The sequence below is a fragment of the Tistrella arctica genome (assembly GCF_039630945.1).
Taxonomy (GTDB): domain Bacteria; phylum Pseudomonadota; class Alphaproteobacteria; order Tistrellales; family Tistrellaceae; genus Tistrella; species Tistrella bauzanensis.
In genome coordinates this window covers 283,419-338,323 of record NZ_JBBKTV010000006.1, presented here as the reverse complement: position 1 = coordinate 338,323, position 54,905 = coordinate 283,419, and the positions used below count along the sequence as shown (strand labels likewise).

The following is a 54,905-nucleotide window of genomic DNA, read 5'->3' as shown; positions in this document are numbered from 1 at the left end:
GCGTGAGCTGGTGATGGTGGCGGCGCTGTGCGGCGGTGCCGCGCTCGGCACGCTGCTGCTGCTGATCCGCCTGGATCGCCACGGTTGTCCGCAGATGACCGGCTATCTGGCGGCGGTGCTGGATGTGCTGGTGCTGAGCGGTCTGCCGGTGATCTGGTATATCGGCACCGGCGCCGATCAGGTGGTGGGGCCGCAATTCTTTCTGCAGACCCGGATGACGGTCGGCGTGCTGATGGTGATGGTGGTCAACGCCCTGGCGTTCCGGCCGGCATATCCGCTGGTGATCGCCGGCGCCTTCACCATCATCTATGGGGTGCTCGCCGGCGCGATTCTCAACGATCCGCGCACGGCCATCACCACCGATCCGCTGGCGGCGATGACCGGTCTGGGCGTGGCCCCACGGCTGGTGACGGCCGATATCGTGATCGTGTTGACCGTGGCGCTGCTGCTGGCGGTGATGACCCGGGTCGCGCGCGGCATGGCGGTGCAGGCCGTGCGCCTGCAACATGCCTCGGATCAGTTGCGGCGCTATTTCTCGCCGGCGGTGGCCGCCCGGATCGCCGAGGGCGGCGATGATTTCTTCCGGCCCGGCGGCGTGGTCCGCGAGGTCGCGATCCTGTTCGCCGACATCCGCGGCTTCACCCGGTTGTCGGCCCAGATGCCACCCGCCGACGTTCTGGACCTGTTGCGCAGCTATCATGCGGAAATGGTGGCGGTGGTCTTCGCCCATGGCGGCACGCTGGATAAATTCATCGGCGACGCGATCATGGTGACCTTCGGTTCGGCCGAGCCGGATGTGAACCCGGCCCGCCGGGCGCTGGAAACCGCCCTTGCCATGCGTGAGGCGCTGGACCGGCTGAATGCCCGCCGCGCGGCCGCGGGCGAAGTGCCGCTGGCCCAGGATATCGGCGTGCATGTCGGCCCCGCGCTGGTCGGCAATATCGGCACCCCTGAGCGGCTTGAACACACCGTGATCGGCGATACCGTCAACACCGCCAGCCGGATCGAGGCCGCCTGCAAGCAGCATGGCCGCGATCTGGTGGTGTCGGACGAAGTGGTGATGCGGGCAGGCGACGGGTTCCTGCTGGAACGGCTGGCGCCGACCTGGCTGGCCGGCAAGTCGGAACCCATGCAGCTCTATGCGGTCACCGGCCATGCGGCCCGGGGTGATGTGACCACCACCACCAGGCCCCTGCGGCCCGCCGCCGACATCGTGACCTTGCCGGAACCGGCTGCGGCTGTCGCCCCGGCTTCCGTTCCGGTTCCTGGGCCGGTTCCTGGGCCGGTGCCGGCACCGGCGGCGGCCACCGCCGCCTGATCGCGGTTGCCAGCACCGTGCGGGCGCCTTATGTTCCGGGCAGCCTCAAACACCTGTGCCGCCCGGCTTTTCGGGCCAGCTCTTCGGGATGTCCATGACCGATCTCGCGAACATCCGCAACTTCTCGATCATCGCCCATATCGACCACGGCAAGTCGACGCTCGCCGACCGCCTGATCGAACGGCTGGGTGGTCTTCAGGACCGCGAGATGAAGCAACAGATCCTCGACTCGATGGATATCGAGCGCGAGCGCGGCATCACGATCAAGGCTCAGACCGTGCGCCTGACCTATAATGCCAAGAACGGCAAGACCTATGAGCTGAACCTGATCGACACCCCCGGCCATGTCGATTTCTCGTATGAGGTCAGCCGCTCGCTGTCGGCCTGTGAAGGCTCGCTGCTGCTGGTCGACGCCAGCCAGGGTGTCGAGGCGCAGACGCTCGCCAACGCCTATCTGGCAATCGATAACGACCACGAGATCGTGCCGGTGCTGAACAAGGTCGACCTGCCGGCGGCCGAGCCTGAGCGGATCAAGCAGCAGATCGAGGATGTGATCGGCCTGGATGCCAGCCAGGCGATCCCGATTTCGGCCAAGACCGGCATGGGCATCGAGGACGTGCTGGAAGCGCTGATCCACCGCCTGCCGGCGCCCGCCGGCGACCCTGCGGCGCCGTTGAAGGCGCTGGTGATCGATAGCTGGTATGACCCCTATCTGGGCGTGGTCATTCTGGTGCGGGTGAAGGACGGCACGCTGCGCCGGGGCGTGAAGGTCCGCTTCATGGCCAGCAAGCGCACCCATCCGGTCGACCGGGTGGGCGTGTTCACACCCAAGCCGCTGATGGTCGACGAGCTGGGCTGCGGCTCGATCGGCTTCATCACCGCCGGCATCAAGGACATTGCCGACGCGCAGGTCGGCGACACCATCACCGAGGAAGACCGTCTGGCGGCGGCGGCGCTGCCCGGCTTCAAGCCGACCGTGCCGGTGGTGTTCTGCTCGCTGTTCCCGGTGGATGCGAGCGATTACGAGCATCTGCGCGACAGCCTGGGCAAGCTGCGCCTGAACGATGCCGCCCTGCATTTCGAGGCCGAGACCTCGACCGCGCTGGGGCTGGGCTTCCGCTGCGGTTTCCTGGGCCTGCTGCATCTTGAGATCATCCAGGAGCGTCTGGAACGCGAATTCAACCTGGACCTGATCACCACGGCGCCGAGCGTGGTCTATAAGATCTACAAGACCGACGGCTCGATCATGGAGATGCACAACCCGGCCGACATGCCCGACCCGGTGCAGATCGACCATATCGAAGAGCCGATGATCAACGCCACCATCATGGTGCCCGACGACCATCTGGGTGCGGTGCTGAAGCTGTGCGAGGAAAAGCGCGGCCGTCAGAAGGAGCTGACCTATGTCGGCGGCCGGGCGATGGTGGTTTATGAACTGCCGCTGGCCGAGGTGGTGTTCGATTTCTATGACCGGCTGAAATCGGTCAGCCGCGGCTATGCCAGCTTCGACTATCAGCTTCAGGGCTATGAGGAGAGCGACCTCGTGAAGCTCTCGATCCTGGTCAACAAGGAGCCGGTGGATGCGCTGGCGATCATCGTTCACCGCGCGATGTCGGAAACCCGCGGCCGGGTGATCTGCGAACGGCTGAAGGATCTGATCCCCCGCCAGATGTTCCAGATCGCGGTACAGGCGGCGATCGGCGGCCGGGTGGTGGCGCGCGAGACGGTGAAGGCACTGCGCAAGGACGTGCTGGCCAAGTGCTATGGCGGCGACGTCAGCCGCAAGCGCAAGCTGCTCGACAAGCAGAAGGAAGGCAAGAAGCGGATGCGGACCTATGGCAATGTCGAGATTCCGCAATCGGCCTTCATCGCGGCGCTGAAGATCGACGGCTGACGCGCATCATCGTGGTGTGTGGGCTTCAGGCTATCGCCGCCGGCTGAACCGCCGGCGGCGCTCGGTATCGCCGCGCCCGCCACTCCCTGCCAGCAACACCAGCCCCAGCGCCCCCGCCCAGCCCCAGAGCGGCAGGTTCAGCGCCCAGCGCACCGGCGGCCACAGCCCCGGCCACAGTGTGCTCTCGATGGCGGCCTGAAGGCCGATCAGGCTGCCGCGATCGATCGCGGCCCAGAGCGCCGAGAGCGGGATCATCTCCCATGTACCCTGATACCACCAATCGATGGCTTCAAGGCCGATCAGGACAAGGGCTGCAAGGATAAACAGGCTGGCGAACAGGCGGCGGACCGGCATGCGGACGGATCTCTCCGATTGACGGGTGCGGCGGATAGCTTAGACCATCACCCGCGCCATGCAACATGCACCCTGTCTGCATCTTCCCGCATGCTGCCTCGCCGTCACCGCCCCGCCCTCACCGCCCTGCCGCCGACCCGCCGCAAATCCGTGTCGTTACCACAGATGGATGGTTGCGCTTGGCCCCAGCCCAGCTATAATGCGCGCCGCCGGTCGACCGGGAAATGCGCCCACCGCACGCATCCCGCCGCATCAATCGACCGCGCACCGAGCCGGAGGGATGGCCGAGCGGTCGAAGGCGCACGCCTGGAAAGTGTGTATACGGTAAAACGTATCGTGGGTTCGAATCCCACTCCCTCCGCCACCGGCCGCCGGTTGCCCCCGCCCACCATGCATTGCCGGAAACCGCCGCTTCTACGCGACAGCCCGATGCATCTGGAAGACGAGCGACGGCAGCAAGCGACTTCCTGTTTTGCGACAGGTCATCGCCAGAAGGGTCGGCGACCTTCCCGCATCGCGTCGCGCCTGCTGATCCCGAGATCGCGAAGCTGGTCATCGGTCATGTCACAGAGATCGCGGCGCTGACGCCATCGATCCGGCCACGTGCGGAAGATCGTTACGACGATATGGGCGAGCCATGACATGCGTGCTCATCATCCCCGCTTTCGAGCAGGAATCGTCATGGCGATCACGCCGGCCACAACGCAGGCCAGCCCCATCCATGCCGTCGACGAAAGCGTTTCCCCAAGGAACAGGACGCCGATCGCAACGCCGATCGGAACCCGGAGATAGGCTTGCGCTGTCGTGCCGACGGAGCCAAGCGTTTGCACCAGCCGGAAATAGATCACGAAGGCCAGCGCCGTCGAGAAAACCGCAAGAGCCAGGAGCGCGAGGGCGGAATCGGCGCTGGGAGCCAAGGTCCACGGTCGATCGACAACGAGACTGACCGGAATGAGGATCGCCGCGCCGCAGATCATCGAGCCGGCAGCCGGCATCATCGGATCGAGGCCCTTGAAGTTCCGGCCGAAGATCGCAGCGCCGGCATAGCAGATCGTGGCGGCGACGATGGCGAGTTGCGCCCAGAGCTCATGCCCGACGCCGCCGAGCGCTTCGATACCGACGATCATGCATATTCCGATCAGCCCGGCCGCAACGCCGAACAGCTTGCGGCCGGTGATGGCCTCGTGGCGCGTGATCAGCGCCGTCAGCAGGAATGCGAAGATCGGCGAGGTGGAATTGAGGATCGTCGCAAGGCCGGCATCGGTCGTTTGTTCGGCCCATGCGATCAGCGTGAACGGCACGACACTGTTGAGGCAGGCCTGAAACAGGAAGCGCCCCCAGACCTTTCTGTCGGTGGGCAGCGTCAACCCGCGCAGACGGAGGACGGCGACGAGCACCGCCCCGGCAATGAGCGTTCTGGCCGCGATCAGCGTTACCGGCGGAATGGTTTCAACGCCGATCTTGATGAAGGTATAAGACGCCCCCCAAAGCGTCGACAGGGCCAGAAGCAGCGCCAGTTCTGTCGCCATATTTGTCTTGCGGTCCATCGTGTTCCCGTCTTTTTCCTGAGAGGCGTCGTCCTTCTGTTTAGCGGCAATTGGGGGCGGAATGTTTCGGCATCGGCCGAACTATTGAGCGTAGATGGGGGTGCGTTCGGCTGCTGAGTTCTGGGTATGTCGCACGTCGCGTCAGGAAATACGCCCTACCGCCGCCGAAGCCAGGCCGGCACGTCGGTCACCGCGATGCCGTTTGCGGCGTTGAAGCTGTGGGCCTTGTCCCAGGCCACGCCGGTGTCGCGCGCGAAGGCCAGGTGATATTTTCGCAGGGTGTCGTCGGGGTGTTGTGCGACCTCTGATCGCAGCCGGTCTATGTCCCACAGGATGCGCTGAACAGGGCGGCCAAGGTGGTGCTCCACCATGTCGGCGAGCTGGGCGTAGGAGACGGTGTCGCCGGCCACGAAAACCACCGCGTTCGTCAGGCGTGGTTCATGGGCGAGGATGGCGGCGGTCAATCGGCCGATATCGTCCGGGGTGGTCACCGTCAGGCGGTTTTCCCAGCGGCCGAGCGCATGGACCCTGGCGGTTTCAAAATCGACCACACCGAAAGCCGGCTCGAACAGGAAGCTGGTGAACATGCCGGTGGACACGATCACCCAGCCGGTGGCCGACTGCGCCCGCAGCATGTCGCGCACGTCGGATTGCTCGTCGAACACCGCCTGTCCGCTGCCACGGCCGACACTGTCGTAATCGACGCCAAACTGCCAGGGGACGTACCGCTCGACGCCGGCCTTCAGCACGGCGGCGGTGATCTTGCGCTGCGTGCCCGGCCCGCCGACGAAGCCGGTGCAGCAGATGACGGTCGAAAAGCGCCTGAAAACTACGGCGAGTCCCGCTTCCGTTTCCTCGGCGATGTCGGCATGGACCACATTCAGGCCCATGCGCTCCAGGGCGTCTCTCCGCTTTATCGCCGGATCATCGGAGGCCGGGCGCAGGAGAACGCTCAAAGATCCCCGGTCCGCCCAACCGCGGTCGCAGAATGCGCGGATCACGGCCATGCCAAGCTCGCCCGCGCCGATGACAAGGGTGGCGCCGGGATTGGTGTCGGTGTTCAGCATCACTATCTCCGTTGGACCGTGACCATCAGATGATGGACCGTGGCCATCAGATGAGACGGTGGCTCCCGACGGAAAAGAAGGCACACGCGTGATACCGATCGACGATACCAGCTTCGACGACGCGATGGCCCGCGCGCAGGCCGCGTGCGAGGCGTTGAGCGCTGAGGATGGCGGGTTGAAGCGCGAGGTGCTGGCCCATGCCGGCAACCGATGGTCGCTCGGCATCGTCCATGCGCTGGGGGCGTCGGGAACGTTGCGCCATGCCGAGCTCGCGCGGCGACTTGACGGCGTCACCCAGCGGATGCTGACCCGATCCCTGCGCCAGTTGGAACGCGACGGCCTGATCGTCCGGCACGATCATGGTGAGGTGCCGCCGCGTGTGGATTACACACTGACCGCGCTGGGGCGGGGGCTGCTGGTCGGGATGATGCCGCTGTGGACCTGGGTCATCGACAATGCCGCGGCATTCAGGACCGCACGGGAGCGCTTCGACGGCCGTCATGTCGGGGATCGCTTCGCCGGGCGTGACATCGGCCAGGGATGACGCGCCGGAAGCCGTGCGGCGCTATCCCAACGCCGCCAGCCGTTCGATCAACCGCTCCTTCCGCGCATGACGGTCGCGTATCGCCTGCAGGCGGCGCGTGAACTCCGCGCGCGTGCCCTTTTCCTCGGAAAGTGCCCTCAGGTCGACGAGGCCCGCAGGGCCTCCTGATCCGCTCCGTCGAGCGGGCGGTCGATCGCCTGGACCTCATCGTACTAATATTCGCTCATGCTCGCGGCCGATTTGGTTGAGAATTCAGACGGGGTGCAGGACACCATCCGCGTCTTTCTCGGCACGGGTTCTTCCCACCGCCGGCAAACAAGAACGGCTGCGACGAGATCGCCGCAGCCGTTTGTGATGATCGGGCCGTCGGATGACCGTTCAGGCCAACGCTTACTTGCCGTCCCAGGCCGTCTTCGTGGCCGCTTCCTTCATTTTCAGGCGGTTGGCGTCGGTTGCCGGCGGCTCGCTTTCGCCGAAGATGGCGGCCAGCCAGTGGCCATCGGTCGGGTTCGGGAACAGGATGTACTGTGTGCCGAAGAGATCCCGGTCGGCTTCCATCTGCGCGATGCGGCCGTCGACATCGCCCTTGAGATAGTATTTGCGGCGGAAGTCGTTCAGGTTGTCGCCAAGGAAGACCACGACGTCGAACGTCTCCATAATTTCGTTCTGCTTCTTCTCCTTGTTGGAGGTGTCGCGCAGCACAGTGAGGTGATCGTCGTCGGCGAATGGATAGTTCAGATGCTTGAGGTGACCCATGGCATAATCATAGGTCTTCTCACCCTGTTCCCGGCTGGTGACGTAATAGACCTCGACGCCGTTCTTGGCGCAGAAATCGAGAAAATCCTTGGCGCCCGGGGCTGCGACCACACCATTGGTCGGAATCCAGCGATCCCAGACCGCATCGTCGAAATAATCGGTATTGTGCGCCACCAGGTGACCCCAATACTCCAGCGGCAGAAGAATGGTGTCGTCCATGTCGGCAAGCACGGCAAGAGGCTTGTCGCCATCTTTCCGGTTGGCGAGTGCTGCCTGCACATGCATGCGGGCGACATTGAAGCCCTGGTGATACAGCGCCCGGTATTCTGCCGCCGTCTGCTTCCACGCCACGGCCTGGATGAGCGCATTGTCGACGCCGTCGCCCGAGGGGCCGAGCGTATTGGCATCCTGGGCATGGGCGCCAAAGGTGAACGCCATCGACATCGCCGATGCGGCCAAGAGCCGGTAGACAGTCTTCATCATGTCACTCCACACAAGAGCCCCCGGACATCCGGGTTCGGGGGCATCCTGGCAGAGAAAGGTTACGTGTCAGTGACCCGTTGATGGCGGTGATGACATTGGTGACGCGGCCGATATTTGCCCTCGGCCATCGACAAGGTCATGCAGTCGGCCGGTTGCATGGGTGCGGGTCCGACCACCGATCCAGATCCGGCCGGCGCTGTCGCGGCTGGCGTGGACGCGGCCCTTGCGGCCGAGGCAGGTACCCTGGGCGGCGCGGTAATCGGCCGTGGCCACGCCGGCCGCGAACAGCCATTGCGCCAGCGAGGCGTTGAGGCTGCCGGTGACCGGGTCTTCCACGATCGCCTCCAGATGGTCGCTGAAGAAGGCGCGGACCTCGAAGGCGGTGTCGCCGCCGGCCGCATGGGGGCCGATCACGCCGATGTCGATCCGTCGCGGCCAGTGGCGCGCCGGTTTGAGCGACAGAACCCTGTCGGCCGAGGCCAGCCGGATACCGAGCCAGCCGGGGCCATTATCCACCCAGGCGGCGTCGACGATGTCGCGGGCGTCGATCCCCAGGAACCGCTGCGCCTCGATCAGCTCATCGGCCGATGGCGCGCCGGCGCGGAGCAGGGGCGGGGCCGCGAAACACAGCCGGTCGGCCTCGCGCCGGATACCGACCAGCCCCGCCCCGCATTCCTGGACGATCCCGGATGCGTGTTTTGGAACACCGCCGCATTCAAGCCAGACGTGACAGGTGCCGAGCGTCGGATGCCCGGCGAAGGGCATCTCCCGATCCAGGGTGAAGATCCGGACCCGGTAATCGGCGTCGGGATGCTGTGGGGGCAGCAGAAACGCCGTCTCCGACAGGTTGAACCAGCGCGTGAGGCGCAGCATCGCGTCGGTGGCAAGATCACCGGCACCGGTGACCACCGCCAGCGGATTGCCCGAGATGGCATCCATGCCGAAGACATCGACCATGTGAAGCGTCATGCTCATGGGATGGTTACCTGTCCGATGTGATCAGCGTCAGGCCGGCGGCGGCGAACAGGGCGCACAACCCGCCCTCGATTCCGCGCCGCAAACGGCCATAGAGGGCAATCATCGGCGCGGTCGAAAACAGCACTGCGTAGCCGCCGAAGACCAGTATGCCCAGCAGGCCGCAGCCGCCGATGATCGCCGGCAGAAGGCCGGCCGGGGCATCGCCGCGCAGCCCCAGCGACATGATCGCGATCCAGGCGAGCACCGCCTTCGGGTTGCCGAGATGCATCAACACGCCCTGACGATAGAGCCGGCGATACGCCGCCACCGGCCGGCCAGGGCCTGCGATGGCGATGGCCGATGCCGGCCGCAGCGCGGAGCGGCCGGCGCGCACCGCCAGATAGAGCAGATACAACCCGCCCATGATCTTGATGACGAACAATGCCTGGGCCCAGGCCGCCAGCATCGCGGAAATACCCGTCGCCGCCAGCACCGCCCAGACCATCGATCCGGTGATCACACCGGCCGCAAGGGCAAGGGCAGGGCGGCGGCCGTCGCGCATGGCCGTCGTCATGATCGCCATATTGCTGGGCCCCGGGCTTGCGATGGCGACAAGATAGGCGCCATAGACGAGCGCGATCTGGCTGGCAATCATTGGGACAGTCTCCCCCTGTATCGGCGGGTGTTCTGCCCCTGTCATAGCCTGTGTTACACTTTTGGCAGATCGAAATAGTGTCACGGGACACTATTTCGGGTTAGCGCCGCGGGCGTCGGGTCGGGTCAGCGCCGCGGGCATCAGGCGATCCGCAGCCGCTCCAGATCGGCGAGCAGGCTGGGGCCGGTCGGCTGCCAGCCGAGTTTTTCCCGTGTGATCGCGCTGGAGGCGGGCATGTCGTGGCCGGCAAACATGGCGAGCCAGCCGAAGAAGCCCTGTGCTTCCTGCGGGTCGATGGCGGTGACCGGCAGGTTCAGGCGCTGACCGATGGTCCGGGCGATATCGCGCAGGGGCACGCCCGGTTCCGCGACCGCATGATAGGCAGCGCCCGGTTCGGCGCGTTCGACCACGAGGCGATAGAGCCGGGCCACGTCGAGACGGTGTGCCGCCGGCCAGCGGTTGAGCCCGTCGCCGATATAGGCGCAGACGCCCTTTTCGCGATAGATCGCGATCATCGGGGTGATCAGACCCTGGGTGACCGGATCGTGAACCTGCGGCAGCCGCACCACCGACACATTGACCCCGGCGGCGGCGATGACGGCCGCCGCTTCTTCCGACGCGGCACGGGGGTGCACCGCGGCGCCGTGGATGGCATTGCCTTCCCGGGCGGGTTCGCCGGGCACGGTGTTGGCGATGGGGGTGCCGGAGGTCACGACGAGCGGCCGGCCGGTACCGGCCAGCGCCGCGCCAAGCGCCAGGATCACCCGGCGGTCGTCCTCGCAGTTCGCCGCGAATGCCGAGAAATCATGGTTGAAGGCCAGATGGATGACCGCGTCGGCGCGGGCGACCGCCTGGTTCAGGCTCTCGACATCCTGAAGCGATCCGCGACAGATCTCGGCCCCGGCGGCGGCCAGAGCCGCGGCCTTCGCCTCGGCGCGGCACAGGCCGAGCACCTGATGGCCGGCGGCGATCAGATCGTCGACCACGGCCGTGCCGATATTGCCGGTGGCACCGGTTACGAATACACGCATGAATGTTTTCTCCAGTGTTGCGATGCGTCGCTCGGGACAAATCTGCTCCGGCGCATTATCCTGGTAAAGTTGAGAGATTATCCTAGTAATGGTGTTAACAGGATGAGCGGACACTCTGCCACCGAGACCCTGCTGGGGGCGTATCTGAGAGGTCGCCGCGCGCGCCTGGATCCGGTGGCTCTTGGCTTTCCCGCGGAACGCCGCCGAACGCCCGGCCTGCGCCGCGAGGAAGTTGCCGGGCGCGCCAATATCAGCCCCACCTGGTACACCTGGCTTGAACAGGGGCGCGGCGGCGCGCCCTCGGCCGACGTGCTCGACCGGATCGCCCGCGCGCTGCTGCTGACCGAGGCCGAGCGGGAGCATCTGTTCCTGCTGGCCCTGGGGCGGCCGCCCGAGGTGCGCTATCGCAAGAACGACGACGTCACGCCACGGCTGCAACGTGTGCTCGATGCCCTGGACCCGAGCCCGGCCGTGATCAGGACCGCGATATGGGACGTGGTTGCGTGGAACCGGGCGGCGAGCCTGATGCTGACCGATTACGGGGCGCTGCCGCCCGATGAGCGCAACATCCTGCGGATCATCTTTCTGGACCCGCGGACGCGTGCGGCGCAGCCCGATTGGGAGGGCGTGGCCCGTTTCGTGGTTGGCGCCTTCCGGGCGGATGTGGCCCGTGCCGGCGCCGCGGCGGAGGTGGACCCGCTTGTGGACGAGCTTTGCCGGCTCAGTCCCACATTCGGGGCGCTGTGGCGCGACAACGATGTGCGAGGGCCTCATGGGGATGTGGTCAAGCATATGCGCCACCCGGTCGCGGGGCCGATCGCCTTTGAATACTCCGCCTTCGGGGTCGATGGCCGGACCGATCTGAACATGGTCGTCTATCATCCGGCGACGCCCGAGGATGCTGAACGGATCAGAGCCCTCATGCCGGCGTGACGGTCGCGTTCGCCTGGATCTGGCGGCGATGCAGACAGACCGCGATCACGAATGCCGCCGCTGCGGCGGTGCCGCCGATCAGGAAGACGCTGTCATAGCCGGCCCGGTCGGCCAGAAAGCCCGCCACCGGGCCGGTCAGGCCGTAGGCCAGATCCTGAAAGGCGGTGAACCCGCCAAGGGCGGTGCCGCGCAGATGCGGTGCCACGCGCTGCACGACATCGCGACCCATCGCCGGAAAGATCATCGAGCAGCCGAGACCGGTCATGAAGGCGCCGGCCATGGCTGCCAGCGGATCGGGCACACCCCAGATCAGGAACTGGCCGGCCGCCTCGACAGCCAGAGAGATGATCGCGACCCGCAGGCCGCCCAGACGGTCGGGGAGATGACCGAAGAGCAGGCGGACCAGAACGAAGCCGCCGCCGAATGCGGTGAAGCCCAGCCCGGCATGGCCCCAGCCCCGGTCGTGGAAGTAGAGCACGAAGAACGCCCCGATCGCGGCGAAGCCGATGCCCTGCAGGCAGACGACCAGCCCGTGCCACCGGATCTGGCCGATCACGCTCAGGAAGGACGGGCGGACGGCATCGGGCTGGGGGGCAACACCAGCCATCGGCCATATCGCCAGCAATCCGAGGCATGGCAGCAGCGCGCTTGCCGCCATGGTGCCGGCAAAGCCGATCCGGTCCAGCAGGACAAGGCCGAGCGGCGCGCCGACCGCGAGCGCGCCATAGATCGCGGCACCGATCAGGGCCAGCACCCTGCCCGATCGCGCGGGCCCGACCAGACCGATGCCCCAGGCGACGACGCCGACGCCGACCAGGCTTTCGCCGAGGCCCAGAACCAGCCGGCCGACCAGCAGGGTGGCCATGGCCGCAGCCGGCGTGTGAAAGGCCAGCCCTGCTGCAAGCGAAATCAGCCCGCCCGCCGCATAGAAGACCAGGCCGCGCGTGACCGCGACCTTGGCGCCGCGACGGTCCGACAGATGGCCGGCATGGCCACGGGTGACGATGGTGGCGAGAAAGGCGGCGCCGACCCCGAGCCCGGCCCAGACATTGCCGAGCCCGAGCTGGCCGGTCAGATAGACCGGCACCACCGGCAGAGGCATGGCGACACAGAGATAGGCGATGAACAGAACCGCAACCAGCCGCAGAAGCCGGGGCTGCGCCGGATCGGGCGCGGCCCCGTCGCGGGTCGACAGGGATGTCACGGATAGAGCCTCCGAGGCGGATCGATGATCGATGATTTCGGATAAGCGGCCGCGGCGCGCGGCGTGGACGGTCAGTTACGGCCGCCATTGGCCCGGATGATCTGGCCGTTCACCCAGCCGCTTTCGGGGCCGGCCAGGAACGAGACGATGCGGGCGATGTCGTCGGGCTGGCCGAGCCGGCCGAGCGGGATATCGCCGATCACCCGCTGGATGAGGGCTTCGGATCGGCCGGCGAAGAACAACTCGGTTGCCACCGGGCCGGGGGCGACGGCATTGACGGTGATGCCACGGGGCCCGAGTTCCTTGGCCAGAACATGGGTCATCCCCTCGACCGCCGCCTTGGTCGCCACATAGATGCCATGGGCGGGCAGATAGGCGCCGATGATGCTGGTCGACAGATTGATGATCCGCCCGCCATCCCGCAGCCGGCGGGCGGCCTCGCGCATACCGTTGAACGTGCCGGTGAGGTTGACCGCGATCAGGCGCTGGAAATCGGCATCGGTCACCTCGGCCAGCGGTGCCGCTTTGGCGATGCCGGCATTGTTCACCAGCACGTCGACCGGCCCGTACTCGGCTTCGGCCTGATCGAACAAAGCCTTTACCGCCGCCGGGTCGGCGACATCGGCGCGAACCGCGCGTGCCCGGCCACCTGCGGCCTCGATGGCGGCCGCCACCTGCTCTGCCTCGGCGGCGCTGGTGGCGTAATTGATGACGGTCTGAAAGCCGTCCACCGCGAGGCGCCGGGCCAGCGCGGCCCCGATGCCTCTGGATGCGCCGGTGACGATGGCGGTCCGGATCTGCTGCGACATGGTTCCGTCTCCAGGGGATTCTGTGCCGGGCGTGCCGGACGCCTTATGCGGACCGCATCGACAGCGTGACGTCATGGCCAAGCGGCAACGATATGTAGCCATGCGCGGGCGAGCCCACGCGGTCACGATAGGCGGGGCTGAAATCGGTGTTGTCGGCGACGATCAGGGCGCCCGGCCTCAGGCGGTTTTCCAGCAGGCCGAGGATGTCGGCATAAAGGCCCTTGGCGCCGTCGAGCAGAAGCAGATCGATGCTTGCCGGAAGATCGCCGGCGAGGGTTTCGAGCGCATCGCCCTCTCTGATCTCGACCAGGTCGATCAGGCCGGCCGCCGTCAGATTGTCGCGGGCGCGTGCCACCTTCGACGGCTCGAACTCCGTGGTGATGAGGTGGCCGCCGCCATTGTCCCTGAGCGCCGCCGCAAGATGCAGGGTCGAAATGCCGAACGAGGTTCCGAACTCGACGATGCTGCGGGCGCCGGCACTGCGGGCGAGCATATAGAGCAACCTGCCGGTCTCTCGTGAGACGGCGAGCGGCAGATCCTTGAGGCGCCCGTAGAAATCACGATACCCGGACGTGCTGCCCATCAGGCGCTTCTTTTCCGCATCTGACAGAATGGACCAGTAATCGCGGAAGCCAGGGCTTTCCCAGGACTGTTCAGCTTCCACGAACAGGCGGTCAAGAAGCGGCGACAATGGCGGTTTTGTCAGAGTGATCATATAATGGGTCCAGTTTCCGATTGGATGACGTGCTGTGTTGATTTAAAATACGAGCAATTATTCGCGTTTCCTATTCGCATTGCCGGAGCACGCCGTGGCCGATCGTCCAACTGCCCGGATTTCCTCGCGAAAGCAGCCCAAACAGGCGCGCTCGGCCGATCTTGTCGCGGCGATTCTGGATGCGGCTGTTCAGGTTTTGACCAGGGAGGGCGCCCGGCGCTTCACCACGGCCAGGGTTGCCGAACGGGCCGGGGTCAGCATCGGCTCGCTCTATCAGTATTTTCCGAACAAGGCGGCGATCCTGTTCCGCCTGCAGAGCGACGAATGGAGCCAGACCAGCCGGATGATGCGCCGGATTCTGGACGATGCCGACCGGCCGCCGCTGGACCGGTTGCGGGTTCTGGTGCGGGCCTTCATCCGGTCGGAATGCGAGGAAGCTGCTGTACGGATCGCGCTTGGCGACGCGGCCCCGCTCTATCGCGATGCCCCTGAGGCGCGGCGCGCGAAAGAGGGGGCAGAGCGCATGTTTCAGGACTTCATGCGCGAGGTGCTGCCGGGGCATCCCGAGGCCACACGCGACCTCGCGGCCGATCTGATCAGAACGACATTGAGCGAGGTGGGGCGGCGCTTTTCAGAAACGCCGCGCAGCGGGGACGAGATCGACAGCTATGCCGATGCGGTCGCCGACATGTTCTGCGCCTATCTCGACAGCCTGAAATGGCGCTGAGGCGGGCCGCTCAGGCCACCACCGGTACCGCCTGCTGTCTTGCCATATAGCGGGCCGGCGAGGTGCCGAGCGCCTTGCGGAACATGGTGACGAAGCTGCCGGCACTCTCATAGCCGAGATCGGCCGCCACCTGCTGAACGGTGGCGCCCTGGGCCAGCCATTGCAGGGCAAGCACGATTGCCAGTTGCTGGCGCCAGCGGCCGAAGCTCATCCCGGTCTCGCGCAGCAGAAGGCGGGCAAGCGTGCGTTCGCCAAGGCCCGCCTGCCTTGCCCAGCTTTTCATGCTGCCGCGTTCGGCCGGCGCGCCCAGCATCATCCGGGCGATCCGCCGCAGCCGTTCATCGGTCGGCATCGGCAGGTTCAGGTGTTCAACCGGTGCTGCGGCGATTTCGTCCAGCAGCACCGTGACCAGATGGGCGGCCGGCCCCGGCTCGTGATAGGGCGCCGGAAATCCGGCGATACGCACCAGAAGTTCACGTAACAATAGCGTCACAGAAACCGTGCACGGGGCCGTGGGCAGGCCGCTGGCAGCGGCGGGTTCGATGAAGGCGTTATAGCCTTCGATCGGCCCCGACGATTTGATGGCATGCATCGCCCCGCCGGGAATCCAGATCGCGCAATGCGGCGGCACCAGCCACAGCCCCTGATCGACCTGACAGGTCAGAACCCCGCGCAAGGGAAGCAGAAGCTGCGCCTTGCGGTGGCGATGATGGTCAAGCTCGATCCCCGGCGTCTCGCTGATGACCCCATAGGCCACCACCGGCCGGGGCACCGTATCGGGATCGCCGAAATCGGCTGAGCACAGTTCGGTCAGAATGGGCATGGCCGGTATCCAGCGGATTGGCAGAATTGCCAAATCCTTTGACAGTCTTGCCCAATGTCGACAGCCGGTAAAGCCGCTAACCTGAGGGGCAACAGGGGGATGGTGGGATGTCACAGCCCATCGGACCACCTGAAGACAGCCGCGGGTATCGCCACATGACCAGGACCATCAAAGCCGAAGCCGAGCTGGAAGCCATCATCGGCACGGCGCCTGCGCCGATGATGCTGAAGGTCATCGATCATCTCGATGCCGGCGCGTTGCGCTGGATCGGTGCCGCGCCGATCGCCCTTGCGGCCTTCGGAACGGTGGCGCGGGGCATCACCGCGACGCTGGCGGGTGGGGCCACCGGCTTTGCCGCCGCCGACCGGCGGGAGGTGCGGCTTCCCGTGGCCCTGCTGGACGACGCCACAGCCATCCGCGTCGGCGACGGCGCCGGGCTGATGTTCCCTCTGGTCGGCATCCGCGAAATGCTGCGGGTCAATGGCCGGGTCACGCAGGCCGATGACCACGAGATCCGCATCGCGGTCGAGGAATGCTATGGCCATTGCGGAAAGGCGCTGATCCGGTCGGATTTCTGGCAGGCGGTGCCCGACGCCACGCCGCCCGCGGATATCGGATCGGTCGTCGCGTGCAGCCGCTTCATGGGCCTGGGCACGATGGATGCCGGCGGCCGCGCCGATCTGAGCCCCAAGGGCGATCCGGCGGGGGCGATGGTGCGGCTGGACGGCGCCGGGCTGTGGTTCGCCGACCGGCCGGGAAACCGGCGCATCGACAGCTTCCGCAACATCATCACCCAGCCGCAGGTGGCGGCGCTGCTGCTGGTGCCGGGATCGACCCATGTGGCGCGGCTGTCGGGACGCGCGCGGATATCCGACGACGAGGCCGCGCGCGCGCCGTTCACGGTGCAGGGCAAGATGCCGGCGCTTGCGGTCTGCATCGACGATCCGGCAATCACGCTCTATGACAGCCCAGGCCTGACGCGGGCACGCTTGTGGCCGGCCGGCAGTCCGCCCGACGATATCAAGCCGACGGCACTGTTCGCGCAGCACATGAAGCTGAACAAGAACAAGGGCCTTGGCGGCATGTTGACCAATGCCGCGTTGTCGGTGCCGGGTGTGCAGGGCCTGCTGAAGAAGAGCCTGGACAAGAATTACAAGGACGGCCTGTACTGATCGCCGCCCAGCGCGGGCGGGCGCCGGTCAGGCATAGGCGACCCAGCCGCGCCAGGTGAAGGCGGCGAAGAACGGGCTGACCCCGGAAAACCCGGCATCCCGCAACAGGGCTTCATCCTGCTCTGGCGACAGCAGCGGCAGGTGTTTTGCGACCGCGGCATGGGCGGCGCGGGCCTGATCGGGATCGACGCCCGAGGCGGCCGCGAAGGCGGCATAACGCGACAGCCATAGCGGCCGTTCATCCGGCCCCTGCGGAAAGCTGGAATGGACCGCCACGAAGGGCGCGCCCGGCTTCAGGCGCCGGTGGATCTGGGCGAGGGTGCGCCGGCGCTCGTCCGATGCCAGAAAGTGCAGGGTCAACAGGCAGGTGGCGGCATCGAACGGGCCGCCGGGCGCGTCGTCGATATAGCCGTGATGAAGCTCCACGCGGGGATTGAGCGCCCCCAGGGTCTGGCGGGCAAGCGCCAGCATCGGGGCCGCCGGATCGACGCCGTCGAAGCGCCAGCCCGGCTGGGCGTCGGCGAAGGCCTTCAATTCCAGGCCGCCGCCGGCACCCAGAACCAGCACCCGCGCGTCGGATGGCGCAACCTCGGCGAGCAGCACACAGGCCATGCGGTGCATGTCGGCAAAGCCGGGCAGGAAGCGGCGCGGCCCGTCGGTGTAATGTGCGATCGCGGCCGGATCGGAAAAGGATCGCAGGAAATCGATCTCGTCAGGGGGCATCGGCTGTCTCCGGTGGCTTGGGCGCAAGGCCGCGCCATATCATGTATCTATTCATGTTACATGATGCGGCGCATGTCAAGCCGGCAGGGCCGCGATGCCGTGTCGCGACCCTGCCTCCTGCCGTCTACCCCTTAACTGATCAGATCAGCGTTACTTTACCACTTGCGATATCATAGACAGCGCCGGCGGTGGCGACACGGCCCTCGGCGATGGCGCGCGAGAGCACCGGGCTGGTGCCGCGCAGATCGCGAAGCGTATGGTTGACATTGGCGATGGTGGCGTCTGCCAGCAGCGCGGCGGGCGACAGGGTGCCGGCGGACTGCGTCACCACCGGCTCGATGCCCGGGCGCATGGCATCGACCAGACCGGGCAGTTGCCCCGGCAGCACGGTCCCATTGCGGATGACGTCGATGGTGGCCGACACCGCCCCGCAGCCCGAATGGCCCAGCACCATCAGCAACGGCACGCCCAGCACCGCGACCGCATATTCAAGGCTGGCGATGCCGTCGTCATTGGCGAAATTGCCCGCCAGACGCACGGCAAAGATCTCACCCGATCCCTGATCGAAGGCAAGTTCCGGCGCAACGCGGCTGTCGGCGCAGGACAGCACCGCCGCGATCGGATATTGCGCCACGGCCTGTTCGGCGCGGCGGGGGATCGGGTCGCGCGCCTGCGGCCGGCCTTCGGCCCAGCGGAGATTGCCCGCCATCAGCCGTGCCAGCGCCGCCGCCCCGTCCGGCCGGTCGAGCGGCGCCGGGCCGCTATTGGCCGCCCAGGCCGGCCGGCCGGCGCCAAGACCGGCCAGGCCGGTCATCAGCCCGGCGCTGACCATCCCCGCGCCCATCAGGCGCAGCATGCTGCGCCGCCTGATGGATAGCGGGTCGTGTTCTGTGGATGGTTGTGTGTGCATGATGCCCGTCTCCCCGACCCCGACCTGTGATCACTGTCATGAAATAGGGTGACGTTGCCGGCCGGGTTGCGCATATATAAAGCGCCGTATGGTCACTGATGGTCAACCGGGCACGAGGCCGGCGCATGGTCGGCCGACCGGTGGTTGGTGTAACGCCTCTCTTTAAGGATAATCACGCGCATGGCGATCACGCTCGCTGACACCATCACCCGTAATGACGACCTGATGATCGCCGAGATCGATGGCGAAGTTGTGCTGATGCATATCGATCTGGGCAATTATTACGGCCTGGACGAGATCGGCTCGGACATCTGGACCCGGCTGGACGCGCCACAGGGCGTGGCCGCGCTGCGCGATGCGCTGATTGCCGATTATGAGGGCGACGCTGCACAGATCGAAGCCGATCTGATCGAGCTGCTGGATCGCATGGCCGAACACGATCTGGTGCGCGTGCAGGGCTGATCGCCCGCCATCCGGCGCCGCCCGCCGGCGCCGCTTTCAGCGTCAGGTTCCGGATCGATGACCGACGATATCACCGCCCCCGACCACCAGAACCTGCCGTTCCGGATGCCCGAGGCCCTGTCCGCCCAGGGGCTGGCGGTGCGGCCGCGCGGCGCCGACGATACTGATTTTCTGCGCGATCTGTATATCTCGTTCCGCTGGGCGGAACTGGCCAACGCAACCGATTGGCCCGAAGAAGCCCGGCGCGCCTTTCTCGCCGACCAGTTCCGGCTTCAGGACCATCATTACACCACCCATTACCTGACGACCGCGTTTCTGATCGTCACGCTGCATGGTGCCCCGGTCGGCCGGTTGTATATCGACCACGGCCCTGACGAAATCCGGCTGGTCGATATCGTTCTGAGCCCAGAGCATATCGGCCGGGGCTGGGGCACGGCGATGATCCGCGTGCTGATGGACGAGGCCGACCAAACCGGGCGCTGCGTCAGCCTGCATGTGGAGAGCAACAACCCGGCCCGCCGGCTGTATCGGCGGCTGGGCTTCACCGACCGCAAGCTGCACGGCCCCTATGTCTTCATGACCTGGGGCCACTATACCGGCGAAACCGACCTGTCAGACGGTCAACTGAACACGATCTGATAGCGTACGGTGCCATCGGCATTGCGGCCGATCGGCACCATGAACAAACGCATCGCGCCCAGCACCTCGTGAACCAGACCGACGATCTGGCCATCGATCGCCACGTCTGTGCGGCTGCCGTGCAGGAAAAGGCTGAAGCGTTCGCGCGTGGAGGGCTCGACCGGATCTTGCCGGACCACCTGCCGCAGGATCAGGCGTTCAAGCGGCAGATCGGGTGATGGACCCGGAACCTCGAAAGGACTGTCGATCGCGGCTTCGAAATCGGCGGCGGTCAACTGGTCGGGGCTGCGGAAGACGACGGTCATGGGGATCGGATCCGGCATGGAGCGTTGGTGATGGCCAGGGTGACGGCTGTTGGCGCAGGGTCGGCTATTCCGGCGGGTGATGCAATGGCCGGCATGTGGATCGCGGGGGCGCCTGATGACCTGACACTGGATGTGCCGCGCAGCCGGTTGACGGGGCTGGGAGGTTTCACCCTGTTTGGTTGAAAACGTCGAGGATTACAAGGAACCTGCTTTGCGGTCACCCGCGCAGTGTTGTAGCCTTGGCACAGGAATGCCAATTTGCGATTGGGTAAGGTGCACGATGATTGAGATGCAGGCTGCTAAGGGTGGTAATCGTTCTTACAAGGCTATGGGCCAGACAGCGCGGGAGTGGAAAAAACCGGCCCTGACAGTGGAACAGGCTTCCACAATGACCGAAACGGGGTTTGAAACTGACTCTGAGAGCCTAGGCATAGGATCCTGATGATCCGGAGAACACCATGCGGCGATCTGCATCGGTTTGCTTTAGGGGCGGATGCTGTCGATAGGTCGTCCTGACTGCTTGTCTGCCTTTGATTGAGGTGCATGGATTGCGATCTGTGGATGTCCGGAGTCGCGACAGAGCATGGCGCAAGCCATTTGCTTTGCGGCTTTGTGTATCCAAATAAAGACGTGTCTTTACAGGTACACGCCATTTTTAGTTTGTGAATTTTACGGCTCATGTTCATCATTGGATGGTGGCGATTGTATGTTATGCGCCCACATGTGCATCGATTGACAAAGATTGATGGAGCGCGGCGTGTGATGAATGTTCAGGTGACATGAGTCGCCACAAGTAACCAAGTAACGATGACAATAACGTCCACTCCGTGAGGATGAGCCGAAGATGGATCCGTTTATCGGAGAAATCCGCATTTTTCCATTTGGGTTCGCCCCGAATGGCTGGTTGCCGTGTGAGGGACAGCAACTTCAGGTTGCCCAATATCAGGCGCTCGCGGCCCTTCTGGGGGTCACCTATGGTGGCACACTGGGGCAAAACTTCAATCTACCAGACCTGCGGGGGCGCGTGCCCATTGGCGAGGGCACTCACAACGCCGTTTCCTATAATCTGGGCGCGGCTGGTGGTAGCCAGATGGTCACCCTGACCACCGCGACCATCCCACCGCACATCCATGGCGTGCGGGCGCTGAGTTCCGAGGCGACGCTGCCGTTGCCGACCAGCACGACCGGCATGACCAATGCGCTGGCGAATACCATCGTGACTGGGTCGACGGATGGTCCGGAGATTTATGTGACGGCACCGAGTGGCCCCGGCTCTCTGGTTGACTTGCGGCCAGAGGCCGTGACGGCGACGGGTGGCGGTGGCGCGCATGCCAATGAACAGCCGAGCCTGGCCGTCTATTACTGCATTGCGGTCACTGGCCTGTGGCCGCCGCGGTCGTGAGGCGGCGGATTCCTTCGGGCCGCGCCCCCGGAAGATGGGGCCGGCCGCGTGATCTTCATGGAGCAGGATAATCCACAATGGATGGCTTTCTTGGCGAAATCAGAATGTTTGCCGGCCCCTATGCCCCGGAGGACTGGGCGTTGTGCGGGGGGCAGGTGTTGACCGTTGCAGGCAACGAGGCATTATTTTCGTTGCTGGGGACAACCTATGGCGGTGACGGCGTGACCAACTTCGCGCTGCCTGATCTGCGTGGCCGGTTGGCGGTGCATGCGGGCCAGCAGCCGGGCATGCCGATCAACCACCCGCGCGGCCAGAAGTTCGGAACCGAGACGGTCACGCTGACCGAGGCGACCATGCCGGCCCACAGCCACGCGATGAGGGCGGTGTCCCAGTCGTCCACATCCGAGGCGCCAGAGGGGCTGATGCTGGGCATCAATGTTCCGACGCCATCGTATCCGACCTTTTCCGGCATCTTCAACACCACGGCCCCAGTGAGCACTCCGACGAGCAATACCGGCCCGATGGCTGAGGAGATGATCGGGTCCGAAGGCGCGAACCAGCAACATTACAATGTGATGCCGTCGCTGGTGATCAACTTCATCATTGCCCTCAAGGGCAGTTACCCCACCCGGCCTTAACAGGGAGGCGATCATGGCAGATCCGTTCTATGGCGAAATCCGCGCCTTCGCCTTCGCGTTCGCTCCGCAGGACTGGGCCTATTGCGCTGGCCAGCAGGTCTCGGTTCAGCAGAACCAGGCTTTGGCCGCCGTTATCAGCACCCTCTATGGCGGCAATCTGGGCCAGAATTATTACAATTTGCCCAATCTTCAAGGGCGGGCTCCGATGGCGAGCGGCAACGGCCCCGGGCTGACACCGCGCACCATTGCCGAGAACTTCGGCGCCGAAACCGTCACCCTCACCCTCTCGCAATTGCCGGTCCACACCCACACCGCGATCGCGCTGGCGCAGACCGTGGGCACGGGTGGCACGCTGACGCCGACGAGCAGCACCATGCTTGGCCGCACCATCAGCGCCGCCGCCTATGCGCCGGTGCCGGCAAGCGCGCCGCCGCTGGTGGAGTTGGACGACACGACCCTGGCCCCGTCGGGCGAGGGCCATGCACATGAGAATCGCCAGCCGTTCCTGACACTGAACATGTGCATCTGCATGAATGGCGTGTTCCCCGTCAGGCCCTCCTGACCGGCACCACCCGGCGGCGGCGCTGACGCGTTGTGTGACGGTCGGATTGGCCGGATGATGAAGGCCTCGCCCCGTGCTGTCGGGGCGGGGCTTTTTTGCGGGGCCCATCTCCGGGGCGCGCGGGTGCGCGCGGCCCTTGTGGCTGCTGTTCCGTCGGCTCAGGCCGCGCGCAGCAAGGCCAGAAGCGCATCGGCGGCCGGCGCCGAGGATGCCGGGTTCTGGCCGGTGACCAGTTTGGCATCGACCACCACATAAGGGTGCCAGTCGGCGGCGGCGCGCTCATAGCGTCCGCCGGTCGCCACCAGCATATCCTCGACCAGGAAGGGCACGACGCCGGTCAGCCCGACGGCCTCTTCCTCGCTGTTGCTGAAGCCGGTGACCTTGCGGCCCGAAAGCAGCGGTTCGCCGGTGCTGCTGCGGACATGGCGGAACACCGCCGGGGCGTGGCAGACGGCGGCGATCGGCTTGTCGGCGGCGGTGAAGCCCTCGATCAGCGCGATCGACTGCGGGTCGTCGGCAAGATCCCACAGTGGGCCATGGCCACCCGGATAGAACACGGCGTCGAAGTCACCCGCTTTGACCTCGGACAGCTTGCGCGTGGCCGAAAGCAGGGCACGGGCGGCCTCGTCGGCCTTGAAGCGGCGCGTGGCCTCGGTCTGCGCATCGGGATCGTCGCTTTTCGGGTCGAGCGGCGGCAACCCGCCCTTGGGTGAGGCCAGAACCACCTCGGCGCCAGCATCCCGGAAGGTGTAGAACGGTGCGGCAAATTCCTCCAGCCAGAACCCGGTCTTCTTCCCCGTGTCGCCGAGGGTGTCATGCGAGGTGAGAACCATCAGGATCTTCATCGGGGAACCTTTCTGTGGTGTCGGTGGCGGATACCCGCACCCTGCGGCACGGATACGGTCCCTGATGTATGGTGGCCGTCGGCCTGGACAACCATCGGTGCCGGCCGCGGCTGTGACCCTGGCGTGGCAATGGTCACGGCGCGCGCGGCCGGAACGGAGGGGCAGCGCGCATGCGGGCTTGCGGGCCGGGGCGGTGGACGGCATCGTTACGCCGATGCAACGGCCACGCCCGGTCAGCACCACGTCTTCAGACCAGCCATCCTTCAGGAGAGCCAACACCATGTCCGACGCCCCGCTCCGCCCACGCGGCGCCATGGTCTGGGATCTGCCGACCCGGCTGTTTCACTGGCTGCTGGCCCTGACCGTGATCGGCGCCTGGCTGACCGGAGAGGGGCCGCGCTGGCTGCATGTCTGGTTCGGCCTGTCGATCCTGGCGCTGGTGGTGTTCCGGCTGATCTGGGGGGTGATCGGTGGCCGCCATGCCCGGTTCCGGGATTTCGTGCGCGGACCGACTGCGGTGGCGCTGCATCTGCGCGAATTGCGCGACCATCCGACCGCCCCGCCCGAAGCCGGCCATAATGCGGCCGGCGGCTGGATGGTGCTGATCATGCTGGGCCTGCTGGGCGTTCAGGCCGTGCTGGGCCTGTTCACCGACGACGACATCCTGTTCGTGGGGCCGCTTGGCGAGATGCTGTCCTATGACACCCGGATCACGTTGACCGGCCTTCACCGGCTGATCGGGGCGGTCCTGCCCTGGGTGATCGGCCTGCATGTGCTGGCGGTGCTGCTGTACTGGGTGATCCGCCGCCAGAATCTGGTCTGGCCGATGATCACCGGCCGCAAACCCTGGGTCTCGCCGGTGGAGGTGGCACCACTGCCCCACCGGCAGGGATCGACCACTTTGGCCATTCTGGCGCTGGCCGTGGGCGTGGCCGTGGTGGCGGCGATCCTGGTGTTCGGCCCCGGCTGATCCCGGTTGAGAAGCCGGACCCGAAGACACGAAGCCGGCGGCATCGGGTGATGCCGCCGGCTTTGTCGTTCGCGGAACGGATCGGCCTTATTTGCCGCGATAATCCTGATGGCAGGCGCCGCAGCTTTTGCCCACCGCGCCGAAGGCCGCGCCGACCGCCGCCATATCACCGCTCCGGCCAGCCTCGGCCAGCGCCAGCGCCTTGGTTTCCAGATCGCTCGCATGAGCTTCAAAACCGGTGCGGTCGGACCAGACCGTGGCCAGCGCCTTGGTGTCGCCGCCGGTTTCGGAGCCTTGCGGGAACAGGCCCGGAATGCGGGCGGCATAGGCGGCGATCGCCTCGGCGGGTGCTACCACCGCATCGGCCGGACCGCCGCTTTCCACGGTCGATTTCACCGCGCCAAGCTGCTTGCGGATCGCCTGGAAGCCGTCCTGGCGTTGCTCGATGACATCGGTCTGGGCCCGGGCATCGGGACCATAGGCGGCGATGCCGGCGGCCAAGGTCAGGGCAAGGGCGCAGGCGGCGCCGATCCTGGTGGTCAGTTTCATCGATCTCGTCCTCGTCGAGCGGGCGGCGCATTGGCCGGATGGGATGGGGCTCTGGCGAGCCGGTGTTGCGGCCCGATCAGGATACGATGTCGCCGCCGCCGCCTGACGTGGGGAAGCGCACAAGCTGGCCTGTTCCATTGGATTGCGACATTCGGTCGCAGCCGATTGATGCCCCGGGCCGCCACGGTTTGGCCCAGATCAAGGAATCGTCACCTGCGCCGCATTACGCTTCAGTTGGGAACACCTGCGTGATGCAGAGGGAACCGGTCCGACGATCGACCGCCCCTTGTGTCGACGCTGCGCCTATCAAGAACAGACCGGCCGGCACCATCGGGTGCACCGGACCGGCAGATTGGGAAAGCTGGCAGACATGGCGATCACTCTTCCCCGCGTCAGGAATGCGACCATCGGTCTTAGACTGGCGGTCATTGTGGGCCTGTCGGTCTTGGGTCTGGGCACGCTGGCGATGATCACCGCCTTCGACCAGCGGGCCGAGATGCTGGCCGACAAACAGGCGGCGGTGCGGTCGCAGGTCGAGGCCGCGGCATCGATCGTCGAGGCTGAACTGCGGCGGAGCACACCGGGGACGGTGGATCAGGCCAAGGCGGCGGCCCTGCGGGCACTGGCGGCGATGCGGTTCAGCGACAGCGAATATGTCTGGGTCAACACCACAGACCACCAGATGGTGATGCACCCGATCACCCCGGCGCTGAACGGCCAGGACATGAGCGGTTTCAAGGATCCGACCGGCGCCCTGATCTTCCGCGACATGGTGCGGGCGGCATCCGGCCCCGACAAGGCCGGCTTCGTGTCGTATATGTGGCCCCGCCCCGGCAAGGAGGCGCCGGTCGAGAAGTTGTCCTTCGTGCGCCAGATTCCGGAATGGGGCTGGGTGATTGGGTCCGGCGTCTATGTCGACGACATGCGCGGCGAGATGACGGCGGCCATCCGCCAGAACGCGTTGTGGGCCGGGTTTCTGGCGCTGCTGGTCGCCGGTTCGGGCACGCTGAACGCGCGCAGCCTGTCATACGCCCTGCGTGGGCTGACCGGAGCGATGCGCCGGCTGGCCGATGGCGACACCGATGTCGAGATCCGGGGCACCGACCGCCGCAACGAACTTGGCGAGATGGCCCGCGCGCTGGAGGTGTTCCGCGACAACGCCCTTGAGCGTCGGCGGCTTCAGGCCGAACATGATGCCGATCAGGCGGCCCGCGATGCCCGCGCGGCCCGGGTGGAACGGCTGGTGCGCGGCTTCGATGCCGAGATCGGCGAACTGGTCGATCAGGTGGCCAATGCCGCCACGGAGCTTGAGGCGACCGCCGGCGAAATGACCCGGATCGCCGAACAGACCAATGCCCATGCCGGTTCGGCCTCGGCCGCGACCGAACAGACCTCGGCCAATGTCCAGACGGTTGCCGCCGCCACCGACGAGTTGACCAGTTCGATCCGCGAAATCGGCCGGCAGGTGACCGAAAGCGCCCGGATCACCGCGCTGGCGGTGCGCGAGGCGGAAGCCACTGCCGGCACGGTCCACGGGCTGGTCGATGCGGCCGAGCGGATCGGCCGGGTGGTCGACCTGATCAACGGCATCGCCGCCCAGACCAACATGCTGGCGCTGAACGCGACCATCGAGGCGGCGCGGGCGGGTGAGGCCGGCAAGGGTTTCGCGGTGGTCGCGGCCGAGGTGAAGAACCTCGCCCGCCAGACCGCGCAGGCCACCGACGAGATTGCCGCCCAGATCCGCAATGTGCAGTCGGAAACCGATGCGGCGGTCGAGGCGATCGGCGGCATCGGCCGCCGGGTGTCGGAGGTGGATGCCATCGCCACCACCATCGCGTCTGCGGTGGAGGAGCAGGCGGCGGCGGCGGCCGAAATCTCGCGCAGCATTTCCGAGGCCGCCAATGGCACCCGGGACGTGGCCGAAACCGTGGTCAAGGTCTCGGCCGAGGCCAGCCGCACCGGCGTTGCCGGCCGCCAGGTGCTCACCGCCGGTGGCAGCCTGGCCCAGCGCGCCGATGTGCTGAAGGGCGATGTCGCCCGCTTCATCGAAGAGGTGAAGGTCGCCTGACGCGGATCAATGATGCGAAAACGCCCCCGTCGCGGATCATGCGGCGGGGGCGTTCTCGTGCCGGACCGGAGGTGGATCGGAACCAGGCCGGACAGTCGATGGCGGATGGCGGTTCAGGCGGCGTAGCGGCTGATGCCCAGATCGCTGGTGTCGATATCGGGCGCGCGGCCTGAGAGCATATCGGCCAGCACCCGGCCGGACCCGCAGGCCATGGTCCAGCCCAGCGTGCCGTGGCCGGTGTTCAGATGCAGGTTGCGATAGCGGGTGGGGCCGATGATCGGGGTGCCGTCGGGCGTCATCGGGCGCAGGCCGCACCAGAAGCTGGCCGCCGCCACGTCGCCGCCATCCGGGAAGATATCGGTGACCGAATGCTCCAGCGTCTGGCGCCGGCCATCGCGCAGGGTGAGATCGAAGCCGGCAAGCTCGGCGGTGCCGCCGACCCGGATGCGGTCGCCCAGGCGGGTGATGGCGATCTTGTAGGTTTCGTCCATCACCGTCGACACCGGCGCCATCTGGCTGTTGGTGATCGGGATGGTCAGCGAATAGCCCTTCACCGGATAGACCGGCGCGGATATGCCCACCTGCTTCAGCAGCCGCGGCGAATAGCTGCCCAGCGCCACCACATAATGGTCGGCGGTCAGCACGCCCCGGCTGGTGGCGACGCCGGTGATCCGGTCGCCGCCGGCATCCAGTGTCTTGATGGTGGTGTCGTAGAGGAAGGTGACGCCCAGCTTCACGGCCTCGGCGGCCAGGTTCTGGGTGAAGATATGGCAGTCGCCGGTCTCGTCGCCGGGCAGGCGCAGGCCGCCCACGATCTTGTCGCGCACCCGCGCCAGGGCGGGTTCCACCGCGATGCAGCCGGCCGGGTCCAGCACCTCGTAAGGCACGCCGGTTTCCTGCAGCACCTTGATGTCGCCGGCGATACCGTCAAGCTGGTACTGCTTGCGGAACAGTTGGAGCGTGCCCAGGGCGCGCTCGTCATAGCTGATGCCGATTTCGGCGCGCAGATCCTTCAGGCAGTCGCGGCTGTATTCGGCGATGCGCACCATGCGCGCCTTGTTGACGGCATAACTGCGGCTGTTGCAGTTGGCCAGCATCCGGGCGATCCACAGCCACTGATTGGGGTCCAGCTTGGGGCGGATCTTCAGCGGCCCATGTTCCATGGTCAGCCATTTGACCGCCTTCATCGGCACGCCGGGGCCGGCCCAGGGCGAGGAATAGCCGGGCGACACCTCGCCGGCATTGCCGAAGCTGGTCTCCATCGCCGCCGCCGGCTGGCGGTCGACCACCGTCACCTCATGGCCGTTGCGCGCCAGATAATAGGCCGAGGTGACACCCAGAACGCCGCTTCCGAGAATGATGATCTTCACGTGATTGCCCAGTCTTGGTTCGTGGCGGCGCCGGCAACACCGGCAGCACCCTGGAAGAAGGAATGCGGGGATCGTGGGAGGGGGCGTGGACGGCGCGGACGTGAGGGGAAGACCGTCAGCCTGCCAGATAGCGGCGGTGATAGCGCCCGCCCAGGCTGGTCAGCACCTCATAGCCGATGGTGCCGGCCATCGCCGCCACCGCATCGGCCGGCTGATCGGGACCGATCAGGTCGACCAGACTGCCGGGGCGGATGCGGTCGGGCGCGATGGCGGTGACATCCACCGTGATGCTGTCCATCGACACCCGGCCGGCGATCGGCAGGCGGATGCCATCCATCCACACCGCGCCATGGTCGCTGAGGCTGCGCAGCCAGCCATCGGCATAGCCGACCGCCACGGTGGCGATCCGTGTCGGCCGCTCGGCGCGGAAGCGCCAGCCATAGCCGACATGGGCACCGGGGGCGATGTCGCGAAGCTGCACCACCTTGGCCTGAAGCCGCACCACCGGTCGCATCGGATTGTCCAGATGCGGCTGGGGGTTCAGGCCATAAAGCGCCGCACCGGGGCGGGCGATGTCGAAATGATAGTCGGGGCCCAGGAAGATGCCCGACGAATTGGCGAAGGAGGCCGGCGCATCGGGCAACCAGGCGCGGCGGGCGCGGAAATTCGCGAGCTGTTCCGCGTTGGCCGGATGATCGGGTTCATCGGCGCAGGCCAGATGGCTCATCACCGCCTCGATGACGATGCCGTCCAGCCGGTCGGGGGCGGCGGCCAGACGGGCGAGGTCGGCTTCGGGCAGGCCCATGCGCGACATGCCGGTGTCGATCTGGATGAAGGCCGGCAGGCGGCGGCCCAGCCTGTGGGCATGAGCCGACCAGCCGGCCACCTGTTCCAGACAGTTCAGCACCGGCACCAGCCCCGCCGCGGCACAATCGGCCTCGGCGCCGGGCATCAGCCCGTTCAGCACCATGATCGCGCTGTCATCGGGCAGGGTATCGCGCAGCGCCAGGCCCTCGTCGAGATGGGCGACAAAGAAATGCCGGCACCCGGCGTCGTAGAACACCGGCGCGGTTTCCGCGGCCCCCAGACCATAGGCATCGGCCTTGACCACGGCGGCGCAGGCCCGGCCGTTCAGCATCGCCCGGAGGGTCTGGTAATTGTGGCGCAGCGCCGCAAGATCGACGGTCAGCAGGCCGCCCGCGCGAGCGGCGGCAGTGGCGTCGCCGGCCGCACAGGGGGTGTGCAGGCGGGCATCCCGGTCGGGCAGGGCGGCTTGAACACGCACATTCATCGGTTCAGGACTTTCGGTCGGCGGGTGGCACGGCCGGGGGCGGCGCTCGATACAGCGTATGGACAATGATCGCCGATTGTCTTGCCGATCTGCCGCAGGATCATCGGATTTAAAGTCCTGAACACAATTTTCTGCGAAGAAAACGGCAGAAAATTTCATGTCCGATTTATCCGGCAGATCCGGCGAATATGATGGCCGCCAGCGGATGGCCGAAGGGCGCCGGGCAGACGATCGTGGGGCCCCTTATCAACGGGGCCGCGACCGGGATCGGGCGGGGCCGGCAACAGGATCATCCAATGCGGACTCTCGACGGAAAAGTGGCGATCATCACCGGCGCCAGTGCCGGAATCGGATATGAGGCGGCGCGGCTGTTCGCGGCCGAAGGTGCACGGCTGGTGGTGGTGGCGCGTCGCCGGCTGGAACTCGACCGGCTGGTCGACGAGATCGGTGCTGCCGGCGGCGACGCGGTCGCCATCGCCGGCGATGTGCGCGATCCGGCGCTGGCCGTGGCTGCGGTGGCGATGGCGACCAGCCGCTTCGGCGGGCTGGACATCGCCTTCAACAATGCCGGTGCCACCGGCCCGAACCTGCCGGTGCCGGCGCTTGGTGACGATGACTGGCACATGGTCATCGACACCAATCTGACCGCGGCCTTCCTTGGCGCGCGCGCCCAGATTCCGGCCATGCTCGCCCGTGGCGGCGGCTCGCTGATCATGACGTCCAGCTTCGTGGGCCACACGGTGGGCTTTCCCGGCATGGGCGCTTATGCGGCGGCAAAGGCCGGCATGATCGGCCTGGTGAAGGTGATTGCCGCCGAGTTCGGCGCCAAGGGCATCCGGGCCAATGCACTGCTGCCCGGCGGCACCGACACCGAGATGGGGCGTGCCGCCACGGCGACGGCCGAGGCGCGCGGGTTCGTCGAGGGGCTGCATGCGCTGAAACGTCTGGCGGCGCCGGTCGAGATCGCCCGCGCAGCACTTTATCTCGCCAGCGATGCCTCAAGCTTCACCACGGGCACGGCGATGCTGGTGGAGGGCGGCGTCTCGATCAATCGCGGCTGATCTGGCAATCGCGGCTGATCTGGCAACCGCGGCTGATATGGCCGGTCGGGCCGCACCGATTGTCTTGGCCATTCCCTGGCAGGATCAGCGAGGATAGAACCCTCTGCACGATCTTCTGCGAAGGGCTTCGCATATCATGGCAATGCGGCTGGACCAGATCGACGAACGCATGGTGCGGTTGCTGCGCAAGGACGGGCGGATGAGCAATGCGCGGCTGGCCGAGGCGGTGGGCCTGTCGCAATCGGCCTGTCTGAGACGGCTGCGGCTGCTGGAGACATCGGGCGTGATCCGCGGCTATACCGCGCTGATCGACGTGCCGGCCGACGAGGAACCGACGGTGGTGATCGTGCAGATCACCCTGGAGCGCCAGACCGAAGAGGTGCTGAACCGGTTCGAGATGGCGGTGCGCCGCTGCCCGGAGGTGCGCGAATGCTATCTGATGACCGGGCTGTCGGATTATCTGCTGCGGGTGGAGACCGACGATGCCGCGGCCTATGAGCGTATCCACAAGGAGGTGCTGTCGCGCATGCCCGGCGTTGCCCGCATCCAGTCGAGCTTTGCCATCCGCACGGTGATCCGCAGCCGGCCGCCGGTCTGATATCGGGCCGATCCGATATCGAACCGGGCGGCAGGGTCGGCGTCGGACCCTGATCACGACCAGGATCAGAATGGCGACGGCCGCCGGCGGAAGCGCCGTCACGATGACCTCCTGCGCCCGATAGCCCATGGCGAGCAACATGCCGCCGGCGGCGGGGCCCACGATCGCGCCGATCCGCCCGACGGCCGAAGACCAGCCGACGCCGGTGATGCGCGGATCACCGCCATATTGCGAGACCGCCATATTGCGAGACCGCCAGCGCCGCCTGTCCGACGCAGCCGGTGATCAGCCCGGCGCCCAGGCCGCCGATCAGCAGGAAGGTCAGGCCGCTCTGGATGGTCATCTGATTGAGGATCAGGACCAGAACCACGGCGAGGGCCGTCGAGACCATCAGCAGGCGGTTGATCCCGACGCGGCCGACAAGGGTCATGATCACGACATTGCCGATCAGGCCGCCCATCCCGAAGGCGGCGGCGCCAAGAGGTGCCATCCGCGGCGGAAAGCCGAGGTCGACGAGCAGGGTCGGAATCCAGAAGACCAGGGTATAGGCGACCAGGAAGATTAAGGAACGCAAAGCTCCAGAGCAGCATGGTGCGCATGGCGAGCGGGCCGTGAAACAGCGCGCCGACCGACCCTGCCTGGCGCTGCGCCGGTTCCGGCACCGCACGCGGCAGGATGTTCAGAAACAACGGCAGAACCAGAAGCGGCGCGATGCCGCCGACCATGCGGAAGATGTGACCCAGATGCGCGATCTCGGCCGTGGCGGCACCCGCCATAATCGGTGCCCTTTTCATCACGTCCCAGATACCGAACAGGAACGGCAGATCCAGGCAATGGCAGGCGCCGATATCGGGCCGGGGGGATTGCCAGTCGAAGCTGTAGAGATAGGCGCGTCCGCCATGATCGCTATGGGCGCGGGCGGCAGCGCGGGCGGGCGTGGTGAACAGAAGATCGCCTTCCAGATCGCCGAGCAGGGCGAGGGGGCTTGCCGGCGCCCGATGCGCGGCGGCGGCCTTCAGAGCATCTGCCGCACCGGCACCGAAGCGGCGGGCGAACGCAGCCTCGACCACCTGCGGTGCGGCGCCGGCCAGGGCCGGGTGTCGACATAGAACGCGGCCATCTCCTCGCGGGTGGTGCCAAGCATCAGATCCTGCGCGCCGGCGCCACCCGCCCGCATGATCGCCACCGGATCGCCGATGACGAGGTCGTCGTCGATCACCGGTCCAAAGGGCGGCGCGATATTGCCCGGGGTCATGGCGGCCGCACGCACCAGATCGAGCTGTGCGGCAAGAATGCGCGCGACCGGCAGATCGCAAACCGCCGCGCGATCACCCGGCGCCACGCCCAGAGCGGCCACGAAGCGGCCGGCCACGGCCGCCATGTCGGCCGTTCTGGGCATGGTCAGCCCCAGCGGTGCGCTCATCATCACGGCGCGCGCGAACAGCGGCCGGACGTCCGGCATGGTCAGCATCAGCGCGATGGTATAGGCCCCGGCCGACTGGCCGATCAGGGTGATGGCATCGGCATCACCGCCCAGGCAGCGCCTCGGCGTGCCGTTGTTTCATCGCGATGCGCGCCGCTTCGTGCTGACCAGCTTCGGCCGGGACTGCTATGCCCAATGCGCGCGGGCTGTGCATGAAACGAACAAGCTGTTCGAGATGGCGGAGCGCGCGGGGGCGGCCCCCAGCGGCACGCTGCATGTGATCTGCCCGCCGCTTCTGGGCACGCTGATGATCGAGCGTCTGGTCGCGGAATTCGCCGTCAAGGCGCCGCGCGTCCGCCTGCATCTGGAGGAAACCGCCGCGATCGTCGATCCGCGTCAGGTCTCGGCCGATCTGGTGATCTATGGCGCTTTCAGTCCGCTGCCGGATCTGGATGTGGTGGCGCGGCGGATACTGGTCAGCCCGTATACGCTGGCGGCGCATCCCGACGTGATGGCGGCCGCGGGGCCGGTCACCGATCCTGGCGATCTGGCCCGGCTCGATTGCCTGGGCTTCGGCCCCGTGGCGCGCAAATGGCGCTGGACCCTTCAGCGGGGCGCTGAAACCCGGGTCGTCGACTTCGAACCCCGCTTCAGCACGACCCATCTCTCGGCGCTGATCGAGGCGGTGCGCCAGGGCATCGGCGTCGCCCCGGTGCCGACCGGCCCCTGCGTCGAGGATTTCCGCAGCGGCCGGCTGGTCAGGTTGCTGCCGGACTGGCAACCGCCATCGGCATCGATCTATGCGATCTTTCCCGACCGGCGTTCGTTGAGCACGGCGGCCGCGCATTTTCTGGACATGATCATCACCCGGGTGCCGGAGATACTGGCCGGTCACCCGGTCGATTGATGCCGGCTCAGCCGGCCGCCAGAAGCTCTTCGATCTGCCCCAGGCGTTCCTTGCCGAAGAACATCTCGTCGCCGACGAAGAAGGTGGGGATGCCGAAGACGCCGCGCGCGACCGCGGCCTCGGTGTTGGCGGCCAGTTCCGCCTTCACGGCCGGGGTCTGGGTGGCGGCGAGCAGGGCGTCACCGTCGAGGCCGGCGGCATCGAGGGCGGCCACGAACACGGCCGGATCGTCCATCTTCAGCCCGTCTTCCCACATCGCCTTCAGCACCGTCTCCAGATAGGCATCGCCGACGCCGGCATGTTGCGCCGCGATCATGCCGCGCATGGCGATCAGGGTGATGACCGGGAAATGCGGGTTGAAACGATAGGCATGCAGGCCGTGTTTCTGAACGAAGCGGTCGGTTTCAAGCGCCTCGTATTCCAGCTTGCCTTTCACGCCACCAAACGCGGTGATCGGCGCCTGATTGCCGGTGGCCTTGAAAATGCCGCCCAGCAGGCAGGGAATCAGGTTGATGGTGGCGCCGGTGCGGTCCGCGATACCGGGCAGAACCTTCCAGGCCAGATAGGCGTTGGGGCTGCCGAAATCGAAGATGAAATCAATGGTCCGGGTCATGATCGATGTCTCCTCACCAGGTTTCGGACCAGGGGCGCAGATCCAGTTCATGGGTCCAGGCCGACCGCGGCTGATGATGCAGCCACACATAATTGCGGGCGATGTCTTCAGGCTTCAGGATCTGGTCGCGGGCCAGAAGATCCTCGACATCAGGCCGCATCTCACGCGTGAAGACACCGTCGATCGAGCCGTCGACCACCACATGGCCGACGTGAACCCCAAGCGGCCCCAGCTCGCGGGCCATGCTCTGCGCCACGGCGCGCAGGCCATGCTTGGCGGCGGCGAAGGCGGCGAAGCCGTCGCGACCACGGACACTGGCGGTGGCGCCGGTGAACAGGATGGTGCCACGGCCGCGCGGCACCATCACCCGTGCCGCTTCCCGCCCGGCCAGGAAGCCCGCGAAGCAGGCCATTTCCCAGACCTTGGTGAAGACCCGGGCCGTGGTTTCGCGGATGCCGAAATTCACATTGGCGCCGATGTTGAACACCACCACCTCCAGCGGCCCGACTTCGGCCTCGATCCGGTCGACCAGCGCCACCATCTCGTCTTCCGACCGGGCGTCGACACCGAAGGCGTGGGCACGGCCGCCGGTGGCGCGGATCTCGTCGGCCAGCGTTTCCACCTGATCCAGATTGCGCGCCCGCCGCGTGACGCAGACGTCATAACCATCGGCGGCGAAAGCGCGGGCGATGGCGCTGCCGACGCCTGCGCCTGCGCCGATGACCAGGCAGGCGCCCTTCGTTGTCGGCGGTGAGGTATCGGGTGGTGTGATGGTTGGGGCGGTCATGGGCGCGTCCTCCTGTGCGGGGCCGGATAGGGCCTTCTTGTGTTCGTCCAGTTTCTGTACGAACTTCGCCTTGAATCCGGGCGCCGTCAATGAAAGACTGCCGGTCATGAAATGGGATGACCTCAAGGACCAGCCCTGTTCCGTGGCGCGCACCGTGGCGGTGATCGGCGACCGCTGGACATTGATGCTGCTCAGGGACTGCTTTCTTGGCGTGCGCCGGTTCGAGGCGTTCCAGGAGCGGCTTGGAATCTCGCGCACCATCATCACCGACCGGCTGAAAACCCTGGTCGATGAAGGGGTTCTGCGGCGCGTGGCCTATCAGGACCGGCCGCCGCGTCATGAATACCGGCTGACCCGGAAGGGTCTGGATCTGTATCCGGTGATCATGGGCATCGTGCACTGGGGCAATGTGCATTACGCGGGTGATGCCGGCCCGCCGATGCTCCACCGCCACCGGACATGCGGACACGACATCGAGCCGGTGCTTGCCTGCAAGGCCTGCGGCGAGGCGCTGGATGCGCGCGCGGTCGAGGTGCGCCCCGGCCCGGGTCTTGAAGACCCGGGCCGGGGAACGGCCGGGGCGCTGCCGGCTCAATCCGGCAGCGGAATCCAGATCTCGAAGCCGCCATCACCGGTGCGGCCGTCGAAGCTCTCGGGATAGCGCTCGAAATCCGGGGCGGCGGCGGGGGTGATGCCGCGCTCGGGCAGGGCCTTGTTCCAGATGGTGTGCACGACATTGCGGATCTGCGAGATGTGCCCCGGCCAGGCGAACACCAGATAGCGGCGCGCGGGCAGGCAGATCGTCTGAAGACCCGCCGGCAGGTCGTGGGCGCTCTCGACCGGCATCCCGGCCAGATAGTCGAACCGGCCCTGGCCGTCGCCATTGTAACAGATGCCGTAGCTGATCCCGCCGATCTGGCCAGGCAGGCAGCCATAGTCCTGCATGAGGCGCTGCCAGAGCGCCGGGATCGTGGCGACATTGCCGGCGTCGTAACTGTCGGACAGGCCGGCGATGACCAGCGGGCCGGCGGTTTCGATCCGCGGGGCGGCGAGGTCTTCAAGGATGACGGGCTGCATCGGATAGGGCTCCTGAAGCGAGATGGCCGAGGGTCGGAGGCGGGCATCGGCGCGGAACCGCTCGGGCGGGATGCCGAAATGGTTGCGGAAGGCGTGGGTGAAGGCGGCATGTGAGCCATAGCCGCAATCGATGGCGACGGTGAGGATATCGGGCGCGCCGTCGGCCAGCATCCGTGCCGCGGCGTGCAGCCGGACATGTCGCAGCCGGCGCATGACCGTACCGCCGGTGGCGGCGGCGAAACACCGGCAGAGATGAAACCGCGAGACGCCGGCAACCGCCGCGATCTGGTCCAGATCGATCGGCTCGGCGAAATGGCCGTCGATGAACCAGAGTGCTTTGTCCACCGGTGTCATCGGCGGCGGTCTCCCCGTCGTGCCGGCCCATCAGCCCATCGTTCATTGCGGCCCGCCGATCGCGGCGGCCCGCCGGCTGCGATGATGGCCGGATCACCCGCGATGGTGTTTGATCGCGCTTGCCGCAGCCGCTCGGATCCGGGCGTTCCGGGCCGGCGCCATCATTTTGCGAGACGGTGCAGGGTGTCGCGGTAGCGGTGCATGATGTCTTCTGTCGTGGCGATTTTTTTCTCGAACGCAGGATCATAGGGCACAAGATGATAGCCGCCGTCTGGCGCTTCAGTCAGATAGAGAGGTGCGCCCTCCTGCGTGTTCAGGCGCGCGATAACCTCTTCGGGCAGCACGACCCCAAGAGCGTTGCCAAACTTGCAAACCTTCAATTCGATCATGAGGGTCTCCTGTATGTCATGACAGATGTCATAACGTCTTCAGCTTCAGGCAAGCTTTCGCAGGATGCCCATCGGGGAGACGGCGGATGACGACCACCGGCGATCCCTTCGATCTGGCCCGCTTCAAGGCCGCGCAGGCCGGGGTCTTCGACGAGGCGCTGGCGGAATTGCGCTGCGGGCGCAAACGCCGGCACTGGATGTGGTTCATCTTCCCGCAGTTGCGGGTGCTGGGCCGGTCGCCGACCGCGCGGCAATACGGGTTGAGCGGGCTGGGCGAGGCGCGCGCCTATCTGGCCGATCCGGTGCTGGGTGCGCGGCTGGTGGCGGCAACCCAGGCGGTGCTGGCGGCGGATGCGCCCTCGCTGCATGCCATCTTCGGCAGTCCCGATGATCTGAAGTTCCGCTCCTGCATGACGCTGTTCGCCCATGCGGGCGCGCTTATCCATGGCGACCGGCTGGTGTTCCGGCAGGCGCTGGATCGCTGGTGCGGTGGCGTGATGGACCCGTTGACCCTGGACGCGATCGGCGAGGGATGATCCTCTCCGACCGCTATCCGGGTGAGCGGGGCCGCTGGTCAGGCGGTGCGGATGCCGGCCAGGAAGCGGTCGACCTGGGTGGTCAGCGCCTCTGCCTGACGCGACAGGCCTTCCGACGCCTTAAGCAGCTCGGTCGAGGCACTGCCGGTCTTTGCAGCCGCCTGACTGACACCGCCGATTTCCGACGACACCGCGCCGGTGCCGGCGGATGCCTGACTGATGTTGCGGGTGATTTCCGACAGGGCGGCGTTCTGTTCCTCGACCGCGGCGGCGATGGCGGCGGCGATGTCGTTGACCTCGCGGATCGAGCGGGCGATCGCCTCAATGGCGTCGACCGCCTCGCGGGTCGTGGTCTGGATGTCGCCGATCTGGCCGGCGATCTCGCCGGTGGCATGGGCGGTCTGGTCGGCGAGCGACTTCACCTCGCCGGCCACCACCGCAAAGCCGCGCCCGGCATCGCCGGCACGCGCGGCCTCGATGGTGGCGTTCAGCGCCAGAAGATTGGTCTGGGCGGCGATGGTGGAAATCAGTTTCACGACATCACCGATGCGGTCGGCCTTCTGCAGCAACCCGTCGACGATGACATTGGTGCCGTCGGCCTGATCGGCGGCCCGGCGCGCCTTGGTGGCGCTTTCGTCGATCCGCTGGCCGATCTCGGCGCTGGAGGCCGCGAGCTGGTTGGTCGCGGCGGCGACGGTCTCGACATTGCCGGTCGCCTGATCGGCGGCCTGGACCACCACGCCCGCCCGGCGTTCGGTATCGATCGCCGTGGTGCTGAGCGTCTGGGCCGAGGCACGCACCTCGGTGGCCGATCTGGCAAGGCCGTTGATGACGCCGCGAACCTGGTCCTCGAATGTCTGGGCCAGCGCCGCCATCTCGCGGCGCTTCGCGGCCTGGGCCTCGCGCTCCGCCGCCGCCTGTGCCGTCCGGAAGCCTGCGGCATCCACCGCATTGGCCTTGAACACCTCGACCGCGCCGGTGATGTCGCCGATCTCGTCGCGGCTGGCGACGGCCGGCACGGTGACCGTCAGGTCGCCCCGGCTCAACGCCAGAACCGCACGGGTCAGGCGCCGGAGCGGCCGCAGTGCGGCAATGCACCACGCCCCGAAGATCAGCCCCAGAAGCACGGCCAGGGCGCCCGCGGTCAGCATCAGCGACTGAAAGCCCCGCGCGGCATCGCCGGCGCGCTGGCCCTCGACCTGGTTCTTGGTTTCCTGAAGATCGATGAACTGATTGATGCGGGCCAGCCACTCGACGAAGCCGGGTCGGGCCTGTTCGATCAGCAACTGGCGGGCCGTGTCGACATCGCCGCCGCGTCGCGTGGTGATGATCCTGGTCACCACCGGCATGACCCGGGCCTCGACCGCCTTGATCGCCGCCAGCATCTGCCGGTCTTCGGGCGTGACGCCGGTGCTGGTGGCGATCATCTGGTCCAGCTTGCGCGCCGCATCGGCATAAAAGGTTTCGAGCCGCCGGATGTCCTGTTCAACGGCGCGCAGCGCCGTATCATCAGTCAGCAGCACCAGATCGCGGACGGCAATCGCCCGGTCATGGACGCTGCCACGAAAATTGATGGCGTGGCGTTGCTTGACGCTGTTCTGGGTGTTGATCCGGTCCAGCGTCTCGTCGATCGCATTGACCTGGACGATACTGAAGGCGGTCAGTGCCATCAGCAGAACAAGAACCGCAGAAAAGCCCAGGATCAATCGGACGCGCAGGCTGGTGGCGGCAAAAATATTCATCGGTGCCTTCTTCGGGTCATGCGGAGCGCGATGGGGAATACCAAGATCCGGAGCAAATCGCTGTTGGCCATGGATTGTCAATCGCAACCTTGATGCGACATGAAATAGCGGCGGATTGCCCAGGGATGGAATAGAGCAGGGTTAAGAAATCAATAATAAGCCCGATTGTAACTTGAGGGGAGGCATATTCCGCACGGCGGACGTGAGTTCCGCAAGTTTGACCACCGCACCATCCGCCCTCTATCGTCTTCGGCGATGAAGCCGATGGCAGGCTGCACCCCCCTCCGCCCGCGGGCGACGCGGCCGGTCATCGGCGTCATCGACCACAGGACCGCTCCCGGCCTGGACCGGGCCGGATTCACCCCCCGCTTGAGGACACGCCCGCATGGTTGCCCAAACCCCCGGCCTCGACCCCGAGACCCTGGACCAGTTGATCGGCACGGTGCGCCGCTTCGTGCGCGAGCGGCTGGTGCCGCTGGAACAGCAGGTCGCCGATGACGACGAGATCCCGCAGTCGGTTGTGGTCGAGATGCGGGAGCTGGGCCTGTTCGGGCTGTCGATTCCTGAAGAGTTCGGCGGGCTGGGCCTCGCCATGTCGGAAGAGGTGCGGGTGGCCTTCGAACTGGGCTGGACCTCACCGGCCTTCCGGTCGCTGATCGGCACCAATAACGGCATCGGCGCCCAGGGGATCGTGATGGACGGCACGCCCGAACAGAAGGCGCAGTGGTTGCCGAAGCTGGCGGCGGGCGAGGTGATCGGCTCGTTCTGCCTGACCGAGCCCGAGGCCGGATCGGATGCGGGCAGCCTGCGCGCCTCGGCGCGCCGCGACGGCGACAGCTATGTGCTGAACGGCACCAAGCGCTTCATCACCAATGCGCCGGAAGCCGGCATCTTCACGGTCATGGCGCGCACCAATCCTGAGATCCGTGGCGCCGGCGGGATTTCGGCCTTCATCGTCGAGCGGGGCACGCCGGGGCTGACGGTGGCGAAGACCGATCGCAAGATGGGCCAGCGCGGCGCCCATACCGCCGATGTCATCCTTGAAGACTGCCGCGTGCCGGCGGATGCGATCATCGGCGGGGTTGAAGGCGTGGGCTTCAAGACCGCGATGAAGGTGCTGGACCGCGGCCGGCTGCACATATCGGCCGTGTGCGTGGGGGTGGCCGAACGGCTGATCCATGATGCGCTGGCCTATGCCATCGACCGCCGCCAGTTCGGCCAGCCGATCGCGGAATTCCAGTTGATCCAGGCGATGCTCGCCGACAGCCGCACCGAGGCCTATGCCGCGCGCTGCATGGTGGAGGACGCCGCCCGCAGGCGCGATGCCGGCGAGGATGTGAACATGCTGGCATCCTGCGCCAAGCTGTTCGCATCGGAAATGGTCGGCCGGGTGGCGGACCGGGCGGTGCAGATCCTGGGCGGCGCCGGCTATATCGCCGATTACGGGGTCGAGCGGTTTTATCGCGATGTCCGGCTGTTCCGGCTGTATGAGGGCACCAGCCAGATCCAGCAGATCGTGATCGCCCGCAACATGATCCGGGAGGCGAAGGCGTGATGTCGACCACCATCACGACGGCCCCCCAGCCACCGGCCTTCCAGGATCATGTCGGCGACATCAGCCGCTATCGGCGCCTGCATGAGGTGATGGCGGCGGCGGCGGCGGCCCATCCCCATAAGCCCGCGATCATTCACGACGGCGGGCGTATCAGCTTCAGCGCCATGATGACGGGCAGCGCCGAGCTGGCGAAGCACTTCGATGCCTGGGGCATCCGCCCCGGCGACCGGCTGCTGATCGTGTGCGAGAACGCCCCGGCGCTGATCGGGGCGTTGCTGGCCGCCAGCCGGCGCGATGTCTGGGCGATCCCGCTGAACGCGAGGCTGACCGCGGCGGAAGTGGACCGGATTGCCGACCATGCCGGCGCCCGCCGCATCCTGTACACCACGGCGGTCTCGGCCGAGGCGCGGGCCCATGCCGATCGTGCCGGCGCCGCGCCAGTGGATCTGGGCGTGTTCGGCATGGCGATGCTGTCGCCGCTGGCAGAGACTGTGGTGCCCGAGCCGGTGGAGGACGACCCGGCGGCGCAGGTGGCGGCGCTGGTCTATACCACCGGCACCACCGGCGCGCCCAAGGGTGTCATGATCACCCATGCCAATCTGCTGCGGGTGGCCGAAACCTCGGGCCGGGGCCGGCACATCACCGCCGATGACGTGGTCTACGCGGTGCTGCCGATGTCGCATATCTTCGGCCTGTCATCGGTGATGACCGGCTCGCTGATGCGGGCAGCCACTCTGCGTCTGGCGCCGCGCTTCGACCCGGATGCCGTGTTCGCGGCCCTGGCCGATGAAGGCGTCACCATGTTTCAGGGCGTGCCCGCCATGTATCAGCGGATGCTGGCGGTGCTGAAATCGCGCGGCATCGATCGCATTGCCCGGCCACGGCTGCGCTATTGCTCGGCCGGCGGATCGCCGCTGGACCCTGCCGTGAAGGCCGCCGCCGAACGCCTGATGGGCACCGCCCTGCATAACGGCTATGGCCTGACCGAGACCACATCGGCCGTATCGCAGACCACACCGCATGAGCCGGCCACCGACGACACGGTCGGCCGGGCCCTGCCGGGCATGGCGGTGAAGGTGGTCGACGATCAGGACCGCGACCTGCCCGACGGCGCGGTCGGCCGGCTGTGGGTGCGCAGTGTCGGTGTGATGAAGGGCTATTACCGCGCCCCTGACCTGACCGCCGAGGTGATGCGGCCGGGCGGCTGGTTCGATACCGGCGATCTGGCACGCATCGAGCGGGGGTTGATCTATATCGCCGGCCGGTCGAAGGAGCTGATCATCCGCTCCGGCTTCAACGTCTATCCGCCCGAGGTGGAAGCGGTGCTGAACGCCCATCCGGATGTGGCGCAATCGGCCGTGGTCGGGCGCAGCGTGCCCGGCAATGAAGAGGTGGTGGCCTTCGTGCAGCCGGTGCCCGGCCGCCGGTTGACGGCGCAGGATCTGACGGCCTGGGTGGCGGACCGGCTGGCGCCCTATAAGCGCCCGGCCGAGTTCGTGATCCTGGACATGCTGCCGGCCACGGCCACAGGCAAGGTGCTGAAGGCGCAGTTGAAGATGCAGGCTGTCCGGCATTGATGGTGGGGTTGATGGTGACCATCAACCCCGCACCATCAACCCTGCACCATCAACCCCGCCGCCGGCGTGCCTCGATGGCGCGGCGGTGTTCCAGCCACAGACAGGCGGCGACGATCAGGGCCGCGCCGGCCAGCGAGGTCGCCTGTGGCGTCACCCGCCAGACCAGCCAGTCATAGGCCAGCGCCCAGGCGAAGGCGGTGTATTCCAGCGGGGCCACGCGGTGGACCTCCACCCGCGACAGAGCCCAGGAAATCAGCCCGATTCCGGCAACGCTGAGCCCTGAGACCAGCAGATAGCCACCAGTCTGCAGCGCTGAGAGCGGCGACCAGTCGATCAGGGCGAAGGGCAGGGCCACCAGCCCCGCCACCAGATTGGCGCTGAGCGACAGCGCCCCAAGCCCTTCCGAGGGCGCCAGGGTGCGGGTGGTGACCACCATGCCGGCATAGCCGATCGTGCCGATTGCGGCGGACAGATAGCCCAGCGCCGGGCCGTCAAGCCCCTGGACCATCAACCCCGGCGCCGCCACCACCAGCACCCCGGCGAAGCCCGCCGCCAGGGCGATGCCGGTGCCGCGCCCCGGCCGTTCACCCATCAGCCCCCAGGCCAGCAGCACCGCCGCGATCGGCGCCGTGAACAGGATCGCATAGGCTTCGGCCAGCGGCAGCAGGGTGAAGGCGTGGAAGAAGCCGAAGCCGGCGATGGCCAGCAAGACCCCGCGCAACAGATGGATCGCGGGCCGGCGCACCCGCCACACGGCGGCTTGCGGCCTGATCAGCCACCAGACGGCGATCCAGGGCAGGGACGCCAGCGACTTCATCAGCACCATCTGGCCGACACCATGGCTGCCACCCAGCAGCTTCATCACCACGTCCATCGACGACAGCATCGCCACCGCCAGCAGCATCGCCGCGACGGCGCGCTGATCGCGCACGGTTCCGGTGGGGCCGTCGGCAGCGGCGGTCATGACTGCCCTGCCGGAGAGAGCGGCAGGTCATACCGGTATTCCACCGACCGGCTGATATCGTCGAGCGCGCGGGTGCCGGGCGCCCGGAGGAAGCCCAGCGCCTCATAGAAGGCATGGGCCTGGGTGAAGCGGGTATCCGTCCACAGCATCAGACGTCTGGCGCCGGCTGCGCCGGCTGCCCCGGTGATCCGGTCGATCAGCGGCGGGGCATCGGTATCGGTCAACGGCCGGATGAGGCACGCACGGCCATGGCGGGGCGGCGCGGGCTGGTCGGGCCGAGGGGCGGTATAGGGAAGGGGGGCGGTATCGGGCATCGGGGGCGGGGTCCGGGCAAGTCTGGCGGGGGCATGCCGTCAGCCTCGCCGATCCACCGCCGCCGGTCCATCCAGGATTTCTGGGGGTGAGACGCAGCCGTATTCGGGGGGAGCGGTTCCTGTGCATCGAAACCGCCGCGCGGCTGTCATCGGCGCGTCACCGCCCGTGTGATAGAGCGGACACATGGATGGGGCGTGGAGGTCGAGATGGCTGGACGGGGCATATTCAAATCGCTGCGGGTGCGGATTCTGGTTCTGGGGAGCGGGATCCTGATCGCCGGCTTCGGCATCGCGGCCGGCTATGTGCTGCGCACACAAGAGGCGGCGGCGGAACGCAGCGCCGGCCATATCCTGGCCGAGACCGCCGCCCGACAGGCGGCGGTGGTGACGGCCGAGATCGGCCGGGCGGTCGCCCTGGCCGAGACCATGGCCGCCGGCCAGACGGGTATGGTCGCCGCCGGCATCACCGATCGCGCGGCGCTGGCGGCGGCCCTGCATGGTGTGATCGCGGCGGAAGCGGGCATCGTCGGTGGCGGGCTGGGCTGGCAGCCGGGCCTGCCCGACGGCCGCGATGCCGATTTCAAGGGCACCCCGCTTGGCGATGCCGATGGCCGGTTCGTGCCCTATATGTCGCGCACGGCCGAGGGCGGGGTCGCGGTGGAGCCGCTGATCATGGACGAGGCGGCTGATGCCTGGTACGGCGCGCCGATGCGGGCCGGGCGCAGCCTGGTGACCGAACCCTATCTCTATCCGGTGGCCGGGCGCGCGGTGCTGATGACCACCGCCGCGGCGCCGGTGTTCAAGGACGGCCGGGCGGTGGGGGTGGCCACTGTCGATCTGGGGCTGGATGATCTTCAGGCACGGATCGGCGCGGCACAGCCCTTCGGTGCCGGGCAGGTGACCCTTCTGTCGGCCGATGGCATCTGGGTGGTGCATCCCGATGACGCACGCCGGGGCGGTCCGGCCACGGAGCCGGCGCTTCGCGAGATCTTGACGGCCGCGAGCGACGGGCCGGTCGAGCGCCGGCTGGATGGCGCCGCGGTCGCGGGCCCTGCCGGACCGGTGATGGTCCGGGCATTGCCGGTGGATCTGGGCGAACACGATCGGGATGGCACCGCCGCGCGCTGGACCGTGCTGGTGACCGTACCCGAGGCCGCGGTCTTCGCCGAGGCCTGGGCGGTGGAGCAACGGCTTCTGATCGGCCTGATGGCGATCGTGACCGCGGCCGGGCTGGCGCTGTTCTGGATGGGGCATGCGGTGGCGCGGCCGATCCGGGGCCTGACCGGGGTTATGGGCCGGCTGGCCGATGGTGACCGGCGGGTCGAAGTTCCGGCGACAGCGCGTGGCGACGAGATCGGTGCCATGGCCCGGGCCGTGGTGGTGTTCCGCGACGGGCTGGCACGGGCCGACGAGATGGATGCCGAGGCGGAGCGTCGCCATGCGCAGCACGAGGCCGAGCTTGCCGCCGAGCGCCAGCGTATCGCCGATGCCTTCGAGCAGGATACCGGCCGGATGCTGCGTGATCTGGTGGCTGCGGCTGGTCGCATGCGTGACACATCGGGTGAGATGGGCCAGATGTCGGCCAGTTCGATCGACGGTGCCCGGGCGGTGGATCGGGAATCCCGCGCGGCCGCCGCCAATGTCCAGACCGTGTCGGCGGCGGCCGAGCAATTGACCGCGTCGATCGGCGAAATCGGCAGTCAGGTCGCCCGCGCGCGTGGTGCCGCCGACCGGGCGGTGGACGAAGCCGCCACCGCCGACGGCCAGGCGAAACGGCTGGCCGAGACCGGGCGGGTGATCGGTCAGGTGGTGTCGCTGATCGGCGACATTGCCGGCCAGACCAATCTTCTGGCCCTGAATGCCACCATCGAGGCGGCACGCGCCGGCGAAGCCGGCAAGGGCTTCGCGGTGGTGGCGTCGGAGGTGAAGGCGCTGGCCGACCAGACCGCGCGGGCGACCGCGAATATTTCCGGCCAGTTGGGCGAGATCGAGGGCGCCGCCGCCGATATGGGGTCCGCCATCGACCGGGTGACCGTCAGCATCCGCGAGATGCACGAGATCGCCCTGACCATCGCATCGGCGATCGAGCAGCAGAGTGCGGCCACCGCCGAGATCGCCCGCAATGTTCAGGAAGCCGCCACCGCCACCGACCGGGTCTCGGAACGGGCAAGCGAGGTCGGCCGCGCCGCCGATCGCACCGGTGATGCCGCCGATGCCGTGCTGGGCGGCACGGATGCCCTGACCAACACCATCGACCAGCTCGACCGGGCGGTGCAGGACGTTCTGGCCGGGATCCGCGCCCGCTGACCTGCGGCGGGATCAAAACTGTTGACGGGCAAGCCCGCCATCCCGCAGGCTTGCCCGGTTCGTTTCATCGCGCGACATCCGGTCGATGCGCGCCATCAGGGAGAAGGAGGGCCGTCATGATCACCGATATCCACACGTCCTTCCGCGCCCGGATGCCGGCTCGTGCCGCCATGACCTGTCGCCCTGATATCGCCTCACGCGTATCGGTATCGGTATCGATTGCCCGAATTTGCCGCCCGGTCTCTGCGGAGGCCGGGACCGGCGCGCCCATTTTGCGCCGGCAAAATCTGACAGGCACCGCCTGACCATCCGGTTTCCCGGCCGCGGCTGATCGCCGCTGTCGCGCCGCCCGGATGGGGCGGCACGATCCGGAAGACCGACAATGACCGATACCCTCGATACCACCCTCGACAATCATGCCGCCAGCCACGGCACCAATCATGGTGCCGCAGCACCGGTGCTGCTGCCCGAAACCGCGTTTCCCGCCCGCCGCGACCCTGTGGCCGAGGCCGCGCTGGTCGCCGACTGGCAGACAAGGGCGCTGCATCGCCGGGTGCATGATGCCTGCGCCGGCCGGCCGCGCTGGGTGCTGCATGACGGCCCGCCCTATGCCAATGGCGACATCCATATGGGCCATGCGGTCGACAAGCTGTTCAAGGACATGCTGGTCCGTGCCCGCCGGATGGCCGGCTATGATGCGGTGCTGGTGCCGGGCTGGGACTGCCATGGCCTGCCGATCGAATGGGCGGTGGAAGATGAGATGCGTGGCCAGGGCCGCCAGCGCCGCGACATCGACCCGGCGGCATTCCGTGCCGCCTGCCGCGCCCGCGCCGAACACTGGGTGGCACGCCAGGCGGATGGCTTCCGCCGCCTGGGGGTGCTGGCCGACTGGGATCATCCCTATCTGACCATGAGCGCCGAGGCCGAGGCGGCGATGGTCGCCGAGCTGCACCGGCTGCTGGCCGATGGCCGGGTGTTCCGGGCAAGGCGCCCGGTGCTGTGGTCGGTGCCCGAGGCAACCGCGCTGGCCGATGCCGAGGTGGTGTACAAGCCCGCCCCATACCGGTCGCTGACCTTCCGGATGGCGGTGGCGGCCCATGAAGGCTGCCCGGATCTGGCGGGCGCCGATCTGCTGGTCTGGACCACCACGCCCTGGACCCTGCCCGCCAACCGGGCGGTGGCGGCGGCGGCCGATGCCGATTACCACCTGCTGCCCCTGTCCGATGGCTCGCGGGTGCTGGTCGCGGCGGCGGTTGCAGATGCGGTGGTGGCGCAGACCGGGCTTGCGGCAGGCCTGCCGCTGATGACACTGACCGGTGCGGCCCTGGCCGGCGCGGTGCTGCGCCACCCGCTGGCGGCGCTGGGCTATGGCCCGACCGTGCCGCTGCTGACCGCCGGTTTCGTCGAGACCACCGCCGGCACCGGATTTGTGCATGTGGCGCCTGGGCTGGGGCCGGATGATCACCGGCTGGGCCTGGGCCATGACCTGCCCGTGGACGTTATCATGGAGGCAGACGGGCACTATTGCGCCGGGCTGCCGGCCTTCGGCGGCGCGGTGGTGATTGACGAGCGGGGCCTGCCGGGCGATGCCGACGATCGGGTGATCCGGGCCCTGACCGATCTGGGCCGGGTGGCGCATCTGGGCCAGGGCGTGCACGACGCGGCCCATAGCTGGCGGTCGGGCGCGCCGCTGGTCTGGCGGGCGACCGACCAATGGTATCTGGCGATCGACGACGATCTGCGTGCCCGCGCCCGCGCGGCTCTGGAACGGGTCGCCTTCCTGCCGCCCGAAACCCGCAACCGGATGCTGGCGATGCTGGATGGCCGCCCCGACTGGTGCATCAGCCGCCAGCGTGCCTGGGGCGCGCCGATCGCCCTGTTCGTGCACCGACGGACCGGCGCGGTTCTGGATGACCCGGCGGTGCTGGCCCGCAGCCGCGATCTGATCCTGGCCGGCGGTGCCGAGGCATGGTTCGCGGCCGATCCGGCCGAGGTGCTGGGCGCCGATCTGCCGGAGGGAGGCCATGATCCGGCCGATTGGCTGCGGGTGGATGACGTGCTGGATGTGTGGTTCGAAAGCGGCTGCACCCATGGCTGGGTGGTCGAGGGCCGCTTCGGGCTGGGCACGATCGCCGATCTGTGCTCGGAAGGGTCGGACCAGCATCGCGGCTGGTTTCAGTCGTCGCTGATCGAGGCGGTGGCCACCCGCGGCCATGCGCCGTTCCGCGCCCTGCGCACCCATGGCTTCGTGCTGGACGATGCCGGGCGCAAGATGTCGAAATCGGCCGGCAACGGCGTGTCGCCACTGGATGCGGCCGATGCATGGGGCGCCGATGTGCTGCGGCTGTGGGTGGCTGCATCGGATACCGCGCGCGATGTGCGCTTCGCCCCTGAGACCATGCGGTTGCATGCAGAAACCCTACGTCGTATCCGCAACACCCTGCGCTGGATGCTGGGCAATCTGGCCGCCGCCCCGGCGGGGCTCGTGCCGCCGGCGGACCGGTTGGAGCGGCCTGAGAGGCTGCTGCTGTCGCGGCTGGCCGAGATCGACGGGGCGTTGCGCGACGATCTGGACGCGACCGATCCGGCGGCGATGCTGGACCGGCTGGTGCGGTTCTGCACGGATGATCTATCGGCCGGCTGGTTCGCGGTGCGCAAGGATGTGTTGTATTGCGACGCGGCAACCAGTCCGCGCCGGCGGGCGGTGGCGGCGGTGCTGGCGCGGGTGTTCAACCATCTGGTCGCCTGGATCGCGCCGATCCTGCCCTTTGCCGCCGAAGAGGCATGGCGCGCCCGCTGGGGGGATGGCGCCGGCAGCGTCCATGAGCGGCTGTGGCCGGCGGTGGACCCGCTTTGGCTGGACCCGGGCTCGATCCTGGCCAATCGTCATCTCGACGGCCTGCGCGCCACCGTCAGGGCCGCGGCGGAACCGGCCCGCCGTGCCGGGCAGATCGGCCGGCTGGACCATGCGGCGCTGACCCTGCACCTGCCCGGGGCGATGGCGGCCGATCTGACCACGGCCGAGCTGCGGCTGTTGCTGGGGGTGGCGACCCTGACCGTGCACCGCGACGCGGGAGACGGTCAGCCGCGGGTGGTGGGTCTGGAGCGGTCGACCCGCCCGGTCTGCCGACGCTGCCGCCAGCCGGTGGCGGTGCTGGTGGCGCCGCGCGATCTGTGTCCGCGCTGCGATGCCGTCGGCTGAACCGGCAAGGCCGGGGGCGCGGCTGGACCGCGCCTCCTTGGCCGCTTAAGCTTGGGCCATGTCCGAGCGCCTGATCGATCCGCTGCCCGATGAGCCCGACCCTGCCGGCGCCCGCCATGACCTGTCGGGGCTGGAGGTGGCGCGCGCGCGCACCATTGCGCGCCTGCCGCTGAACGCTTTGCGGGCCTTCTCGGCGGCGGCACGCACCGGCGGCATGGCGGCGGCGGCGAACGAGCTTGGCCTGACGCCCGGCGCCGTCAGCCAGCAGGTGAAGACCCTGGAGGACCGGCTGGGCCTGAAGCTGTTCGACCGGTCGGCCCGCGCCGTGCGGCTGACCCCCGTCGGCGCCGATCTGGCCGAGGCGGCACAACAGGCGCTGGACCGGCTGGCCCATGCCTATGAACGCGCGCTGGCGCGCACGGCACCCGACGTGCTGACCGTGGGTGTGCCGCCGAGCTTTGCCAGCCTGTGGCTGGCACCAAGGATCGGTGGCTTTCTGAAGGCACGGCCGGATGTGGCGGTGCGGCTGGATTCGCAGCGCCACCACGTCGATCTGGCGCGGGGCGAGGCCGATATCGCGCTGCGCTGGGGGCGCGGCGTCTGGCGCGGGCTGGTGGTGGTGCCGCTTGGCCGCCAGCGGTTGATGCCGGTGGCGGCGCCGGATGTGGCGGCGCGCCTGCATGCCCGGCCCGATCTGGTTCCGGCCGATCTTCTGGACGAAACCCGGCTGCATTTCGCCGAACTGGATGACTGGGGCTGCTGGCTGCGCGCGGCCAGGGTGCCCACGACCTGCGTGCCAACGACCCGTGTGGCGGCGGCGGCCATGGATGCGCGCCCGCTGACGGGGCCGGTGTTCAGTGAAAGCACCGCGGTGATCGAGGCGGCGGAGGCCGGCCAGGGCATCGCCATCGGCCGGCCGTTCCTGGTGGCCGATGCGGTCGCGGCCGGGCGGCTGGTGTCGCTGTTTCCGGCGATCGAGGCCGATGATGGCTGGGGCTATTATCTGGTCGCCACCGAAACCGCCCTGCGCCGGCCGGTGGTGGCGGCGTTCCGCGACTGGCTGCTGGCCGAGGTTGCCCGCACGCCGGACATGGCCTACACGCCGGACATGGCGCGCACGCCGGCGGCGACCGGCGCTGCCTGATACGGGTGATATCAGGCCTGGCCGGTCCAGTGCCGCCAGACCGGCCAGGCCTCGACCAGACCGGCGAAGCGGCCATAGCCTGCGGCATCGGGATGGGCGCCATCACCCGCCGCAACCTCGGCCATCCACACCGGATCGGCCGCCAGCGCATCGAAAACCGGCAGCCAGGGCACGTCCAGATGATGGCAGACCGGTGCCAGCGCATCCGACAGCGCGCGGATGCGCAGATTGGTGTCGGCCTCGCCCGCGGCGATCGGCGGCGGGCCGATCATCAGCACCGGGCGCCGGGCACTGGCCACCCTGAGGATCGCCTCGGCATTGGCGAGGCTTTCGGCCATGGCGATACGGGTGCCGAACGGTGTGGCGGCGTCGGTGCGGTCATTGACCCCGAACGAGAACACCAGCCGGCCATCGATGCCGTCAGGCAACCGGGTGCGGGACTCGGCGATCCAGCGTTCGGCGATGTCGCGGGTGGTGTCGCGGCGCACCCCCAGATTATAGGCGGTGAGGTCCAGCCCCCGGCCGCGGGCGGCGGCGGCCACCCGCCCCACCCAGCCCAGGCAGGCGCTGTCGCCGGCACCGGCCACGAAACTGTCGCCGATGAAGCAGATCCGCATCTGGTGCGGCTGTCCGGCACCGGCCGGTCCATTGTGCGTGCCACGGGGCATCGTCGTCATGCGCATGCGATCCTGGTCAGCGCGGCACGGTCGGTGAGGGTGATCCGGCCATAGGCGCGGATGATCAACCCGTCACGCGCCCAGGTGCCGAGCAGGCGGTTGATGGTCTGGCGCGAGGCGCCAAGCATGTGGCCCAGTTCTTCCTGCGGCAGATGCAGGGCGATGCGGGTGGCGGCGCCGTCGGGCTCGCCATAGGCATCGGCCAGGGCCAGCAGCCGCTTGGCCAGCCGCCGGTCCAGCGGCAGGAAGGCTTCGTCTTCCAGCGCCGAAAAGGTCATGCGCAACCGCCGGCACAGCAGCACCAGAAGCTGGTGCGACAGCGTGGCATGGTCGGCCAGCAGCCGGTGGAAGGCCGGCTTGGGCACCACCAGCAACTCGGTCTCGCCCAGGGTGACGGCATCATGGGTGCGGCGGCCGCCATCGATCAGGGCGATCTCGCCGAACCACTCACCCGGTTCAAGCACCGCAATGATCAACTCGCGACCGTCATTGCCGGCGGATGCGATGCGCACGGCGCCGGACACGATTCCGAACAGGGCGTCGGCCTCGTCGCCCTTGGCATGGATCAACTGACCATCGCCCAGACGACGCCGGGTTCCCGCCGCCGCCAGCAGACGGGCGGCATCCTCGGGCAACCCGGTCAACTGAATGCCGGCATCGACGGGTGCCTGATCGGACGGTGGCGGCGCGGGCATGACGAACTCGACGGGATGAGGGGGGCGCGGTGGCGGGTGACTGTCGCATCGAAGACAGACCGTCCATCGGCCTGACAGTACCATGTTTGTCCCGGAACCGGCTTCCGGGCAAGGCACCGAATGTGTTGCCGGCCGAGAATGACGAACGCGACCGCCCCGTGGGGGCGCCGCTGCCGCACCCGAGGGAGGACGATTTCCGCGATGAACGCGATCCGAGGACATGACGATCCGGCCGCCCGCGCCGGCTTCAGCCGCATGCAGGAGGGCACCGCCGAAGACTGGGCCCGTATCGCCACCAGCTTCCGCGCCTATGCCCGCGCCCTGCCCGACCGGGTAATGGCGCATCTGAAGCTGCTGGATGGCGATTTCGGCGGCTTCCCCATCGACCGCCTGCATCATTCGCTGCTGACCGCGACGCTGGCCCATCAGGCGGGCGAGGACGAGGAATACGTGGTTTGCGCCCTGCTGCACGATATCGGCGATACGCTGGGCAGCTATAACCATCCGGATGTGGCGGCGGCGATCGTGAAGCCGTTCGTGTCGCCCGACAATCACTGGATGGTCGAGAAGCACGGGCTGTTCCAGGGCTATTATTTCTTCCACCATATCGGCCTGGACCGCGACATCCGGGAACAGTTCCGGGGCCATCCGAATTTCGACCGCACGGCCCGGTTCTGCGAGGTCTATGACGCGCCGGCCTTCGATGCGGCGGCCGATTGCATGCCGCTGGAGGCGTTCGAGCCGATGCTGCGCCGGGTGTTCGCAGCACCCAGGCAGTCGGTCTACAAGGCCGCGATGGAGGAGGTTGCGTGATGACCGTTCAGCAGACACCAATGATGGCGCCGGCGAGCGAGGCCAGACGCCCGGCCACCGAGCCCGCACCGATGAGCGGCGCCGCCGCGCGCTATGGCAACCTGCCGCGCGCGCCCCGCTTCGAGCGGGTGGAGGATGCCCGCCTGCATGCCAAGCAGAGGCTGGCCGCGGGCTTCCGGATCTTTTCCCGCTTCAATCTGGATGAAGGGGTTGCCGGCCATATCACCGTGCGCGACCCCGAACATCCAACCACCTTCTGGACCAACCCGTTCGGGGTGCATTTCAGCCAGATCAAAGTGTCGAACCTGATCCGGGTGGATGAAGACGGCAATGTCGTGGATGGCGACGCGATCTGCAATGCGGCGGCTTTCGCCATCCATTCGCGCATCCACAAGGCGCGCCCCGACGTGATGGCCGCGGCCCACAGCCATGGTGTCTATGGCCGGGCGTGGTCGACACTCGGCCGGCCGCTGGACGCGATCACCCAGGATAGCTGCGCGTTCTGGAACGATCACGCGCTGTTCGACGATTTCGGCGGCGTGGTGGTGGAACTGGACGAAGGCGACCGTATCGCCAACGCCCTTGGCAACAACAAGGCCGCTATCCTGCAGAATCACGGTCTGCTGACGGTGGGCGGCAGCGTCGACGAGGCGGTGTGGTGGTATGTCGCCATGGAGCGCTGCTGTCAGGTGCAGTTGATGGCGGAAGCTGCCGGCACGCCCAAGGTCATCTCGGACGACTCGGCGCGACAGTCCTATTCCGTGGTCGGCTCCGCCCAGGCCGGCTGGTTCCAGTTCCAGCCGCTCTATGCCCGGATCGTGAAGGAACAGCCCGACCTGCTGGACTGAACCGCCTGATCTGCATGGGGTGAGGGCATTGGCTCGTCTGCGTGCATGCACCGTTTCGCCACCGGCGATGGTTGCAGCCGCAGGCGCGCCCATCTGGCTAAGGGAGCGAGCGGCGATGACCGCCGGTCGCATCCCGAACCGGAGGCCTTGGAAGATGACTGATCACGATTCGGATCTGGCAAGTCTGGTGCCACCTGTGACCGTCACCCGGCGCGGCTTCACCCTGGGATCGCTGGCCGTGGGTGGCGCCATGGGCATGGGTTTCGCCGTGGCGGCCCTGCCGGTGCGGGCGGAAACCCGCGTCACCACCGACGCGACCGGGCTGGACGAAGGCCGGTTCACGCTGCCGGTCGCGGGCTTCGACGTGCCCTGTTATTCGGCCCGGCCGGCCGGCGGCACCATGTTGCCGACGGTGCTGGTGGCGCCTGAGATCTTCGGTCTGCATGAACACATCGCCGATGTCTGCCGACGGCTGGCCCATCAGGGCTTTCTGGCGGTGAGCTTCGATCCCTTCGCCCGGCAGGGCGACGTGGCGACGCTGCCGAACGTTCAGACGATCATCTCAACCGTGGTGTCGAAGGTGCCGGATGCCCAGGTGATGGCCGATCTGGACGCGATCGCGGCCCATGCCGGGTCGACGCTTGGCGGCGACCCGACGAAGCTGGGCATCACCGGCTTCTGCTGGGGCGGGCGCATCACCTGGCTGTATACCGCCCATAACGATGCGGTGAAGGCCGGGGTGGCCTGGTATGGCCGGCTGGTCGGTGCGGCATCCGATCTGACCCCGCGCCAGCCTGTGGATGTGGCGGGCGACCTGTCGGGGCCGGTGCTGGGCCTGTATGGCGGCGCCGATAGCGGGATTCCGGTCGAGACGGTGGAGCAGATGCGTCAGGCCCTGGCCGCCGCCGGCACACCCGCCGCCGCGTCTTCGGAGATCGTGGTCTATCCCGACACCCCCCATGCCTTCAATGCCGATTACCGGCCAAGCTTCCGGCCCGAGGCGGCGGCCGATGGCTGGGCGCGCTGTCTGGCCTGGTTCCGCGACCACGGCGTCGCCTGACGGCACGCGCCGCTATCATCGTGCCGGCGGCGGTGCGGCAGGGACATGAAGGCTGCTCCGCCGGCTGGCGATGAAGTCCAGGAAGGCGCGCATGGCGAGCGGCATCTGCCGCCGGCTGGGATAGTACAGATACCATTCCGGAATGCGGGGCGACCAGTCGTCGAGCACCTGCACGACCGTGCCCGCCTCCAGGAAGGGACGTGCGTAGCCGTCGAGCACCCAGCCGAGGCCGATCCCGTCCTGCGCCGCCCGCATCACATGGTGTGCGCTGCTGACCGTCAGCCGGCCCTCGGGTGCTATGGCGACGGCGCGCCCCGCCTTTTCGAACCGCCAGTGGAATAGCGTTCCGCCAGGGAAGCGCTGGCGGATGCAGTTGTGGCCGGTCAGGTCGTCGGGCGTGGCGGGCGTGCCGTTCACGCGCAGATAGCTGGGCGCGCCCACCACCACATAGCGCAAGGGCGGGCCCAGCGGGATGGCGATCATGTCGCGCGCCAGTTCCTCGCCGAATCGCACGCCGGCATCGAAGCCGCCATCGACGA

58 protein-coding genes, 1 tRNA gene and 1 pseudogene (2 of these 60 cut by a window edge) are annotated in these 54,905 nt (G+C 67.5%); 28 read left to right on the top strand and 32 right to left on the bottom strand.

Going from position 1 to position 54,905, the window contains the following annotated elements; all coding sequences use genetic code 11:
- Both WG924_RS15610 and lepA read left to right on the top strand, forming a co-directional pair.
- On the top strand, positions 1-1,318 hold the 3' portion of the coding sequence (locus WG924_RS15610; protein ID WP_345933997.1) for an adenylate/guanylate cyclase domain-containing protein. 122 nt of this gene lie to the left of the window's left edge; only the last 1,318 of its 1,440 coding nucleotides appear in the window; its start codon lies off the left edge, out of view; its stop codon occupies positions 1,316-1,318.
- Between the two features lie 94 nt (positions 1,319-1,412).
- On the top strand, positions 1,413-3,212 hold the full coding sequence (gene lepA / locus WG924_RS15605) for a translation elongation factor 4 (protein ID WP_345933996.1): 1,800 nt from the start codon (positions 1,413-1,415) through the stop codon (positions 3,210-3,212).
- A 30-nt stretch (positions 3,213-3,242) separates the two neighbouring features.
- On the opposite strand, the gene WG924_RS15600 is transcribed toward lepA, so the two are convergent.
- Positions 3,243-3,566, bottom strand: coding sequence for a hypothetical protein (locus WG924_RS15600; protein WP_345933995.1), 324 nt, complete (start codon positions 3,564-3,566; stop codon positions 3,243-3,245).
- 274 nt (positions 3,567-3,840) lie between these two features.
- Here WG924_RS15600 and WG924_RS15595 point away from each other — a divergent pair.
- Positions 3,841-3,930 (top strand) — tRNA-Ser (locus WG924_RS15595).
- Between the two features lie 118 nt (positions 3,931-4,048).
- On the opposite strand, the gene WG924_RS15590 is transcribed toward WG924_RS15595, so the two are convergent.
- The 3 genes from WG924_RS15590 to WG924_RS15580 all read right to left on the bottom strand — a co-directional run bounded on the left by WG924_RS15590 (position 4,049) and on the right by WG924_RS15580 (position 6,180).
- A complete protein-coding gene (locus tag WG924_RS15590) occupies positions 4,049-4,210 on the bottom strand; it encodes a DUF1127 domain-containing protein (protein WP_345933994.1) in 162 nt (53 codons plus the stop codon).
- A 9-nt stretch (positions 4,211-4,219) separates the two neighbouring features.
- Positions 4,220-5,113, bottom strand: a complete 894-nt coding sequence (locus WG924_RS15585) for a DMT family transporter (RefSeq protein WP_345933993.1) — start codon at positions 5,111-5,113, stop codon at positions 4,220-4,222.
- Between the two features lie 155 nt (positions 5,114-5,268).
- Entirely contained in the window at positions 5,269-6,180 is a 912-nt protein-coding gene (locus WG924_RS15580) for an aromatic alcohol reductase (RefSeq protein WP_345933992.1), read from the bottom strand.
- A gap of 124 nt (positions 6,181-6,304) precedes the next feature.
- Here WG924_RS15580 and WG924_RS15575 point away from each other — a divergent pair, with 124 nt between their 5' ends.
- Positions 6,305-6,724, top strand: a complete 420-nt coding sequence (locus WG924_RS15575) for a winged helix-turn-helix transcriptional regulator (protein WP_372045170.1) — start codon at positions 6,305-6,307, stop codon at positions 6,722-6,724.
- Between the two features lie 390 nt (positions 6,725-7,114).
- Here the strand turns inward: WG924_RS15575 and WG924_RS15570 are convergent, their stop codons facing one another.
- The 4 genes from WG924_RS15570 to WG924_RS15555 all read right to left on the bottom strand — a co-directional run bounded on the left by WG924_RS15570 (position 7,115) and on the right by WG924_RS15555 (position 10,606).
- Positions 7,115-7,939, bottom strand: coding sequence for a 5'-nucleotidase, lipoprotein e(P4) family (locus tag WG924_RS15570; RefSeq protein WP_345933989.1), 825 nt, complete (start codon positions 7,937-7,939; stop codon positions 7,115-7,117).
- Between the two features lie 90 nt (positions 7,940-8,029).
- The gene (locus WG924_RS15565; protein ID WP_345933988.1) at positions 8,030-8,938 is read right to left on the bottom strand and encodes a PhzF family phenazine biosynthesis protein; all 909 of its coding nucleotides are present in this window, start codon (positions 8,936-8,938) and stop codon (positions 8,030-8,032) included.
- 7 nt (positions 8,939-8,945) lie between these two features.
- Positions 8,946-9,575, bottom strand: coding sequence for a LysE family translocator (locus tag WG924_RS15560; protein WP_345933987.1), 630 nt, complete (start codon positions 9,573-9,575; stop codon positions 8,946-8,948).
- A gap of 140 nt (positions 9,576-9,715) precedes the next feature.
- Positions 9,716-10,606 carry an SDR family oxidoreductase gene (locus tag WG924_RS15555; RefSeq protein ID WP_345933986.1) on the bottom strand — a complete coding sequence of 297 codons (891 nt, stop codon included), beginning with the start codon at positions 10,604-10,606 and terminating at the stop codon, positions 9,716-9,718.
- A 102-nt stretch (positions 10,607-10,708) separates the two neighbouring features.
- Here WG924_RS15555 and WG924_RS15550 point away from each other — a divergent pair, with 102 nt between their 5' ends.
- Positions 10,709-11,539: a helix-turn-helix transcriptional regulator gene (locus WG924_RS15550; RefSeq protein WP_345933984.1), complete on the top strand. Its 831-nt coding sequence runs from the start codon at positions 10,709-10,711 to the stop codon at positions 11,537-11,539.
- Here WG924_RS15550 and WG924_RS15545 read toward each other — a convergent pair.
- The 3 genes from WG924_RS15545 to WG924_RS15535 form a co-directional block, all read right to left on the bottom strand.
- Complete coding sequence (locus WG924_RS15545; protein ID WP_372044858.1) at positions 11,526-12,743, bottom strand: arabinose transporter; 1,218 nt, start codon at positions 12,741-12,743, stop codon at positions 11,526-11,528. The two genes, WG924_RS15550 and WG924_RS15545, sit on opposite strands and share 14 nt — an antisense overlap.
- Positions 12,744-12,814: 71 nt before the next feature.
- Positions 12,815-13,552, bottom strand: coding sequence for an SDR family oxidoreductase (locus WG924_RS15540; protein WP_345933983.1), 738 nt, complete (start codon positions 13,550-13,552; stop codon positions 12,815-12,817).
- A 43-nt stretch (positions 13,553-13,595) separates the two neighbouring features.
- Positions 13,596-14,267, bottom strand: a complete 672-nt coding sequence (locus WG924_RS15535; protein WP_345933982.1) for an O-methyltransferase — start codon at positions 14,265-14,267, stop codon at positions 13,596-13,598.
- A 94-nt stretch (positions 14,268-14,361) separates the two neighbouring features.
- On the opposite strand from WG924_RS15535, the gene WG924_RS15530 reads away from it, so the two are divergent.
- The gene (locus WG924_RS15530) at positions 14,362-14,994 is read left to right on the top strand and encodes a TetR/AcrR family transcriptional regulator (RefSeq protein WP_345933981.1); all 633 of its coding nucleotides are present in this window, start codon (positions 14,362-14,364) and stop codon (positions 14,992-14,994) included.
- A gap of 10 nt (positions 14,995-15,004) precedes the next feature.
- Here WG924_RS15530 and WG924_RS15525 read toward each other — a convergent pair whose 3' ends face one another.
- Positions 15,005-15,817 (bottom strand): AraC family transcriptional regulator, encoded by an 813-nt coding sequence (locus tag WG924_RS15525; RefSeq protein WP_345933980.1) that lies wholly within the window; start codon positions 15,815-15,817, stop codon positions 15,005-15,007.
- A 155-nt stretch (positions 15,818-15,972) separates the two neighbouring features.
- Here WG924_RS15525 and WG924_RS15520 point away from each other — a divergent pair, with 155 nt between their 5' ends.
- Positions 15,973-16,989, top strand: a complete 1,017-nt coding sequence (locus WG924_RS15520; RefSeq protein WP_345933979.1) for a pyridoxamine 5'-phosphate oxidase family protein — start codon at positions 15,973-15,975, stop codon at positions 16,987-16,989.
- A 27-nt stretch (positions 16,990-17,016) separates the two neighbouring features.
- Here the strand turns inward: WG924_RS15520 and WG924_RS15515 are convergent, their stop codons facing one another.
- On the bottom strand, positions 17,017-17,712 hold the full coding sequence (locus tag WG924_RS15515; protein ID WP_345933978.1) for a class I SAM-dependent methyltransferase: 696 nt from the start codon (positions 17,710-17,712) through the stop codon (positions 17,017-17,019).
- A gap of 139 nt (positions 17,713-17,851) precedes the next feature.
- Entirely contained in the window at positions 17,852-18,622 is a 771-nt protein-coding gene (locus WG924_RS15510; RefSeq protein WP_345933977.1) for a carbonic anhydrase, read from the bottom strand.
- 180 nt (positions 18,623-18,802) lie between these two features.
- On the opposite strand from WG924_RS15510, the gene WG924_RS15505 reads away from it, so the two are divergent.
- Positions 18,803-19,084, top strand: coding sequence for a PqqD family protein (locus WG924_RS15505; RefSeq protein WP_345933974.1), 282 nt, complete (start codon positions 18,803-18,805; stop codon positions 19,082-19,084).
- Between the two features lie 57 nt (positions 19,085-19,141).
- Positions 19,142-19,723 (top strand): GNAT family N-acetyltransferase, encoded by a 582-nt coding sequence (locus tag WG924_RS15500; protein WP_345933973.1) that lies wholly within the window; start codon positions 19,142-19,144, stop codon positions 19,721-19,723.
- Here the strand turns inward: WG924_RS15500 and WG924_RS15495 are convergent.
- Positions 19,705-20,028 carry a DUF6916 family protein gene (locus tag WG924_RS15495; protein WP_345933971.1) on the bottom strand — a complete coding sequence of 108 codons (324 nt, stop codon included), beginning with the start codon at positions 20,026-20,028 and terminating at the stop codon, positions 19,705-19,707. The genes WG924_RS15500 and WG924_RS15495 overlap by 19 nt on opposite strands.
- 844 nt (positions 20,029-20,872) lie before the next feature.
- Between WG924_RS15495 and WG924_RS15490 the strand changes: the two genes are divergently transcribed.
- The 3 genes from WG924_RS15490 to WG924_RS15480 all read left to right on the top strand — a co-directional run bounded on the left by WG924_RS15490 (position 20,873) and on the right by WG924_RS15480 (position 22,630).
- Positions 20,873-21,430, top strand: coding sequence for a phage tail protein (locus WG924_RS15490; protein ID WP_345933968.1), 558 nt, complete (start codon positions 20,873-20,875; stop codon positions 21,428-21,430).
- 77 nt (positions 21,431-21,507) lie between these two features.
- Positions 21,508-22,068 (top strand): phage tail protein, encoded by a 561-nt coding sequence (locus tag WG924_RS15485; RefSeq protein WP_345933967.1) that lies wholly within the window; start codon positions 21,508-21,510, stop codon positions 22,066-22,068.
- Positions 22,069-22,081: 13 nt separating this feature from the next.
- A complete protein-coding gene (locus WG924_RS15480; RefSeq protein WP_345933966.1) occupies positions 22,082-22,630 on the top strand; it encodes a phage tail protein in 549 nt (182 codons plus the stop codon).
- 158 nt (positions 22,631-22,788) lie between these two features.
- Here the strand turns inward: WG924_RS15480 and WG924_RS15475 are convergent, their stop codons facing one another.
- On the bottom strand, positions 22,789-23,475 hold the full coding sequence (locus WG924_RS15475; RefSeq protein ID WP_345933964.1) for a type 1 glutamine amidotransferase domain-containing protein: 687 nt from the start codon (positions 23,473-23,475) through the stop codon (positions 22,789-22,791).
- Positions 23,476-23,755: 280 nt separating this feature from the next.
- Here WG924_RS15475 and WG924_RS15470 point away from each other — a divergent pair, with 280 nt between their 5' ends.
- The gene (locus WG924_RS15470) at positions 23,756-24,445 is read left to right on the top strand and encodes a cytochrome b/b6 domain-containing protein (protein WP_345933962.1); all 690 of its coding nucleotides are present in this window, start codon (positions 23,756-23,758) and stop codon (positions 24,443-24,445) included.
- 87 nt (positions 24,446-24,532) lie between these two features.
- Here WG924_RS15470 and WG924_RS15465 read toward each other — a convergent pair whose 3' ends face one another.
- Complete coding sequence (locus tag WG924_RS15465; protein WP_345933961.1) at positions 24,533-24,994, bottom strand: c-type cytochrome; 462 nt, start codon at positions 24,992-24,994, stop codon at positions 24,533-24,535.
- Between the two features lie 370 nt (positions 24,995-25,364).
- Between WG924_RS15465 and WG924_RS15460 the strand changes: the two genes are divergently transcribed.
- On the top strand, positions 25,365-27,062 hold the full coding sequence (locus WG924_RS15460; protein ID WP_345933959.1) for a methyl-accepting chemotaxis protein: 1,698 nt from the start codon (positions 25,365-25,367) through the stop codon (positions 27,060-27,062).
- A 113-nt stretch (positions 27,063-27,175) separates the two neighbouring features.
- Here WG924_RS15460 and WG924_RS15455 read toward each other — a convergent pair whose 3' ends face one another.
- Together WG924_RS15455 and alr are read right to left on the bottom strand one after the other, a co-directional pair.
- Positions 27,176-28,432: a D-amino acid dehydrogenase gene (locus WG924_RS15455; protein ID WP_345933956.1), complete on the bottom strand. Its 1,257-nt coding sequence runs from the start codon at positions 28,430-28,432 to the stop codon at positions 27,176-27,178.
- Between the two features lie 115 nt (positions 28,433-28,547).
- Positions 28,548-29,723, bottom strand: coding sequence for an alanine racemase (gene alr / locus WG924_RS15450; RefSeq protein WP_345933955.1), 1,176 nt, complete (start codon positions 29,721-29,723; stop codon positions 28,548-28,550).
- Between the two features lie 296 nt (positions 29,724-30,019).
- On the opposite strand from alr, the gene WG924_RS15445 reads away from it, so the two are divergent.
- Complete coding sequence (locus WG924_RS15445; protein WP_345933954.1) at positions 30,020-30,784, top strand: SDR family oxidoreductase; 765 nt, start codon at positions 30,020-30,022, stop codon at positions 30,782-30,784.
- Between the two features lie 142 nt (positions 30,785-30,926).
- A complete protein-coding gene (locus WG924_RS15440; protein WP_345934139.1) occupies positions 30,927-31,382 on the top strand; it encodes an Lrp/AsnC family transcriptional regulator in 456 nt (151 codons plus the stop codon).
- Between the two features lie 217 nt (positions 31,383-31,599).
- On the opposite strand, the gene WG924_RS15435 is transcribed toward WG924_RS15440, so the two are convergent.
- The 3 genes and pseudogenes from WG924_RS15435 to WG924_RS15425 form a co-directional block, all read right to left on the bottom strand.
- Positions 31,600-31,956: a hypothetical protein gene (locus tag WG924_RS15435; protein WP_345933953.1), complete on the bottom strand. Its 357-nt coding sequence runs from the start codon at positions 31,954-31,956 to the stop codon at positions 31,600-31,602.
- A gap of 289 nt (positions 31,957-32,245) precedes the next feature.
- Positions 32,246-32,452 (bottom strand): annotated as a pseudogene (locus WG924_RS28250) (hypothetical protein); the annotation flags it as partial.
- Entirely contained in the window at positions 32,398-32,862 is a 465-nt protein-coding gene (locus WG924_RS15425; protein WP_345934137.1) for an alpha/beta hydrolase family protein, read from the bottom strand. The pseudogene WG924_RS28250 and the gene WG924_RS15425, both read right to left, overlap by 55 nt.
- 34 nt (positions 32,863-32,896) lie before the next feature.
- Here WG924_RS15425 and WG924_RS15420 point away from each other — a divergent pair, with 34 nt between their 5' ends.
- Positions 32,897-33,712, top strand: coding sequence for a LysR family transcriptional regulator (locus WG924_RS15420; RefSeq protein WP_345933949.1), 816 nt, complete (start codon positions 32,897-32,899; stop codon positions 33,710-33,712).
- Positions 33,713-33,719: 7 nt separating this feature from the next.
- Here the strand turns inward: WG924_RS15420 and WG924_RS15415 are convergent, their stop codons facing one another.
- Both WG924_RS15415 and WG924_RS15410 read right to left on the bottom strand, forming a co-directional pair.
- Positions 33,720-34,325, bottom strand: coding sequence for a 2-hydroxychromene-2-carboxylate isomerase (locus tag WG924_RS15415; protein WP_345933946.1), 606 nt, complete (start codon positions 34,323-34,325; stop codon positions 33,720-33,722).
- Positions 34,326-34,338: 13 nt separating this feature from the next.
- Complete coding sequence (locus WG924_RS15410) at positions 34,339-35,112, bottom strand: SDR family NAD(P)-dependent oxidoreductase (RefSeq protein ID WP_345933944.1); 774 nt, start codon at positions 35,110-35,112, stop codon at positions 34,339-34,341.
- A gap of 106 nt (positions 35,113-35,218) precedes the next feature.
- Between WG924_RS15410 and WG924_RS15405 the strand changes: the two genes are divergently transcribed.
- Entirely contained in the window at positions 35,219-35,773 is a 555-nt protein-coding gene (locus tag WG924_RS15405; protein ID WP_345933941.1) for a winged helix-turn-helix transcriptional regulator, read from the top strand.
- On the opposite strand, the gene WG924_RS15400 is transcribed toward WG924_RS15405, so the two are convergent.
- Positions 35,704-36,543, bottom strand: coding sequence for an AraC family transcriptional regulator (locus WG924_RS15400; RefSeq protein ID WP_345933938.1), 840 nt, complete (start codon positions 36,541-36,543; stop codon positions 35,704-35,706). The two genes, WG924_RS15405 and WG924_RS15400, sit on opposite strands and share 70 nt — an antisense overlap.
- A 161-nt stretch (positions 36,544-36,704) precedes the next feature.
- Positions 36,705-36,932, bottom strand: a complete 228-nt coding sequence (locus WG924_RS15395) for an AbrB/MazE/SpoVT family DNA-binding domain-containing protein (RefSeq protein ID WP_345933937.1) — start codon at positions 36,930-36,932, stop codon at positions 36,705-36,707.
- Between the two features lie 86 nt (positions 36,933-37,018).
- Here WG924_RS15395 and WG924_RS15390 point away from each other — a divergent pair, with 86 nt between their 5' ends.
- On the top strand, positions 37,019-37,468 hold the full coding sequence (locus tag WG924_RS15390) for a DUF1810 domain-containing protein (protein ID WP_345933936.1): 450 nt from the start codon (positions 37,019-37,021) through the stop codon (positions 37,466-37,468).
- 38 nt (positions 37,469-37,506) lie between these two features.
- On the opposite strand, the gene WG924_RS15385 is transcribed toward WG924_RS15390, so the two are convergent.
- Positions 37,507-39,210 (bottom strand): methyl-accepting chemotaxis protein, encoded by a 1,704-nt coding sequence (locus WG924_RS15385; RefSeq protein WP_345933935.1) that lies wholly within the window; start codon positions 39,208-39,210, stop codon positions 37,507-37,509.
- A gap of 385 nt (positions 39,211-39,595) precedes the next feature.
- Here WG924_RS15385 and WG924_RS15380 point away from each other — a divergent pair, with 385 nt between their 5' ends.
- On the top strand, positions 39,596-40,765 hold the full coding sequence (locus tag WG924_RS15380; protein ID WP_345933934.1) for an acyl-CoA dehydrogenase family protein: 1,170 nt from the start codon (positions 39,596-39,598) through the stop codon (positions 40,763-40,765).
- Entirely contained in the window at positions 40,765-42,342 is a 1,578-nt protein-coding gene (locus WG924_RS15375) for a class I adenylate-forming enzyme family protein (RefSeq protein WP_345933932.1), read from the top strand. Before WG924_RS15380 ends, WG924_RS15375 begins: the two co-directional genes overlap by 1 nt.
- A 49-nt stretch (positions 42,343-42,391) precedes the next feature.
- On the opposite strand, the gene WG924_RS15370 is transcribed toward WG924_RS15375, so the two are convergent.
- The gene (locus tag WG924_RS15370) at positions 42,392-43,306 is read right to left on the bottom strand and encodes a DMT family transporter (RefSeq protein ID WP_345933931.1); all 915 of its coding nucleotides are present in this window, start codon (positions 43,304-43,306) and stop codon (positions 42,392-42,394) included.
- Positions 43,303-43,620 (bottom strand): hypothetical protein, encoded by a 318-nt coding sequence (locus tag WG924_RS15365; RefSeq protein ID WP_345933930.1) that lies wholly within the window; start codon positions 43,618-43,620, stop codon positions 43,303-43,305. The genes WG924_RS15370 and WG924_RS15365 overlap by 4 nt, the downstream gene beginning before the upstream one ends.
- Positions 43,621-43,827: 207 nt before the next feature.
- Between WG924_RS15365 and WG924_RS15360 the strand changes: the two genes are divergently transcribed.
- The 4 genes from WG924_RS15360 to WG924_RS15345 all read left to right on the top strand — a co-directional run bounded on the left by WG924_RS15360 (position 43,828) and on the right by WG924_RS15345 (position 50,273).
- A complete protein-coding gene (locus tag WG924_RS15360) occupies positions 43,828-45,927 on the top strand; it encodes a methyl-accepting chemotaxis protein (protein ID WP_345933928.1) in 2,100 nt (699 codons plus the stop codon).
- Positions 45,928-46,043: 116 nt separating this feature from the next.
- On the top strand, positions 46,044-46,232 hold the full coding sequence (locus WG924_RS15355; RefSeq protein WP_345933927.1) for a hypothetical protein: 189 nt from the start codon (positions 46,044-46,046) through the stop codon (positions 46,230-46,232).
- Between the two features lie 77 nt (positions 46,233-46,309).
- Positions 46,310-49,129, top strand: a complete 2,820-nt coding sequence (gene ileS, locus WG924_RS15350) for an isoleucine--tRNA ligase (RefSeq protein ID WP_345933926.1) — start codon at positions 46,310-46,312, stop codon at positions 49,127-49,129.
- A 58-nt stretch (positions 49,130-49,187) separates the two neighbouring features.
- A complete protein-coding gene (locus WG924_RS15345) occupies positions 49,188-50,273 on the top strand; it encodes a LysR substrate-binding domain-containing protein (protein ID WP_345933925.1) in 1,086 nt (361 codons plus the stop codon).
- A gap of 11 nt (positions 50,274-50,284) precedes the next feature.
- Here the strand turns inward: WG924_RS15345 and WG924_RS15340 are convergent, their stop codons facing one another.
- Together WG924_RS15340 and WG924_RS15335 are read right to left on the bottom strand one after the other, a co-directional pair.
- On the bottom strand, positions 50,285-50,950 hold the full coding sequence (locus tag WG924_RS15340) for a GDSL-type esterase/lipase family protein (protein WP_345933924.1): 666 nt from the start codon (positions 50,948-50,950) through the stop codon (positions 50,285-50,287).
- Positions 50,947-51,645 (bottom strand): Crp/Fnr family transcriptional regulator, encoded by a 699-nt coding sequence (locus WG924_RS15335; RefSeq protein ID WP_345933923.1) that lies wholly within the window; start codon positions 51,643-51,645, stop codon positions 50,947-50,949. The genes WG924_RS15340 and WG924_RS15335 overlap by 4 nt, the downstream gene beginning before the upstream one ends.
- A 201-nt stretch (positions 51,646-51,846) precedes the next feature.
- Between WG924_RS15335 and WG924_RS15330 the strand changes: the two genes are divergently transcribed.
- The 3 genes from WG924_RS15330 to WG924_RS15320 all read left to right on the top strand — a co-directional run bounded on the left by WG924_RS15330 (position 51,847) and on the right by WG924_RS15320 (position 54,366).
- Positions 51,847-52,458 (top strand): HD domain-containing protein, encoded by a 612-nt coding sequence (locus tag WG924_RS15330; protein WP_345933922.1) that lies wholly within the window; start codon positions 51,847-51,849, stop codon positions 52,456-52,458.
- A gap of 20 nt (positions 52,459-52,478) precedes the next feature.
- Entirely contained in the window at positions 52,479-53,306 is an 828-nt protein-coding gene (locus tag WG924_RS15325) for a class II aldolase/adducin family protein (protein WP_345934136.1), read from the top strand.
- 154 nt (positions 53,307-53,460) lie between these two features.
- Positions 53,461-54,366 (top strand): dienelactone hydrolase family protein, encoded by a 906-nt coding sequence (locus WG924_RS15320; protein WP_345933920.1) that lies wholly within the window; start codon positions 53,461-53,463, stop codon positions 54,364-54,366.
- A 15-nt stretch (positions 54,367-54,381) separates the two neighbouring features.
- On the opposite strand, the gene WG924_RS15315 is transcribed toward WG924_RS15320, so the two are convergent.
- Positions 54,382-54,905: the 3' portion of a LysR family transcriptional regulator gene (locus tag WG924_RS15315; RefSeq protein ID WP_345933919.1), read on the bottom strand. 406 nt of this gene lie beyond the right edge of the window; 524 of the gene's 930 nt are visible here — the last part of the coding sequence; its start codon lies beyond the right edge, outside the window — the gene reads right to left on this strand; its stop codon occupies positions 54,382-54,384.

Coding starts and splice junctions, on each gene's coding strand:
- WG924_RS15460 (WP_345933959.1), top strand. CDS start 25,365: ATGGCGATCACTCTTCCCCGCGTCAGGAATGCGACCATCGGTCTTAGA.
- WG924_RS15360 (WP_345933928.1), top strand. CDS start 43,828: ATGGCTGGACGGGGCATATTCAAATCGCTGCGGGTGCGGATTCTGGTT.
- WG924_RS15370 (WP_345933931.1), bottom strand. CDS start 43,306: ATGACCGCCGCTGCCGACGGCCCCACCGGAACCGTGCGCGATCAGCGC.
- WG924_RS15560 (WP_345933987.1), bottom strand. CDS start 9,575: ATGATTGCCAGCCAGATCGCGCTCGTCTATGGCGCCTATCTTGTCGCC.
- WG924_RS15520 (WP_345933979.1), top strand. CDS start 15,973: ATGACCAGGACCATCAAAGCCGAAGCCGAGCTGGAAGCCATCATCGGC.
- WG924_RS15445 (WP_345933954.1), top strand. CDS start 30,020: ATGCGGACTCTCGACGGAAAAGTGGCGATCATCACCGGCGCCAGTGCC.
- WG924_RS15415 (WP_345933946.1), bottom strand. CDS start 34,325: ATGACCCGGACCATTGATTTCATCTTCGATTTCGGCAGCCCCAACGCC.
- WG924_RS15555 (WP_345933986.1), bottom strand. CDS start 10,606: ATGCGTGTATTCGTAACCGGTGCCACCGGCAATATCGGCACGGCCGTG.
- WG924_RS15440 (WP_345934139.1), top strand. CDS start 30,927: ATGCGGCTGGACCAGATCGACGAACGCATGGTGCGGTTGCTGCGCAAG.
- WG924_RS15345 (WP_345933925.1), top strand. CDS start 49,188: ATGTCCGAGCGCCTGATCGATCCGCTGCCCGATGAGCCCGACCCTGCC.
- WG924_RS15340 (WP_345933924.1), bottom strand. CDS start 50,950: ATGACGACGATGCCCCGTGGCACGCACAATGGACCGGCCGGTGCCGGA.
- WG924_RS15390 (WP_345933936.1), top strand. CDS start 37,019: ATGACGACCACCGGCGATCCCTTCGATCTGGCCCGCTTCAAGGCCGCG.
- WG924_RS15540 (WP_345933983.1), bottom strand. CDS start 13,552: ATGTCGCAGCAGATCCGGACCGCCATCGTCACCGGCGCATCCAGAGGC.
- WG924_RS15405 (WP_345933941.1), top strand. CDS start 35,219: ATGAAATGGGATGACCTCAAGGACCAGCCCTGTTCCGTGGCGCGCACC.
- WG924_RS15410 (WP_345933944.1), bottom strand. CDS start 35,112: ATGACCGCCCCAACCATCACACCACCCGATACCTCACCGCCGACAACG.
- WG924_RS15335 (WP_345933923.1), bottom strand. CDS start 51,645: ATGCCCGCGCCGCCACCGTCCGATCAGGCACCCGTCGATGCCGGCATT.
- WG924_RS15320 (WP_345933920.1), top strand. CDS start 53,461: ATGACTGATCACGATTCGGATCTGGCAAGTCTGGTGCCACCTGTGACC.
- WG924_RS15380 (WP_345933934.1), top strand. CDS start 39,596: ATGGTTGCCCAAACCCCCGGCCTCGACCCCGAGACCCTGGACCAGTTG.
- WG924_RS15590 (WP_345933994.1), bottom strand. CDS start 4,210: ATGTCATGGCTCGCCCATATCGTCGTAACGATCTTCCGCACGTGGCCG.
- WG924_RS15395 (WP_345933937.1), bottom strand. CDS start 36,932: ATGATCGAATTGAAGGTTTGCAAGTTTGGCAACGCTCTTGGGGTCGTG.
- WG924_RS15490 (WP_345933968.1), top strand. CDS start 20,873: ATGGATCCGTTTATCGGAGAAATCCGCATTTTTCCATTTGGGTTCGCC.
- WG924_RS15330 (WP_345933922.1), top strand. CDS start 51,847: ATGAACGCGATCCGAGGACATGACGATCCGGCCGCCCGCGCCGGCTTC.
- lepA (WP_345933996.1), top strand. CDS start 1,413: ATGACCGATCTCGCGAACATCCGCAACTTCTCGATCATCGCCCATATC.
- WG924_RS15500 (WP_345933973.1), top strand. CDS start 19,142: ATGACCGACGATATCACCGCCCCCGACCACCAGAACCTGCCGTTCCGG.
- WG924_RS15565 (WP_345933988.1), bottom strand. CDS start 8,938: ATGAGCATGACGCTTCACATGGTCGATGTCTTCGGCATGGATGCCATC.
- WG924_RS15420 (WP_345933949.1), top strand. CDS start 32,897: ATGGCATCGGCATCACCGCCCAGGCAGCGCCTCGGCGTGCCGTTGTTT.
- WG924_RS15375 (WP_345933932.1), top strand. CDS start 40,765: ATGTCGACCACCATCACGACGGCCCCCCAGCCACCGGCCTTCCAGGAT.
- WG924_RS15485 (WP_345933967.1), top strand. CDS start 21,508: ATGGATGGCTTTCTTGGCGAAATCAGAATGTTTGCCGGCCCCTATGCC.
- WG924_RS15470 (WP_345933962.1), top strand. CDS start 23,756: ATGTCCGACGCCCCGCTCCGCCCACGCGGCGCCATGGTCTGGGATCTG.
- WG924_RS15480 (WP_345933966.1), top strand. CDS start 22,082: ATGGCAGATCCGTTCTATGGCGAAATCCGCGCCTTCGCCTTCGCGTTC.
- WG924_RS15580 (WP_345933992.1), bottom strand. CDS start 6,180: ATGCTGAACACCGACACCAATCCCGGCGCCACCCTTGTCATCGGCGCG.
- WG924_RS15510 (WP_345933977.1), bottom strand. CDS start 18,622: ATGCACACACAACCATCCACAGAACACGACCCGCTATCCATCAGGCGG.
- WG924_RS15325 (WP_345934136.1), top strand. CDS start 52,479: ATGATGGCGCCGGCGAGCGAGGCCAGACGCCCGGCCACCGAGCCCGCA.
- WG924_RS15600 (WP_345933995.1), bottom strand. CDS start 3,566: ATGCCGGTCCGCCGCCTGTTCGCCAGCCTGTTTATCCTTGCAGCCCTT.
- WG924_RS15495 (WP_345933971.1), bottom strand. CDS start 20,028: ATGACCGTCGTCTTCCGCAGCCCCGACCAGTTGACCGCCGCCGATTTC.
- WG924_RS15385 (WP_345933935.1), bottom strand. CDS start 39,210: ATGAATATTTTTGCCGCCACCAGCCTGCGCGTCCGATTGATCCTGGGC.
- WG924_RS15535 (WP_345933982.1), bottom strand. CDS start 14,267: ATGATCACTCTGACAAAACCGCCATTGTCGCCGCTTCTTGACCGCCTG.
- WG924_RS15365 (WP_345933930.1), bottom strand. CDS start 43,620: ATGCCCGATACCGCCCCCCTTCCCTATACCGCCCCTCGGCCCGACCAG.
- WG924_RS15575 (WP_372045170.1), top strand. CDS start 6,305: ATGGCCCGCGCGCAGGCCGCGTGCGAGGCGTTGAGCGCTGAGGATGGC.
- WG924_RS15475 (WP_345933964.1), bottom strand. CDS start 23,475: ATGAAGATCCTGATGGTTCTCACCTCGCATGACACCCTCGGCGACACG.
- WG924_RS15515 (WP_345933978.1), bottom strand. CDS start 17,712: ATGCCCCCTGACGAGATCGATTTCCTGCGATCCTTTTCCGATCCGGCC.
- ileS (WP_345933926.1), top strand. CDS start 46,310: ATGACCGATACCCTCGATACCACCCTCGACAATCATGCCGCCAGCCAC.
- WG924_RS15525 (WP_345933980.1), bottom strand. CDS start 15,817: ATGCCCATTCTGACCGAACTGTGCTCAGCCGATTTCGGCGATCCCGAT.
- WG924_RS15550 (WP_345933984.1), top strand. CDS start 10,709: ATGAGCGGACACTCTGCCACCGAGACCCTGCTGGGGGCGTATCTGAGA.
- WG924_RS15505 (WP_345933974.1), top strand. CDS start 18,803: ATGGCGATCACGCTCGCTGACACCATCACCCGTAATGACGACCTGATG.
- WG924_RS15465 (WP_345933961.1), bottom strand. CDS start 24,994: ATGAAACTGACCACCAGGATCGGCGCCGCCTGCGCCCTTGCCCTGACC.
- WG924_RS15355 (WP_345933927.1), top strand. CDS start 46,044: ATGATCACCGATATCCACACGTCCTTCCGCGCCCGGATGCCGGCTCGT.
- WG924_RS15585 (WP_345933993.1), bottom strand. CDS start 5,113: ATGGACCGCAAGACAAATATGGCGACAGAACTGGCGCTGCTTCTGGCC.
- WG924_RS15400 (WP_345933938.1), bottom strand. CDS start 36,543: ATGACACCGGTGGACAAAGCACTCTGGTTCATCGACGGCCATTTCGCC.
- alr (WP_345933955.1), bottom strand. CDS start 29,723: ATGAATGTGCGTGTTCAAGCCGCCCTGCCCGACCGGGATGCCCGCCTG.